This window comes from Bacteroides fragilis, assembly GCF_019583405.1.
GTDB lineage: Bacteria > Bacteroidota > Bacteroidia > Bacteroidales > Bacteroidaceae > Bacteroides > Bacteroides fragilis_B.
In genome coordinates this window covers 115,344-163,323 of sequence record NZ_SZUU01000011.1, presented here as the reverse complement: position 1 = coordinate 163,323, position 47,980 = coordinate 115,344, and the positions used below count along the sequence as shown (strand labels likewise).

Sequence of the window (47,980 nt, the reverse complement as noted above, 5' to 3'; positions counted from 1 at the left end):
AGGGGGTTTCCTGGAAAAAGGGATAAGGGGCGGACGGAAAGGGATAGTTGCGATTAGAGCAAGTACAGAGGCAGCGGATTTTCAAAGATGCCGCAGGGAGTGGGAACCAGGGGAAGGTACCTTTAAAGCCCAAAGAACATTGGGTAGTGTAAAATAAACTATGTCATGCATTGTTTTTAGGGAAAAACTCTTTGGCCTGGGAATGGCCAGCGGCAAGGGGCTGGACCACCCGTCCCGACGAGTGTAAAATTACAATAATTTAAACCGTTCTCCAAATTTTATGGCTAATTGTTGTGATATTGTAGCCAATTGGCCAGTGGCATGGTCCATTTCTTCCGTATATTGCGATATGCAAGATAAACCAGTTTTTCAAGGGCTGTATCCGATGGGAACACGCCCTTGTTTTTTGTTACTTTGCGGATTTGGCGGTGATACCCCTCAACAGTATTTGTGATATATATAAGCTTACGGATTGCCGGAATATACTGAAAGCATTCGGACAGCTTATCCCAGTTGTCTTGCCAGAACCGTAGCACCTTTTGGCAAATCCTCGCTCTTGGTGCAGTGCGGACGCTTCCGCTTCATTTGCTGCACATACTGCGCCAGGCGGTTATACACCCTGTTCAGATCCCCCCGTTCGGGATAGATATGCAATATCCGGCACAAGTACAGCAACTCCCTGTTACACCGGTAGTTGATATACGAACTTGATAGCCGGAACACATACCGCAGTGCCGCATCTTCTCGTGACAAGGCAACCAGCATCACATACGCCTCGAATCCTTTGTCGCTGTACGTCACCACTTCCGGCAGCTTGTTCGGTGCATCTGCCACGAACCGCATCACCCATCCGTCCTCGGAAAGCTGTTCCATCCCAGCAAATTCCCCAGCATCCTGATTTCTTCGTATCATTCCTTCCATTGTTTTTACCAGAGCTTGCACCTTCTCCGCAATCTCCGGCTCTGCCGTCACCGCTGCCCGCAGCAGTCTTGGCTTAATGTTGATGTTGTTTCCATATCAATAAACGCTTTATACTATTTATATTCTTGTGCGAGCAGATCCCATAGCTCGGGATTAGTCTGTTTATCAACAAGTAGCAATAATAATTCTCCACTTCTGGACTTTGCTCCGGCATCAAGCAACATTTTGACAATCTCCGTATTATTCTCTTTCACAGCTATATACAATAGAGATTCATCATGATAATCTTCATTCGGATTTGCTCCCTGCTCTATAAGCATCTGCACACGTTTGACATCATGCTCCAAAATAGCCACCCATAAACAAGAATATCTACTGCTGTTCACATTAGCTCCCCGCTCAATAAGTAAATTAGCCGTGTAAGGATCTCGGTTTAAAATAGCCAGATATAGTGCTGTACGCCTAATGCTACCACCTCCCCTGCCATTATGCTCCTTTGTTCCGGTAGCATTTATATCCCACCCATTGTCTAATAGAAATGCCGTAATAACAGCAGCTTGCATAGATAATGAATCGTTATAATTGCTCTTATTATCACGAACCTTATTCGTATAATAATACTGGCTCATAATATCTGGTAGATTCTCATAGTCCGCTTTGGGATTTTCACACATATAGCGCTTTGCATAATCAATCCTATTTTGGCTAAGCATATAAGTGAGCGAATAATTATCTTGATACCCTGCACGTGATAATGCAGCAATCATACCCTCGTAAGAGATATTGTCATCACGAAGTTTCTCCCGTGCTTCATCTATCACGTGCCAATGATACAGCCTTTTAACCTCGCTTATTGCCACATACACGGGAAGAATAATATAAAGAATAATCATTACCCCCCAGATCATATTGCGGGTTGCGGGTTCACTGCATTTATAAACAGCCAATATCAGGGTGGTTGGAAATGCTATACAAATCACTGCTGGTATGATAAACAATAAAATAATACCACCACCGACAGGACCTCCTATACAAAACGTTTTTGACAGTGCCCATATTAAACTGCTACAAACAGGTACAGATATAGCAATTGCAAGTATTATCAATTTTAGTTTTTCCATATTCTTATTTTTTATTTTTCTTCCTCTTAATCAGAGGCATTTAAATCTTAATAATTTTACACCTCAACTTGTAGGGTCAATTTCCAAATCTATTCCACCACCTTTCAATTGCCCTGGGTGGAGTAGGCAAACACCAATCGCCCACACATATATCCATAAAATCTTCCGCATGGCATCGTTCCAGATATCCCCAAAAGTGTAGTACAGCCTTCCTCTGTCCCTCACTGAACAGCACCAGTCTTTCCCGTACAAACTCATATCGTTCCGTTCTGGCATCCGGTAATGTCAGCGAATGAACAATGCTTTCGGGTATCATGTCGCCCCCATTATCTTCCAATGCAAACAACATATACGCCAGAAAGTAGAACCTAAACCCTTGAGAAGTACCGACATATATATTACCATATATTATTCGAGTTCTTTCCGATTTGATATTACCATTCCCGTAGTATTTATTTTCATAGCACAAATAAGAGTCTTTAGGATAATCTATCACATAACAAAATGCCATATCATAATAAATGTATTTGCCTATTTCTCTTAGAGTACCATTGGGTAATCTTGTAAAAGAAGAGCCATCAACAGAATCATTACAACACCGGTCAAAGGCTTCAATATCAATCCTTCGATTATATACTCCAATAGTGTCATTACCCTTGTCGGAACAGCCAGCATCAACAGGCAGCATATCAGTGTCAGAACAAGAACTGTCTTTCTTCATCTTGACTTCCTTTAGGGTTGATTTTTTCTTCTCTGTCAAACTTTCCTTTCTACTTGTACAGGAAGAAAATATCCCCAATATTCCCATGACGCTAATCAGTATTTTCATGGTTCATATATTTTATTCAAGTTTCGCAAGTTAATTCAAAAAGTTGGTATCATGGTATAAAAAAGGCATAGGGATTTCTGTATATCACAGAAAATGAGTATATTTATAGTACCAAATAAAAATATTACTCACCCTATGCAAATACACAAAGTTACAGACTTTCTTTCAGAAATCAGTGCATTCCTTAGAAAAGATGATGTGCGCACTGCAATGTATTCCATTATGGACGTGACTAAATAGTTAAAAATGACAGAGCCCTCCAGGAACTGAGCATAGCAATAGCTGACCTTTTCGGATTGACAGATGAGGATATCTATGATGCGATGATTAACAGGTCGGATGAGATGAACCATATTTGTGATATTTACAAATTGAAACTGGCAAGTTGAACTTGCGAAAGTTGAATAATCCTGAAAGATGTGTTTCGCCTAGTTTTCATAATCCTCTATGTGTTAAGTGCTATAAACTATAGAACTTATAACGAACTTCAAAAAGATGCTTCACAATAAGCAAAATAAAAACTAAAACTACTCTCCCACATTGCAAACTATTTGGTTATATTTGCAATCTAAACATATCTTATACTATAGATTAAAGAAATAAGTCCGCTAAAAAAAATGCAGCCTAATCATCTACTGGAAACACAAAAAAGTTTTTCAGACATATATTCTATATATTATGTAAGAATGCTCCGCTTCTCACAAACCTATGTCATTGCAGAAGAGGATGCAGAAAACATAGTGCAGGATACCTTTCTTTATCTGTGGGAACATCTGGACCTACTGAAAAACATAGAACATCTGGATGCCTTTCTTTTCACACTGATCAAAAACAGATGTTTAAACTTTCTGAAACACCAGTCGTATATTCAGGCTAAAACCTGTTCGCTGAAAGCAGACGAAGAATTGGAATATCAACTGAACCTATATGCTTTGGAACAGTTCGACGAAGCTGTCTCCTCCATTCCGGAAGTAGAAAATCTATTAAGCCAGACAATGCAAAAGTTGCCTGAACGTTGCAGAGAAATTTTTCTCCTCAGCCGGATAGAAGGATTAAAATATAAAGAGATAGCCGAGCGCCTGAACATATCCGTCAATACTGTTGAAAATCAAATATCTATCGCATTGCGTAAACTCAGATCAGAACTTAAAGACTATCTTCCCTTACTTGTTTTTATTATTTAGAAATTTTTTTTATATTTCCTTTGGTGGTAAATGCATCCCCGATTGTCTTTACTGTAAAACCACTCAAGGAACCATGAATGATGAACTAAAAAAATATTTCACAGGTGCCATGTCAGCCACCGAAAAAGCGGATTTTTTGAATAAACTCCGGAATAATCCGGAAGCTAAAAAAGAATTTGCACGCATGAAAGCTGTATGGGCCATCTCCGGACTCACATCACAGGAAGGAGACCGGGAAAAGACCGCAACAGGTATAGCTGAATTCGACAAACGACTGAAACGACGTTCTATACACCGCTTCCGTATCGGGCTTCTAAAGTATGCAGCCGCAATCTGTCTGCTGGTCACCACTACCTGGTTTATTAGCAACAGATATGCACAGATCGGACAAAAAGACTTATATACAGAAATCAATGTCCCTAAAGGGCAACGAGTCAACATGACTCTTCCGGACGGTACTTCCGTATGGCTAAGCCCTCAGAGTAAAATCAAAATCCCCAATGCATTCAACCGGAAGAGCCGTACGGTAGAGCTAAATGGCGAAGGGTATTTTGAGGTGACCAAAAATGCCAAAAAACCTTTTATCGTAAAAACGCAACGGTTCAACATACAAGTATTGGGTACCCGATTCAACGTATTCGCCTATGCCGGAAAAGAGAATAAGTTTGAGACCTGCCTCGTAGAAGGCCGTGTGTTGGTCTATAACAAAAACAACAGGAACGAGAAGGTATACCTCAATCCTCACGAGAAAGTATCGTTGGTAAACAACCGCATGGTAGTGTCGACCTCTAACTTCGATAATGAAGAATACCTGAAAAGCGGCATCTTTAGTTTCCGTTCAAAACCCTTCGGAGAGATTCTGAATTACCTGACCCTGTGGTACAACGTACAGTTCAAATTCACCGGAGATGTGAAGCTGGATGAACGAATCTCCGGCAAAATCCGACAAAGCGAGGATGTGGACAATATCCTGATAGCCCTGCAAGGAGTATACCACTTCAAATTCAAAAAAACAGATGACGAGCATTATGAGATTTATTAAATACCCATGTCTAACCTTTAAAAACAAATCAGCACTATGACTTAAATATTTTTCACCCCAACAATGGATAGTGTGACAAAAAAGGGTGAGCGCTACCAACACTCACCCCCGAAAGAGTCAATACCATCTTTTATCCATCTCGAAATAGACCTATAGTATTAATCTTTAAACGTACGACAAAGTTATGAAAAAAAACTTGTTGCAGAAATGGTATGTCCATCAACAACTTGAATTAACACATATTATACGAATTATGAAACTGTCCGTGTTCTTTATATTCGTTTTTCTCTTTCAGCTCCAGGCTGGTAATGTAAAATCGCAGGAGGCTCGTGTAACTCTCTCCAAGAGTAGTCTGACTTTCGGTGAGTTAATGCGTGAAATCGAGAAACAGACTAATTATCTGTTCATGTATCGTGATGCCGAAATTGACCTTTCACAGGAGGTCGAGGTAAAAAACACCCATGCCACTGTGACGGAAATCCTGAAAACGGCACTCAGAAACAAAAAACTGACGTATAAGTTCTCCAATAACTACATTTCTCTGTATATAGACAAAGATAAAGCGTCCGAAACGACAATCACTCAGCAAGAGCGCAAAATCAAAATCAAAGGTGTGGTGATCGATCAGATCGGTGACCCGATTATCGGAGCTAACATTTCGCTGAAAGGGCAACCAGGAACAGGAGATATCACAGACATAGAAGGAAACTTCACACTGGAAGTACCGGAAAAATCAGTATTAGTGATTTCATACATCGGCTACCTGACTCAGGAAATACCGGTGAATGGCAAATCGTCTTTCAATATCCAAATGCAAGAAGACACTAAAACCTTAGACGAAGTGGTGGTAGTAGGCTATGGCTCACAGAAAAAACAGACTGTGACCGCTTCGGCCTCTACGCTAAAGGTATCTTCACTCAAGAATGTACCTACTGCCAATCTGGCCTCTTCACTCGGAGGACGTATCAGCGGGGTGTTGATCCAGCAAACCGGCGGTGAAGCCGGATACGATGACCCGACCATCATCATCCGTGGTTCCAGCTCACCAACCTCCTCTTCTCCCTTGATTGTAGTGGACGGCATCATCGGACGTAGCATGTCGCAACTCGACCCCAGCGAAATAGAAAGTATGACTGTACTGAAGGATGCTTCTGCAGTAGCTCCTTATGGTGCACGAGGAGCCAATGGCGTAATCCTGATCACCACTAAACGTGGTAAAAGCGGTAAAGCACAGGTAGACTATAACTTCAAAATAGGATTTGGTACCCCTACCCGTATGCCCGAAATAGCCAGTTCTTATGACCATGCCCGCTTTATGAACGATGCATGGCGCAACAAAGAAATGGACTTGGGCGAAGATCCGGGTATGTATGGCATTTATACTGAAGAAGAGTTGCAGAAGTTCAGAGACGGTTCCGACCCTTACGGTTATCCCAATACGGACTGGAACAAAGAAGTATTGCTTCCGCGTGCCTGGCAGCAAATGCACAGTCTGACAGCAAGCGGCGGTTCAGATAAGGTGAAATATTTTGCAGGATTCGGCTACGTGAAGCAGGATGCTCTCTATGGCGACACACGCACCAATAAATCAACATCCGGCTTCAACCGATACAATGCACGTGTTAATATAGACGCCAACATTGTAGACAAATATCTGAATTTATCGGCAGACATGGCTTATCGTCAGGAAGACCGGAACAGCATTGCAGGCAGTACTTCGGATGTATTCAACAATATGCACCGTAACCCGCAGACCGACCCGGGACGCTTTCCGGACGGCAACTTAGGTAAAGTGTCACTGGGTGTGAATCCTATCGGACTGGCTACCGAAGGTGGTTGGGTGAAAGACCGTAAAAGTGTATTGAACACACGCTTCATGCTGGACTTCAATGTTCCGGGACTCGAGGGCTTGAACCTGAAAGGTATTTTCTCCTACGATAAAATATTCAATAGCATCAAAAGATGGACTACTCCGGTAGACTTCTATGTATGGAACAAAATTACAGGAGAATATGACGGACATTCACCTAACCGTGAAGGTGCCGAACTAAAACAGACATACTCAACCAGTCAAGCCATGACATTCGAGTTCCAGGCAGCTTACAACAAGACCATTGCACAAGATCACCAATTGGGAGCATTATTCGTATTCTCACGTTCGGAAGGGGCAGACGAGAATTTCTGGGCTTCACGCACAAAATATCGTATCTATTCCATCCAGCAATTGTTTGCCGGGCCGGACAAAGACAAAGACAACAGCGGCAGTGCCTCCGAAACCGGTAAAGTAGGTTCGGTCTTCCGTCTGACTTACAACTACAAAGAGAAATATATGCTGGAGGCTAACGGTCGTCTCGATGGTTCGGAAAAATTCCCGAAAAGCAAGCGCTATGGTTTCTTCCCATCTGTATCGGCAGCTTGGCGCATATCGGCAGAACCTTTCATGGAACCTTTCTCCGGAGTACTCAGCAACCTGAAGTTAAGAACTTCATGGGGACGCGCCGGAACAGACAACATCGGTCAATTCCAGTATATGTCCGCTTATGGTACCGGCGGTGATGCCGTATTTGGCGGCCAGAATCCGGAAATAGCCCCGGGATATACTGAGACCCGTTTCCCGAATCCTAACATTACATGGGAAACTTCTGAAATGTTCAATATCGGTATAGATGCCTCGTTCTTCAACGGAAAACTCAATCTGGAAGCGGATTGGTTCTATAAAAAGACAAACGACATCCTGCGTGAACGTACAGATATGCCGGCTATCCTGGGATATAAATTACCGGCTGCCAATGTAGGTAAAGTAGACAACAGAGGTATCGACCTGAACATTACGCATCGCAATCATCTGCGCGATTTCAATTATTCCGTTGCAGGTAACCTGACCTGGGCCAGAAACAAAGTGATTGACCTGCTGGAACCTGCCGGAGAGAAAAACAACCCGAGACAGCGCAGTACCGGACACTCCATGAGTCAGTACTTCGGTTACGAAGCACTGGGACTGTTCCAATCTGACGAGGAAGCCAATAACTGGCCTCAACCGCAATTCGGCAAAGCCAAAGCAGGCGACATTAAATACAAAGACCAAAACGGAGATGGCATCATCGACGCAGAAGATAAAATAGCTATCGGACGCAGCAATTATCCGGAATTGGTATACGGACTAAACCTGAATGCCGAATGGAAAGGTTTTGATGTAACCTTCTTCTTCCAGGGGGCAGCGTTGGCAGACTTTTACTACAATGGTTACCTGGCCTTCCCATACATAGAGGGACGCGGAGGAGCTTTGCTTGAACATCACATCGGTAACACCTGGACACCAGAGAATCCGAAAGCGGAATTTCCACGCCTGTATTACGGAGGCAACGCCAATAACCAGTTGTTTTCTTCCTTCTGGATGCGTAATGGTTCATACCTCCGCCTCAAGAATGTAGAAATAGGTTACGACTTCAAGAAACTGCTACTGTCCAAGGTATCCGAAATTCAAGGATTGCGTCTTTACTTCAGCGGTTCTAACCTGCTGACCTGGTCGCAAATAAAATATTTCGATCCTGAGTTGCGCTCTACTGACGGAAGTGCTTATCCTCAAATGAAAACCTTTGTGTTTGGTGCTAACATTACATTCTAAATTTAAAAATTGAAACGTGATTATGAAAAAGATAAATACAGCCCTGTTCTGCATATTTGTATTGCTCTTCTGTTCGTGCGATGTATTGAACAAAGCTCCACTGGACGAAATCGCCGACGATTCTTTCTGGTCGGACGAAACACTGGTGAAATATTACGTAAACGATCTATATAGTGAAATTTCCGTAGACGGACTGCAATTACAGGAAAACCGAAGTGACAATTCTGTCTCAGCACAACGGGATAAATATCGTGCAAGCTGGTTCAAATTCAACTATGATATGGTCAGCGCTTCCGACCCTCAGGATGACGATGTATGGGAAGATTATTACGTAAAGGTACGTAAATGCAACCGTTTTTTCGAACGAATCGGTACGTCTACCATCGAAGAAAGCGAGAAGTCAAGACTTACGGGAGAAGTTCACTTCTTGCGTGCCATGTTCTATTTCGAAATGGTAAAGCGATATGGCGGTGTCATTCTACTGGATAAGGTACTCACCATGGAGGATAACTGGGAAATTCCCCGTTCGTCCGAGAAAGAATGTTATGACTTCATTCTGGACGACCTCAAAAAGGCAACCGAAATGTTGCCGGCGTCTTATGGTTCAAGAGAAAAGGGACGTGCCACCAAAGGTGCTGCTTATGCACTGAAATCAAGAGTGGAACTGTATGACAAACGCTACGAAGACGTGATCAAGAGTTGTGCCGAAGTATACAAACTGGGATATGAACTGGTAGATGGCACTACTCCGGAAAAATACCGTTCTATCTGGTGGACTACCAACAAAGATAACAAAGAAATCATCTTCGACATCCAATACAAAAGCCCGGACGTCTACAACAACATGATGGTGTGCAACATGGTGACATATATCAACGATAAATATGGTGATCGCGGATGGGGTGGCCTCGGCCCGACCCAAGAACTGGTTGACGCATTTGAAATGGCAGATGGCTCACCTGCCACGCAATACTCACAGGCTCCCGCCGATCAGGTATTCGACATCAACACTTGTGGCATCTATGAAGGACGTGAACCAAGATTCTATGCCAACATCGTTTTCCATGGTTCCCAGATTTTCTTCAATGCAGATAAAGGTGCTGTAACTGTAGACCGCTATCTGATGGATACTCCTGATAAAGGCGATGGTTCACTTACCGGATACAATGTTTGGAAATGGATCGATTATGATAACTATAACTATCCGTACGCAGGCGCCAGCAGTCCGGACTTCAGTACCAACTGGATCATCCTCCGTTACGCAGAGATTTATCTGAATGATGCAGAAGCGCGCCTTGAAACCGGTGATGTAGAAGGTGCCCGGAAAGCCGTCAATGTGATTCGTCAACGAGTAGGCTTACCTGCGCTTACCGAATCCGATCCGGCAAAATTGCGTGAACTGATTCGGAAAGAGCGCCGCATCGAGTTTGCTTTCGAGGAACAACGTTTCTACGACGTACGCCGCTGGAAAGTCGGTCCCGAAACCCAAACGACCCTGCATGGAGTGCGCTTTGTCTCACCGACGGAATTTAAGATAACCAAAACAGACATCCGTACCTGGAATGACCGTTTGTACCTGACACCGATTCCTCACGACGAGATTGTCCGCTCCAGCGTACTGACACAAAACCCGGGATATTAACGATTGATTTTATCACATTTTAAATATAGCATGATTATGAATAAAATAATTTCTATACTGATTTGCTGCTTTGTTGCCGGCTGCCTCTTTGTCTCGTGTGAACAACCCGACATACCGGACGTACCGAATTATGACAAAACGGAAATATTGACTTTTAAAGTGTATAACCAGGATAAAGAAGAGATCGGTACCCCTGTTATTCTTTCGGATGAAGGTATCGTCTCCATTACCGTAGAAAACGGCACTGACCTGTCCAACGTCTTTGCCACCTGCACACTCTCTTCCGGAGCCACCCTGTCCCCTTCACTCGGAGGCTATCAGGACTGGAGTGGACTGAGCAAAGAGTTTACTGTAATTTCGGCCAGTGGTAAACGTTCAAAACCATGGACCGTGACTTTCAAAACCAAATAAATTCATAATGAAATATGTAATAATATTCATCCTCTGCATCTGCTGCTCCCTGCAGATGCAGGGTAAACTTCCTGCCTCAAAAGGCGGGAAGTCTAATCTCGCCCTCTGCCTCGACGGGAAAGACAATAACGTACGGACAGGTATGGGAATTCTGGAACCTTCGTGGACCTTGGAGTCCTGGATTAAAGGTAACGACTGTAAATGGGACAGTCTTGAAGTTATCATCGGAGGAGGTGAATACAGTGAATTGAACTGGGTGGACTATCTGCCTTTGGTCGTAAAAGAAGGCAAACTTCACTCTACCCGTGCCAATCTTTCGGCACCGGAAGCATTGGATGACCAATGGCACCATGTGGCACTGACTTGTGACGGAAAGCAGACCATACTTTATCTTGATGGAAAACAAGTGGCCAAAGCCGATACGGCAATTTCCATCCTTCCCGGTGCTATCGGAGTTCACGATGTATATTATACTTTCGGCGGATTGATTGATGAAGTACGCATTTGGCGCAAAGCTTTACCGGAACAAACGATCCGTCAATGGATGAATCGCCCCGTAGAAGCCAGTCATCCCGCTTTTCAATCCTTGTGGGGATATTATAACTTCAACGACCTGAAAGAAGAAACATCCATCAATTGGGTAGGCAAAGGACATCAGGCTTACCATATCCGCAATGGGCGCAACAAATACAATGGAAAAGCTCCGCTGGCTTATGCAGTCCCTAACGATAATACCGCATTTAAAGAGTACGACGGAAAACAACAGTTATTCAATGCCGTAGTCATCCAAAGTGAATGGGATGTTGATCAAGGAAGCAAAGACGACCAGGCACTAAAACTGAGAATAGCCGTACAAGGTTCCCGGAAACCACTGAAACTGACAGAGCTGAAACTCGATTTCACCGGCACGACCACTCTTGCGGATATTGAGCAAATCCATATTTATTCTACCGGGAGTGAGGCACGATCCGTGCAACGCAAAGAACTGTTTGGCAACGGGCATATCCCCGAACAGTCAATGACTCTCTGCCCGGAGCAGGGAGAAGAGATCCTGTTACAACCGGGGATCAACTATTTCCTTCTTACATTCGACGTCAGAAAAGAGGCAACTCCCGGACATACATTATATGCCTCCGTACCTTCTTTCCGCTTAAACGGAAAACAGTATATTCCCGAAACAGCTACCGAAGAGGTCCGTAAACAAGTGACTTGCAACAACCAAACACATTCCAATATAGTAAAAGTGCTTCAATGGAACATCTGGCATGGAGGTATTCATCTGGGTAACGAGGGGCAGCAGCGAGTATTCGACCTGATCCGAAGCACCCATGCAGACGTGGTCATGATGCAAGAAGCATATGGCATCCAACAAATGCTGGCAGATTCATTAGGGTATCATCTCAAAACCCATTCTCTTAAAGACAACCTGGCTATGTACAGCCGCTTTCCGTTGGAACCCATAGCATGGCGGGAACCCTTCAAATCGAACCCAGCCAAAATAACCTTACCAAACGGTAAGCGGATAATGCTTGTAGACTGTTGGCTTCGTTATGCCTACCGTCCGGAATATACAAGTGGTTACGCTGAGAAAGGACTGGATCCTTCTGTCTGGGTCGCTGAAGATTCCATATTGGCACTGTCCGATGTCCGCAATATCTATACAAAGGATATTGTACCGAACCAGGAAACAGACATGCCGGTCATCATCACCGGTGATTTCAACTCGTGTAGCCATCTTGACTGGACAGAACGAGCCAAACCATTGCATCACGGATACGGTCCGGTGGCTTTCCCCGCTTCCCGCTATATGTTGGAAAATGGTTTCAAAGATAGTTTCCGTGAGAAGAATCCGGACGAAGTTGCATATCAGGGAGGCACTGTTGCCGCCATCTACGGGCAAATGCAAATGTCCCGTATCGATTTCATCTATTATAAAGGAGGACTGAAAGTATTATCATCCAAAATAGTACGTACGGCTCCCGAGATAGATTATGTGTGGGCATCAGACCATGCAGCGGTACTTACCGTCTTTGAGGTTGAATAAAATGATAGGCACGGATCGTGCAGATTCCACAGAATCAAGAGTATCTGTTTATCTGTCACATCCGTGCCTAAAATAGATCAATGCTGTAGAGCAGGCTACAATATAATGCGTTTATAGGGTTCCTTCTGATAATCTCTAATCTTTACTTTCCGCCAATCCCAGCTGCTTCCATTGCTTGGTGAAATAACTCCGGCATCCGGATATTTATTATAAAGATCGATTGTTTTTACTTTCTTTGGCAGCTTCGGGAAAACGAGTGTCAACAACACAGAACGTCCTTCACAGCCTTCTACCCATAGCAACTTATTCATTTCAATGCCATGCGCCTCTTCCAGAATCGGATATTCATCACCTGTTCTGGAATCAACAAGACACAATCCCTTACCTATGACCAACCAATGACGGTCAAAATGAATAGGTATATTCAAGACAACCAACGTCTTCTCCGGTAAAGTTTCAATTTTCTGAATTCGAGACCTTCCGTCACCCCGGCGTGAAGAAACGGCTAATTGACTTGCATTAAGAGTTACTTCTTCCAATTTATCAGAACGCAGCGGACGCCCCTCTCTATCATACTCAGCTATTCGGGCGGCAGTCGGAAGGAAATCGTCAACTTTCAGATTCTCCAACCTCCATGAACTGCCATTGGGAGGTGTCAATCCCCTTTCTTCCGGGAAACAATCGCGGATACTAATCTTTTTTACCTTTCGGTCAAGAGGAGGAAAGACCAGTGTAAACTCCAGCATTTGCTTTTCTTGTCCCACAACCCAATAAGTCTGATTTAGTTCAATTCCGCGGGTAAGTGAACGAATCTTATAAACATCTTTCGTATCTTCGTCTACTATGGACAATCCCTTTTCGAACTGTAACCAGTGCCGGTCATAATATATCGGTATGGCCAAAGTAACGCGTGTATCTTCTTTCGTCCGTTCAATAAAGCGTACATATATACTTCGTTTATACGGTGCACGCGACAATACAACCTGATCTGCAGGTAAATCGACGCCAACAGTATAATCAGCCTCTTTTCCGTGCAGAGAAGTCTGATTCGGTTTCTCTTCCGAGAGCGTATCCAGCATTTTCGATACAGGAGTTGTAACCTTAGCAAGTAGTTGACTGAATCCGGATTTAACTAAATGCGCCTCTCCCGACTGTATATAATGAACTATCTTTGGGGAGTCCAAAAGCAGAAAACACTTTTCATCACCTACGCTATCCATCTTTTTTTCGTTAGATACGACTTCGAGAGTTTCTGCTTTCATCGAAACAGATACCATCGGCAATACAGGTTCAATCAGAACCGGCTTTTCCGTAAAAGAAAATAAAGCCAATACACCCGCACACAAAGGAAGCAACGCTATTTTGCGCACTCCGGCGAAACGTTCTTTATATTGATGTTTCATCATGATAAATCGTTTTTTAATTAATGAATTATGAAAACCATTTGCAACCTTCGGGCTGTATCCCATCAACTCTTCGAATAAGATGCTTTGATATTCAAATAATTCAATCTCACCGGAAAGCAAACAACGGTCCACTTGAAATTCATGGAGAGCCCGCAGTTCACGCTTTACCAGCCAGACAAACGGATTAAACCAACATAAGATGGATAAACCTTCAATAAATAAAGTGTCCCGATAATGATGATTACGAATATGTGCCTTTTCATGGAGCAGAACTATACGCAACACTTCTCCTTCTAACTTCCGATTGATAAAAATCATCCGGTAAAACGAGAATGGTGAAACGACTTCATTGTTACGCACGATACAAATCCCATCAGCCTCCATCGTACAACTTCCCCAACGCTTCAAACGCCAGATACGTGCCATTTCGACCAATAAATGTATCAAAAGGACAAATACTCCCAATCCATATACGATCCAGACTATTTGCCAGTAATCCCACGAAGCATAAAAAGGTTCTTCCGCTATTTCTTCTTCCACTCGGGGTACAATTGCTTCACTAACCTCCGCCTGCACTGCTGCGAGCGTATCCGGTTGTATCCCATCATTTTCTACTTGTACCAATGAAGTCTTATCCATTTGTGTTTCTTGCTTTACAACCACCCGTTCCATCTTTATCGGCCGCACCACCTCCACCGGATAAACCGGGATGCGTACCACCGATACAACTCCGGCCAGCAGTACCGAAAAAAGCAAATAATTCCGGCACTGGTTAAACGGGGCTTTTCGATCGAACAACAAGTAATAGCACAGCCATAACACAAATGAAGCTCCTATGAAACGAAGAATAGCCCATTCGCTACAATCAATATCGATCATACCTTATTCCTTTTTGTTTTCCTTCAACATTTCAATCAGTTCGTCGATCTCCTGTACCGACATCTTTTCTTTTTTGGTAAAGAACGAAACCATCGCCTTCACCGAACCACTGAAAAAGTTATCTACGACCCGGTTCATAAAACGATTCGTATAGCTCTCTTTTGAAACCAACGGATAATACTGATAATTCTTTCCGAAACTACGATAAGCTACAAAGCCTTTGTTTTGCAATACACGCAGTACGGTAGACACTGTATTATACGCCGGACGCGGCTTTTCCAAATCCTGTAAGATTTCATTCACAAAAGCATTTTCTTTCCGCCAAAGCACCTGCATGATCTGGAGTTCTGCTTTTGTCAATTCTTTCTGTTCACTCATACCAAGTAATTTTAGATTATACTTCTATTCATCAAGTATTTGGGATACAACCTGAATGGAATGGCACAAATATATAACTATAAATATAGACACAAAACTATATTTATAGTATTTCACATTAAAAAGCAAGAATTTAACAATAAATAGATTATTTTATCCACATAATAAGAAAAGGCCACCTTTAAACAAAGGTGACCTCTCCATTTTAATCGAGCATAAAACGCAATTACCCCATCATTTCTTCGGCAACTCCTTCAACAAGCAATCTACCGCAGCTTTCAATTGTGCATCTTCTCCCTTCAACGAAGCAGAAGGTTCATTATAAATCAGCACATCCGGTTCGAGTGTCTGATTTTCCAGATAGTTACCCTGCATATCCATGCAGCCTACCTGCGGAATACCAAATACAAGACTCGGATCAATCTGGCGTTCCCACCATACAGCTGTCATAGTTCCGGCTACAGGAGTACCTACCAGTTTACCGATACCCAATGTCTTATATACATAAGGAGTACCATGCGCATTACTGTAATTGTCTTCACAAACAAGCATACATGAGGGCTTCAGCCACTTATTGAACGGATCGCTACCTATATATTGTCCGCGAGGAACAAAACGCTGATATTCTTTGCCACTAAGGAGAGTCACCACATCGTCGTGCAACCAACCACCACCATTGTGGCGAACGTCTACAACTACGGCTTCTTTGTTACGGTAACGCCCCAACAGTTCGGAGTACATCTTACGGAAACTCTGACTATCCATGCCCTTGATATGTACATATCCCAAACGACCGCCTGATAACTCTTCTACTTTCTTGCGGTTGCGCTCTACCCATCGTTTATATAGCAATTCGCGCTGCGCACCGTAACTGATCGCCTTCACTGTCTCTTCAAAATGCTTCTTTGTAGCAGGATCGTAAACAGAAAGCAGCACTTTACGCCCTACTTTCCCTTCAAATAACGGGAAATAATCTTCTCCTTTTTTGATTGGATTACCATCTACTTTTTCAATGATACAACCCGGCTTTACATCTGTTTTCTTCAAAGTGAAAGGACTCTGCTCTATGATCTCCTTTATTTTCAACCCGTCACCGATATAAGTATCGTCATAAAATACCCCCAATGAAGCTGTAGGTAGCGCCCCTCCTACACCAGAGTACCGAGCTCCGGTATGTGAAGCATTCAACTCTCCGAGCATCTCGCTCAGCAGTTCGGCAAAGTCATAATTATTGTTGATATGTGGCAGGAACTTTTCATAAGTCTTCTTATACAAAGGCCAGTCTACTCCCTGCAAATCCTTCACATAGAACTTATCGTCTACCTGCTGCCAAACATGATCAAAAATGTAAGCACGTTCACCCCCCGGCTGATAGTCGAAGAAAGATTCAAATGCAATAGGCGTTGTCTTACTACCGGCTATTTCAATTTTCTTCATACCTCCACCGGTACACATAAAGATATTCTCACCTTTCTTATCGGGCAACAGCGAACCGCCTCCGACACCTTTCAACAGAATCTTTGTTGAATTCTCTTTCAAATCGTGTTCCCACAAATCATAACCGCTTTCAAACGCTGCCAGATAATAGAGCTTATCACCTTTCGGAGTCAAAACAGCATCACCCATGAAAGAAGAGTTGACAGTCAGACGCACAATACGATCGAATCGATTATCAAGATCGAATTTCAGTGGCTTCACTTCCTCCTTCTTTTCTTCCTCTCCATCTTTCTTATCTTTGGCGTCTTTTTTCTTATCACCTTTTTTATCTTCTTTCTTTTTCTTCTCGGCTTTTTCTTTCTCAGCCTTTTCCGCTTTCTCGGCTTCTTCAAGCAAAGCAAGGTCTTCCTTATTCATGCGGAAACGATCGTAAGCATCTACATCAAAAAACATGATGTAAGCGTCATACTGAGCACCCCAGCTGCCATGACTACGGTATCCGGCACGGTCACTGAACCAGACCATTGCTTTGCCACCCAGAACCCATTTCGCATTTCCGTCTGAGTAACCGCTTTCGGTCAGATTATGCATTTCTCCCTTACCGTCGGCGTTCAGCAGCACAATATCTTTATTGTTCCAGCCACCGATACCAATAAATTCGGAAAGAATCCATTTACTATCCGGACTCCACTCAAACCACTGATCACCATCACTGTACGAATACTGATACTGGGCATCCATTACCGTACGTACCTTCTTAGTTTTGAGATTGATGACGCGAATTGCCGTACGGTTTTCAAGGAAAGCAACTTCTTTTCCGTCCGGGCTATACTTCGGATTGAACGAAGCTATATCCGAATTGGTCAGACGTTCTTCTTTTAACTCTGTAGCATACGTGAACTGTTTCTCATCTTTCCGCACGATACTTGAAGTATAGAGCTGCCAGAGTCCGCCACGTTCCGAAGCATACACCAAGCTACGCCCGTCGGGTGCAAAATCGATTCCACGTTCCTGACAAGGAGTATTCGTTATCTGTTTTGTCGTTTTATATTCTACCGAAGTCACATACACATCTCCTCTCAAAATGAAAGCAACCTCTTTACCATCAGGAGATACAGCCATTTCAGTAGCCCCACTGGTCTTTATCTGGCGAATCAAATCTTTATCATTTCTGTCTGACAGAATTTTCACAGATACTTTCTGCGACTTACCACCGGGAGTCAACGTATAAATCTCACCATCAAAACCATAACAAAGATTACCATTGGAAGCCATACTGAGGAAACGTACCGGATGCTGCGTGTGATGCGTCACCTGCTTGGATGCATTCGATCCCGGAATACGCTGGTAGATATTGAACGAACCATTCTCTTCACTCAAATAGTAGAATGACTTTCCGTCCGGTGCCCATACCGGTTCACGGTCCTCACCGATGAAAGTGGTTTGTTTTTCATAGCGTGGAGTCTGTCCAGGCTGAAGCATCCATATATCACGGGCAATCGGTGACTTCTGGTGCTTACGCCAATAATCCTCATATCCTTTTTTATCTTGATAAAGAATAGCGCCTTCCTTATTAATGGAGATGCATTCCATCGGCATAGATGAAAACATCACAGGACGTCCTCCCGTAACCGGAATCTGATATATCTGCTGGAATTGTCCATTCGAAGGAAAACCGGCATCTTCGGCAGAAGGCATGATGTCGGCAGTAAATAAGAGCTGTCCCGCATCACTGAAAGCTACCGGAGTTTCACTGCCCGAGAAAGTGGTCAGGCGGCGAGGCTCGCCTCCTTCTTTCGACACAATGAATACATCCAGGCTTCCCATACGGTCGGACGCAAATGCAATCTGTTTACTATCGGGACTCCAAATTGGGGTTGTATCAAAAGCCGGATTGGTAGTGATCTGTGTAGCTTTGCCACCGGACACCGGTACTGTGAAGATATCACCTTTATAGGTGAAAGCAATGGTAGTTCCATCGGGAGAGATAGCACAATGACGCATCCACAACGGACCCTCTTGTGCCCAAAGTGCTCCGGCAAACAAAAGAGCCGCAGCACTCATGAAGAGTTTTCTCATAATGTATTATTTAAGTATATTAAAAAGCAAACCTCACAGCCCTTTTGAAAAGAGTTGTGAGGTCCGCATATTCTATTTTCAGATTAAGAATCCGGCATTCAAATTAGAGAGCACCAACTTCTTTCAGAGCTGCGTTAGTTCCGTGAACAGCCTTTGCGCTTGCCGCAAATTTTGCTTTTTCGTCAGCAGTCAGTTCCAGTTCAACGATTTTCTCGATACCGTTCTTACCCAGGATTACAGGAACACCGATACAAAGATCAGATTCACCGTATTCACCTTCAAGCATTACTGAGCAAGGAATCATCTTCTTCTGGTTGTGGATGATAGATTCTACGACATAAGCTCCTGCCGCACCCGGTGCATACCATGCAGAAGTGCCCAGCAACTTAGTCAGAGTAGCACCACCTACCATAGTAGAAGCAACTACTTCGTTCAGCTTTTCTTCGCTCAGCAATGTGCTAACCGGCTGTCCTTTGTAAGTGGCCAGACGAGCCAACGGAATCATAGTAGTGTCACCATGACCACCGATCACCATACCTTCTACTTCGTTTGCGTTGCAACCCAAAGCCTGAGACAAGAAATATTTAAAACGTGAGCTATCCAAAGCACCGCCCATACCGATAACACGGTTTTTCGGCAATCCGAGTGATTTCAATGCCAGATAAGTCATTGTATCCATCGGGTTAGAGATAACTACGATAATAGCATTCGGAGAGTATTTCAAAAGATTTTCTGCTACTGATTTCACGATACCGGCATTTACCCCGATCAGTTCTTCACGAGTCATGCCCGGTTTACGAGGAATACCAGAAGTGATCACAACCACGTCAGAGTTAGCAGTCTGAGCATAATCATTTGTGCAACCAACGATTGTTGTATCGAAACCCAACAACTGAGCAGTCTGCATCATATCCATTGCTTTACCTTCTGAAACGCCTTCTTTTACGTCCAGCATTACTACTTCGTCTGCCACTTCATTGAAGGCCAGTACATTTGCACATGTAGCACCTACGTTACCTGCGCCTACTACGGTTACTTTTGACATAATACTTATATTTTAATAAAGTTGATAATTAGTTCGTATCGTTTTCGTGACGGCAAAAGTACAACGATAATCGAAATTAAAGAAATTTTTCCATAATAATTTTAGTTAAAGAAAAGTGAATAGACTGTGTTACTCTGTATTGAAATGATTACTTTTGCAGCGTTTTATCATTCAACCTTATAGAATATGAATAAAAAGAATCTGCTGATCATTGCCGTATCTGTTCTGGTGCTCGCGCTCATCGGTCTTACTTATCTGTTATTCTCCGAAAAACAGACTAACCGTGAACTGGTTCAGGAATTCCAATTGGACAAAGAAGATCTTGAAAATGAGTACACTCGCTTTGCACAGCAATATGACGAACTGAAACTGACTGTATCGAACGACTCTTTGGCAGACTTGCTGGCTCAGGAGCAGGTCAAGACACAACGCCTGCTTGAAGAACTCCGTACGGTAAAGAGCAGTAACGCCACAGAGATAAGACACCTGAAAAAAGAATTGGCAACACTGAGAAAAGTAATGATCGGTTACATCAATCAGATTGACTCGCTGAATAAACTGACCGCCCAGCAAAAACAAGTGATAGCAGAAGTAACGCAGAAATACAATGCGGCTTCACGCCAGATCAATAATTTGTCTGAAGAAAAGAAGAACCTTAATCAAAAAGTTACATTAGCTGCTCAGTTGGATGCAACCAATATCTGGATTGAACCTCGCAACAAACGTGGCAAAAAGGCTAAAAAAGTAAAGGATATCGTGAAACTGGCCATCGGCTTCACCATCGTAAAGAATATCACAGCCGAAACCGGAGAGCGTACACTTTATATCCGAATCACCAAGCCGGATAATGATGCGCTTACCAAGAGCCCGGCAAACACATTCCCTTACGAAAACCGTACGCTGACCTACTCTATCAAAAAATATATCGAATACAACGGAGAAGAACAGACCATCAACGTATTCTGGGATGTAGAAGAGTTCTTGTATGCCGGTGCTTACCGGGTAGATATTTTTGCTGACGGAACGATGATTGGGTCGCAGAAGTTCACATTGGACTAAAACTTTAAAAACATATACTTTAAAGAGGATGTGCCAGAAGCCGGTTACTAAGTGACCGACTTCTGGCACATCCTCTTTTTTATTACTTCAATTCTATCTTATTAATGGAGTTACTCCCCAAGTCTTCTAAATTGGATACACCTATTTATGCACTTTCCGGCACTGGGTTAATGAAAAAGAATTTATCCAAGGTACATTTGTCATTTGATAGAGAACGAAGTCATTTGTTTAAATGATATTGCTTTGGCTCAACAGGGAGTTTACGTAAAAAAACTGTCTTTATAATAAATCAATATTAAACATGCTTCATATATATTGAAAGAATGACAAAATATTAACTTCTTTTTCATGTTTCGAGTTGAGTACGGTTTTAGTATGAATTGTATTATATATAACATGAACTATTAGTTTTTGATAGGTTCTAATTAAAAACAGACTAGTGATTGTGATAAAAAATATTATAAACAAAAAACAGACATAAAAAAAGTGAATATCAATTTATTTTTATTTCTTTTTTCTCTACAATCTTAGAAGTATGAATAGTTTCTTCACATTTAAAAGATTTAAAAGATGAAAAAACAAGTATCTTTCTTTATCTACACAATTATTTTATTGACTTTGCCGTCTTGTCATAAAGAAGCAGATAATTCTTTAAATAATTCAATCTGGATACATCAATTTCAAGCTGAAGAACAGGTAGAGGGTGGTGTAAAAGCAGTAGGACTTTTCTTCGGAGCAAAAACAATTGAAAAGTATAGCCTTGATAAAGACTACAAAGCATTAAAACTTTTAAACACATTTAGCTACGTAAAGGAAGGTAATGAAATTATAATCAATGGTGCATTCAGACAAACAGTGGGAGATAATTATCTTACTTTTGGTGATGGAATGTACTATCGTTCAGAAAAAAGCAAGGGCTCTTTTTTCCCATAGTAATAAGGAGGGAGCAATTAAATATTCGTGCTACTGCCACTTTTGATCCGAACCATATCAGTAAATCGGGTAAATGCCCCCTATTGGGGTTGCTCCTGAACCAGTTATGCGAAGATGATCAAAACGCAATCTGGAAATCTCCAGATATAAGAATAAAAAGGTTATTGTCTACTATTGCCACGAAACTTTCCTTTCTGCTTCTCTGTTCGTGTTATTGAAAAACAAAAACCTTAAATAAGGCTTTTGAACCAGTAAGCTAAATACCAATTCGCAATAGTTGTTGATTACACTACAACCAAAGTATGCAATCGGGTACGCAATATCACGAAAAAAATGATTCGAAAAGACAGGATCAATCCATAGTTGATAAATAAGCAAGTATACAGGTTTTCAGCCTGCTAAGTCTTATTGGATAGAAACAGGAAAGATGATACTTAAACAGGTGAAAGACAAGAAATTCAAGGCACTAAACTCTTGCTGGGAAAAGACTTGCTTTAACACAGTGTTAAAGCTTGCTCTTTAGATTCAAATAACAAGTCATTCAAATGCGAAAGACTTGTTATTTGAATTTGGAAAAGAAGAAGCCCCCAGGATGCGATTAACAATGTTAATTGAAAAAGCGAGAATACACCGCCCGATATTCAAACATCGAGCCTAAATAACAAAAAATCAAGCCCCTGTTTAAATTTTATTCAACAGCATCCTAACAATAGTTCGTTAATAATTAGCCCAGGCTAAGCGGCTTTGGCAGTAAATAAAATGAGTTCTTTGAAAAGTTTGTCAATAACTTGTGGGTCTGGGTTTATACCGGACACGCAAATAAATCGTTCAAGCATATAAGCATTGTGTATGATTGACTTGCATGAGGAAATGGAATATGTCATTCCTTGCCTCTTGAATGCCGCTTTGGCCAAGTTGACAGCCGTGAGTGATGCATTGAAATGAAACGCCAACTTTCTGAAATCCGTTGACTGACAGTTGGTGATTCCTACATATTACATGCTGTCTCTAAAACAGAATTTCAGCTGAAACATGGTTCTGCAGTAATCCAGAACTTCGCGTGCATCCAGTGAATCGTCCGTAGAGAAATACAGCTGCCACTTGTCTGTCCTTCCATCAATCAGATATCGGATGAATAAGAAAGGTTACGGTATGTCTGTTCCGAAAAACGTCCATACCTGCCCAATTGAAGGAAATTGATGCGATCTAATATAGCCATAAATAATTTCATGACATCCATGAAGGTTTTCTCAAAAAGGTTTGCATATATTCACGACTGATTTGAGAGCCGACCGGTACTCAGATTGGTATTGCATAAGGAGTATTTTTTTAGTCATAATCAGAAGAGTTTAGAAACTTATAATTTACCAAACATCAATGAATTATAAAACTCCCCTCTTTATTATCAGCGATTCAGCTTCTTTTTTCAAGCGCAATTCTTAATTCTTAACCATTCGTTTTTGACAACATTTCAATGATTTCTTTAGTATTATTGAACCGGGCTTAGCCGATTTCAGTGTTTAATTTGAAAGTTTCGGTAAAAATTCTCCGATCATTAAATAAATATAAATAAAAGACAAAACACCAAACAATTAACTCATCAGACATTATTTTTTCGTATATTTAGCACATAGACAATATCACTAAGACATGAAACCTTTTTCTATAGCAAATACAAATACTTTAACTTCCACCCTTTCTTTATTAGGTGTAAAGTATACAAGTAAGTATACAAACACGTACTTTAACGAACATCCATATAAATACAGTTTATTTGGAATATCAAAAATGTTCACTCATTACGGTATAAAAAATAAAGGTATAAAAATTACAAATAAAGAGGATATTCACTCTTTGGAACCTCCTTTTATCGCCCACATAGGAAATGATTTTGTCACAGTTGAGAATATTTCAAAAGAAAATATTACCTATTATTGGTATAACAAGAAGCTATCTATCCCCATAAAAGAATTTATTGACATATGGTCTGGAGCCCTACTTATAGTGGAAGCAGACGATGCGTCAACTGAACCTGATTATAAACAACACAGAAAGGAAGGACTAATAGCCTCAGCTCAAAATATGTTACTTCTGTCAAGTGGGCTAATTTTAGCAGGAATTGGTATATATCAAAATCTGTCCTTTCAAAATTTTGGACTTATATTATTGCTTATACTAAACATAATAGGAATGTATATCGGCTATCTTCTTGTACAAAAACAAATAAACATTCATAGTCGCATTGCGGACAAAATTTGCTCGCTATTTGCAAAGGGAGATTGTAATGATGTGCTCAACTCTTCTGCCGCCAAGTTTTTAGGAATTGTTGGATGGAGTGAATTAGGACTAAGCTTTTTTTTGTCCAATGTATTTCTTATCCTTTTTATACCCAAATTACTATTCTATCTATCACTTATCAACATCTTAACTTTACCTTATAGTTTCTGGAGTATATGGTATCAGAAGTTCCGGGCTCAAACATGGTGTTCGCTATGCCTGATTGTACAGCTATTGTTTTGGTTGCTGTTCATTACAGATTTCACCTTTGGGCTGATTCAATTTCCTAATTTTTCTATTTTAAATATTTTATCAATAGCCTTAATCTATGGAATGCCACTTCTGTTAATTAATCTATTGCTACCCTATAAAATAGCAGAAAAAAAACTAATAGGAATAACTCAGCAATTCAATAGTTTAAAGATGAATGATAAAGTCTTTTTAGGACAGCTAAAAGATCAAACTTTTTATAAAATAGATTCAAACCTTTCCACGATTATATTCGGTAATCCCAAAGCAAAAAATACAATAACCATCTTTTCAAACCCACATTGTGGCCCATGCGCAAGGATGCATAAAAAGATTGAAAAACTACTAAAAGAAACAGATGGTAAATTCTGCGTGCAATATATATTATCTTCATTCGATAAAACATTAAACTCTAGCTGTGAATTTTTTCTATATGTGAATAGAGTATTTCCAATAGAGAAACGGGATCAAATATATAATGAATGGTTTGATAAAGGAAAATACGATAAAGAAAATTTCTTTAAGAAGTACGCTTATATTGTTGACAATAATATTGTAAGTGAAGAATTTCAGAAACATTTAGAATGGAAAAAAGAAACCAAATTACAAGCAACGCCAACCGTCATTTTTGACGGGTATAAGTTACCTGAAATGTACTCCCAACAAATAGAAAAACTTATTTTTTTTACTGATATAGAGATCCACTCTAAATAAAAGTTGCCAAGTTGCAGAGCAGCGACAAAGAATGATCCTGCAACATCATTTAAAATTTTATCTATATGAAGAAATTAAACAGACTAAAGCTTTATCAGTTTCGTGAGATGAGTGATTCTGAGATGAAAAATGTGGAGGGAGGCTATGTTCTTCCAGAAGTTACTGTTTATGGTTGCTATGATCCAATCTTAAATAGTTTACCTACTCATTGCACGGAGGCAGACGCTCGGATGAGTCAAACGTGTAGAACGGCAGACTGTAAACATGTAGGGACTTGCATATTTGCTCCTTTTGCTTATACACCAATATGCGCCTACTAACTGACGCAATGAACAATTGCCATGTGGCAATCATTAAAAGGGCTGATTAAAATATGTTTCTATTTTGTTACAAACACCTCAAAATAGAAATCATGAAAATCAGCCCTTCATTTAATAAGATTAATTAAATCATAGCGTCATGAAAACCATTTTATCAATTCCAAAACTCAAGAGCCTTTTTTACTTACTTACTTTGGGAGTTCTCATCATCTCATGCAAATTTTCCAATGAGAACTTTACCAATCCTCGTATAAACTTGGGAAAGGTTCGAATAACAGGAAAAATAACTGACGAAACAAAAGCGAAGTTCCGACATCCTATAGTGATGACTTTTAATATTATTCATCCTATTACTTTGGAAATTGTTAGAAAAGAAATAGAAACGGATAGCCTCGGCAATTATTCAATAGATATCGAAACGGAAACCAACCCGACAATAGGTGGCCTTTATACCGAAATATCCCCCCAAAAAACGATCTATATTGAACTGACCCAAGATGAAGACATGCGATTAGATCTATGTTATACGAAAGATAACAAGATAGAAATCACAAAAAAACAAAAAAATGAGTTTACAGAGAATGATATGCTGACGGGGCAGGATATCATATCTAATGTACTAATAGCCGGTTGGCAATCTGGGACTCCACAACTTTACGACCAATCACCTGACGTATATTTGCAATATAGAGAGAAGAATATCAAGCAAAGAATGGCAATGGTGGAGGAAGATACATTGATTAGCGAAAGGTTCAAAAAATTCATTGAAAATGAAGCTCGCTTAATCTGTTACAGAGCATTTGTTTTTGACCCTGAAAAAATGATGGAAATGAATTATTTCGACATTCATCCGGAATCTTCTTCACTCGCTGACACTTTAAACATTATCCCACCCTCTCAAGGATACTATAAATTCATGAGGAACTTAAATTTAAATTCCAACTTGCAACTATGCAGTTCTGAATTCATTGAATTTCAAAACTTTTTACTTCTCAATAACACATTGAATCTCCCTCCGATAAAAGACACTCCCATCCCGGCATGGCAGACCATAGTCAAAGAACGTATTGCCGATCTTATCGGATTTGAAGAGGGACAATACTATGACATACTGGCTGCAAATGCGTATGCCCATCAATTCAATATGGAAAATATTCCATTATCGCCTGCACAAAAAGAGAATATACATACTTATTTCAAAGGTGACGCGATAGAAAAAATATTGCTTCATCAAAATAAAAAAATAGAGAAAAGAGCGCCGGGCATGGAATCGTTAAAAATACAAGATGCCACAGGACTTGACGTAGACCGTTTATTGGCAAACATCGTTGACAAAAATAAAGGGAAAATAATCGTTGTAGACTTTTGGGCTACTTGGTGCGGACCGTGTATAATGGCATTAAAAGAAATGAAAAACTTAAAACTTCCTATCAAGAAAGAAGATATCGTACATGTTTATCTGTCCAATGAGTCTTCACCCAAAAATTCTTGGAGCAAGAGAATAAAAGAGATAGGAGGACAACATTATTATCTAAATGATGAAGTGTGGAAGCAACTGATGAATAAATATTCTTTTAATAGTATTCCTTCATATGTGATATTTAATAAGAATGGTAAGGTAAAGTATCACTTTACCGGCTATCCGGGAAGTATTAAGATGGCAAGAATTTTAACTAATATAGAAGCTGAAGTTCAATAAAGGCTACTACAAAATTCAAACGTTGGAAATATTGCAACTAAAGAAGGCAGTACATCTCTCATTTGCTTTGTCTTTGCAACAGAAAGTATAGCACCTCCGGGCACTTTCCGTTAGTATGGTTTAGAGACTGTTTAAATTTTGTTCGAGACTGTTTTGAGATTTGTTTTCGAGGACATCTTCTCGTTTTCGTGAAGAGCATAGCAGGCTATGTAACGAACAAAAACGGGGAAATAGACTGAAAAGAAACTCAAAACAGGTCGATAAAAATTTATTCAAGGAAAGTTTAAACAGGCGCTTAACCAATACAAAAAATCAAACAACATATAAAATCTGAAATAGGTTGAAAATTTAAGATTATATACTAAAATCATCACCTTATGAACGAAAAAAAAATACTCAGAAATATCATAGGAGCTATTCTATCACAAAATTATTCAAATGTATCGTTGGATATATCGAATGGCAAGATGGGTGCTTGTCTTTCTCTTTTTGTAGCATCTCGTTTCTTGGAAGATAAATTCATATTAGAGAAAGCGGAGTGGCTAATAGACGAGATATATCGGGATTGTGAAAAAAAATCCATTTCAACCCAGATTGATTTTGAGACAGGCCTGGCAGGCATAGCATTCGCAATTACATATTTGATCAAGCATGGATATATAGATGCTGATCCCAATGATGTATTAAAAGAGTTGGACGATTGTATTTTTCGTTGGATATCTTCAAAAGCCATAGGAGAACTCCAAAATTACACATCTTTATTATATGGTATACTATTTTACTTATTGTATAACATTCATTTTTACAAAAACATCGAGAGTGAGCCTGTACAATTGAAAAAAGAACTTGTAATATTAATTATAAATTCAATCGAATTATCAAATGATCAAAATGGCTATACTCAAATAAATAGTGAGCCTTTTATTTTCAACATGAACTTATACAAATTACCTGTTTACATATATCTTATTGCTGAAACTTATAAATTAAATTTTTATAATTACAAATTAGATAGAATTATAGATAATCTCACTACATTTATACTAAGTTCATTTCCGCGATTGACATCTAACCGTATTTATTTGATTTCCTCTGTCAAATATCTCATGAATATTAAGCCCGTGCCATTGTGGGAAAAGCACATCAGCATTTTAGAGAAAAGTATAGATATTGACACCATGTTAAAATATGAATTCAAAGATAAAAGCATTGCGTTAAACAATGGTGTAAGCGGGCTTCTGATGCTATTGACATCTATACAAGAAACAGAAAATCTCAAATACAAAGAAGAACTCTGTTTTAAAATACTAAAAAAAATAGAACACTCTTCTTATTTTAAGAGTTTAAAAGAGGAAAATAATTTTTTGAGTATGCGATCCGGCTCATGTGGTATTGTGTTATCGCTATCCCTTTATGGAATGTGGAAAGAAAAATATTGCAAATTATGAAAGAAGAGATAATGGATATGACATTTCTGATACCAGTTAGGATTGACTCAATGATCCGGTTAGAGAATCTACAGTTAACAATTGACTTTTTAAAGTCTAATTTTTATTGCCATATTTTTCTGCTGGAATCTGACCGCTACAACAGGCATCTACTGGATCGTTTGTGCACCGATATAAAATATGAGTTTGTAGAAGATAAGGATGTTATATTCTATAGGACAAAATACCTCAATCAGATGACATTGCAATCCAATACAGACTATTTAGCCATATGGGATGCAGATATCATTATTCCGACTGGTCAGATAGTAGATTCCATTCAGCAATTACGAGGTGACAAATATCAAATTGCATACCCATACAATGGTTGCTTTATGGAGACTTCTGATATTTTGCGTGCTCAATATTTTGAAAATAGAGACATTGGCTTTTTGTCGCGAAATGTTGAAAAAATGAGATTATTGAATGACTATCATGAGAATGTAGGAGGTGCCGTATTAGTAAATCGTAAAGCTTATATCATGTCTGGAATGGAAAATGAACATTTTTATGGATGGGGAGCAGAGGACAATGAGCGTTTTTTTCGTTGGAAAAGTTTGGATTATTCCATATATCGAAGCGAAGGAGTCTTGTTTCATTTAACACATCCTCGAGGAGAAAACAGTGGCTATACATCTAAATTTCATCAAGAGAAAGCATACGCTGAATTGAGTAAAACCGTAGCAGAAACAGACGAAGAAATTTTACATAACATAAATAATAACTATTATAGAATATCATGATGGTAAAACAAGATCTCTTTGATGTGACTTTTCTCATTCCTATAAAGTTAGACTCCATATACAGATTGGAAAATCTATTGTTATCGGTTAGATTTTTGCAGCGTTATTTTAATACAAATATAAAAATATTGGAAGCTGGCAGGTACAACAATCATATATTAGAAAATTTGCTAAATAATACAGACTACAGATTCATAAAAGATTCCGACAACACATACCATCGTACTAAATACCAAAATATTTTAGTAGAAGGCGTGGATACACCCTATATCGCTATTTGGGAAGCAGATATCATTGCATATCCAGAACTGATGATTTATGCAGTAGAACAATTGAGAGAAAATAGAACAGAAATTGCTTATCCGTATAATGGTGAGGTCCTCAATGTCCCGATGTTGCTTCGTGAGTATTATGCCAAGAATGAAAACCTGTTGTTTTTACATAGAAATGCAGCTTTAATGAAGGTATTGTATGATATAAAATTGGTGGGAGGAGCTATATTTTATAATAAGGATGCCTATCTGAATGGCGGAAAAGATAATGAAAGGTTTTATGGATGGGGAAATGAAGATTTTGAGAGACAAGCTCGTTGGGAAGCATTAGGATACAGATTTTTACGTGCTGACGGGCCCATGTATCATTTGAGCCATATTCGAGGAGAGAATAGTAAATATAAATCTGTCTACAACAGCTTATATAGTACAAACTTAGTACTTTCTACAACCTTATCTTCTGAAAAAGACATATTAAATGATCACATATATGATCAAGAGGGGAGTGTGCTTATTCTTTGAATATAAACAACAAGTCATTTAAATGCAAAAGATTTGTTATTTGCATTCGAAAAGGGAAAGACATCAAGATGACGTTAACAATGTTAATTGAAAAAGCGAAAATACATCGCCCGGTATTCAAACATCAGGCCTAAATAACAAAAAAAATTAAATCGTTTTGCTTTTTAAGATTAACCCTTTATATTTGCATCGTTGTTTATGCAATTATTGTTTCTTGTCCTAACAAGGATAACAAGAACAAAACCGGATAAACAAACAGCCCGCAAGCATTGTTCTTTAAAATGAAGTATTACCTTTATAATGTATAAGATGCGATGAAAAAAATCCTGTTTCTGTTTTTTCTCCTGACAACTACTTTCTCTCTGAAATCACAGGGAATCCTATCCTTAGATAGTTGCCGTGCATTGGCCATTGCCAACAACAAAGAGTTGTTGATAAGCGGAGAGAAAATAAATGCTGCACACTATCAAAACAAAGCAGCTTTTACGAACTACTTACCCAACTTCTCTGCTACAGGGGCCTATATGCGTAACCAAAAAGAATTCTCGCTGCTCAACAGTGATCAGAAAGCTACCCTATCGGGCTTAGGAAACAGCATAAGCGGACCACTGCAGCAGGCTGCACAAGTCATCGGACAGCTCCATCCTGAACCGGCCCCGGCTTTGTCGCAACTGGGAGGGGCTATCGTACCGGCCTTGAACGAAGCCGGAAGTTCTATTGTAGACGCATTCCGTACCGATACCCGCAATGTATATGCAGGAGCCATCACCCTGACACAGCCATTATACATGGGCGGCAAAATCCGGGCATACAACAAAATCACTAAATACGCTGAAGAGTTGGCTCGCCAACAGCACAATTCGGGTATGCAAGAGGTGATTCTCAGCACGGATCAGGCCTATTGGCAGGTTATCTCGTTGGTCAACAAGAAAAAACTCGCGGAAAGCTACCTGAAGCTATTGCAGAAACTGGACAGTGATGTAGAAAAGATGATTGCCGAAGGGGTAGCCACTAAAGCGGACGGACTCTCGGTTCGGGTGAAGGTAAACGAAGCCGAAATGACACTGACAAAGGTTGAAGACGGGCTCAGCCTTTCTCGGATGCTACTGTGCCAACTGTGCGGCATCGACCTGAGTACCCCCGTCGTATTGGCCGACGAAGACATCGACGACATTCCGTTAATGCCTGTTACTACCGACTTTGAGGTTGAAACAGCCTATGCCAACCGGCCTGAAATACGGAGCCTGGAACTGGCAACCAAAATTTATCAACAAAAAATAAACGTAACCCGCTCCGAGCATCTTCCGTCTTTAGCACTGATGGGAAACTATATGGTTACTAACCCTTCCGTATTCAACAGCTTTGAAAATAAATTCAAAGGAATGTGGAATGTAGGCATCATGCTTCAATTACCCATCTGGCACTGGGGAGAAGGCCTCTATAAAGTAAAGGCAGCCAAAGCAGAAGCACGCATCGCCCAGTATCAACTGGAAGATGCCAAAGAAAAAATAGAGTTGCAGGTCAACCAATCGGCCTTCAAAGTGAACGAGGCAGCAAAGAAACTGGCCATGGCGAAAAAGAACCTTGAGAAAGCTGACGAAAACCTGCGCTACGCCACCCTTGGATTCGAAGAAGGAGTAATTGCTCCAAGCAACGTACTTGAAGCCCATACTGCCTGGTTGTCGGCCCAATCGGAAAAGATCGATGCACAGATTGATGTGAAGTTAACAGAGATCTACCTGCAGAAGTCATTGGGAACACTGAAATAAAATGAATAAGTAAATTTAGAGAAAGCCAATCTCAATCGTAAATCGTAAAATCGTAAATAAGATGACATCACAAAAATCACAGAACAGCAATATGCTGCTTGCATTCCTCACTCTGCTGGGAGTTATTGTACTGGTTGCAGTTGTCGGTTTCTTCATGCTCCGCAAAGGTCCGGAAATTATTCAGGGACAGGCCGAGGTGACCGAATACCGCGTTTCGAGCAAAGTTCCCGGACGCATTCTGGAATTCCGTGTGAAAGAGGGACAAACAGTACAAGCGGGAGACACTCTCGCCATACTGGAAGCTCCGGACGTAATGGCAAAAATGGAACAGGCACGTGCAGCTGAAGCCGCTGCTCAGGCACAAAACGAAAAAGCAATCAAAGGGGCACGTCAGGAACAGATCCAGGCAGCTTATGAAATGTGGCAAAAGGCGATAGCCGGTGTCGACATAGCAGAGAAATCATACAAGCGTGTTAAAAATCTGTTCGACCAGGGAGTCATGCCTGCGCAAAAACTGGACGAAGTCACTGCGCAACGTAATGCAGCCATCGCCACAGAAAAAGCAGCAAAGGCCCAATATACCATGGCTAAAAACGGTGCCGAACGTGAGGACAAAATGGCTGCCGCCGCTTTGGTAGACCGTGCCAAAGGAGCTGTTGCCGAAGTGGAATCGTACATCAAAGAGACTTATTTGATTGCTCAGACAGCCGGAGAGGTTTCTGAGATATTTCCCAAAGTGGGCGAGCTGGTAGGCACAGGTGCACCGATTATGAACATTGCAGTGATGGATGACATGTGGGTGACATTCAATGTGCGCGAGGATTTATTGAAGAACCTGACAATGGGATCTGAATTTGACGCTATCGTGCCCGCACTGGACAACAAAACGATTCGCCTGAAAGTATACTACATGAAGGATCTGGGTACTTACGCTGCCTGGAAAGCAACTAAAACTACAGGACAGTTCGATCTGAAAACTTTCGAAGTAAAAGCTACTCCGGTTGAAAAAGTAGACAATCTGCGTCCGGGAATGTCAGTCATCCTTAAAAAATGAAAGAAAGAGAAAAGAAATATATAGCCCTCTGGCTGGTCATGAAGCGCGAATGTCGCCGTCTTGTGTCCCGTCCGCTCTATCTCTTCTGCATGGTGATAGCCCCGTTATTCTGCTATATTTTCTTCACCACGCTGATGGACTCGGGACTGCCCACCGACATGCCTGTCGGCGCTGTCGATCTGGACAACTCAACCAGTTCGAGAAATATCCTCCGCAATTTGGATGCCTTCGGGCAAACGGCTATCGTGGCCCGTTATGGAAGTGTGAATGAAGCCCGCACTGCAATGCAGGAAGGCAAAATTTATGGGTTCTTCTATATTCCCAAAGGGTTGTCGGCCGATGCTCAAAGCCAACGACAACCCAAGGTATCTTTCTATACCAACAACTCGTACCTGATTGCCGGCTCACTGCTTTTCAAAGACATGAAGATGATGTCCGAACTTGCATCAGGGGCAGTCAGCCGTTCGGTACTGTACGCTAAAGGTGCAACAGAGGGCCAAGCCATGGGATACCTCCAACCGATAGTCATCGATACACACCCGATACAGAATCCATGGTTGAACTACTCGGTCTACTTGTGCAACACCCTTGTACCGGGAGTACTTATGCTGATGATATTCATGGTAACGGTATTCTCCATCGGCGTGGAAATCAAAGACCGTACCGCACGTGAGTGGTTGCGGCTGAGCAATAACTCCATTTATATCGCATTGGCAGGTAAACTTCTTCCACAAACGGTAGTGTTCTTCATCATGGGTATATTTTATAATGTATACCTGTACGGATTCCTGCATTTCCCATGCAACAGTGGCATCCTCCCTATGCTGCTGGCCACTTTGTGCCTTGTACTGGCTTCACAATGTTGTGGCATCGTGATGATAGGCACTTTGCCTACACTCCGCCTCGGATTGAGTTTTGCATCATTATGGGGAGTCATCTCTTTCTCCATATCGGGGTTCTCTTTCCCGGTAATGGCTATGAATCCGGTATTGCAGGCATTGAGCAACCTGTTCCCACTACGGCATTACTTTCTCATTTACGTAGACCAGGCACTCAACGGATACAGTATGGCTTATTCCTGGTCCAATTATATGGCGTTATTGATTTTTATGTTACTTCCTTTCTTCGTGGTTCACCGGTTGAAGGAAGCTTTGATATACTATAAATACATGCCCTAATGAAAGATATAAAATTAAAAGATAAAATAGCACAAGGAGTCAACGACCTGTTTTATATCTGGAAACGGGAGTTTGGAACCACCTTCCGTGACCAGGGAGTATTGATTTTCTTCGTACTCGTGCCATTGGTATATCCGTTGATTTATAGCTTCATCTATACCAACGAAGTGGTGCGCGAAGTGCCCGCAGTGGTAGTAGACGATTCACGCTCCTCACTCAGCCGCAAATATCTCCGCAAAGTGGATGCCACTCCCGATATAGAAATCGTAGCGTATTGTGCCGATATGGAAGAAGCCAAACAAATGCTGAAAGACCGTCTGGCTTATGGCATCATTTATATTCCGAAAGAATTTAGTGATAACATAGCACAAGGTAAACAGACTCAGGTAAGTATTTATTGTGATATGAGCGGACTGCTATATTACAAAAGTATGCTTCTGGCTAACACAGCCGTATCTTTAGACATGAACGAAGATATCAAAATAACCCGTTCGGACAATACCACCGACCGCCAGGATGAGATCACAGCCTACCCCATCGAATATGAAGACGTGGCAATGTTCAATCCGACTAACGGTTTTGCTGCTTTCCTGATACCGGCAGTACTGATCCTGATTATTCAGCAGACTTTACTGTTGGGTATCGGACTTTCTGCCGGCACCGCCCGCGAAAACAACCGCTTTAAGGATCTGGTGCCCATCAACCGGCATTACAACGGCACGCTGCGTATTGTAATGGGTAAAGGACTAAGCTATTTCATGGTCTATTCGCTCGTATCTGTTTACGTACTTTGTGCGGTTCCCCGCATGTTCAGCCTCAACCAGATCGGACAACCGGGTACATTAGCGTTATTTATCCTTCCCTATCTGATGGCTTGCATCTTCTTTGCCATGACTGCGTCCATTGCCATCCGTAACCGGGAAACGTGCATGCTGATATTCGTCTTCACGTCTGTTCCGTTACTGTTTATTTCAGGAATCTCCTGGCCGGGAGCAGCCATACCGCCGTTCTGGAAATATTTCTCTTATATATTCCCGTCTACTTTCGGCATTAACGGATTTGTGCGGATCAATAACATGGGGGCGACACTGAGTGAGATCCCATTTGAATATAAAGCGTTATGGATACAAACGGGATTCTACTTCCTGACTACCTGCTGGGTATATCGCTGGCAGATCATCAAGAGCCGTAAGCATGTCATTGATAAATACAAAGAAATGAAAGGCAAAGGAAAACCGATTCTTTCATAATGAGGATGTATCAAAACCCACCACAGAGGACACAGAGTAACACAGAGGTGATTTTAAATTGCTGATTATTGATAAAAAGATTCTGTGATACTCTGTGTCACTCCGTGGTAAAAAGAGTTATGACACATCCCCATTTAAAATGTACGCTCTTTACCCAACATAGCCTCTCCGTATTTCTTGGGAAACATATTGCGTGTGGCATGATATGTTTCAGGTATATGGAGTACATTGACATCTTTCTTCTTTATTATATAAGATTCACCAACTGTAGTTTTGAAAGAAATCACGTGATCCTTATTGACTTTAACGTTCACATTAAGATTGCTTTGTGACATAACTTGAACAAGATGATCGCCCCAAGGATTCTGTATACGGCATTCTTTTCCCGCTAAACTTTCTATCTCAACAAATGGGATAGTCATTAAACTATCTACAACAGAAGAAACGATGAAGGCCCCTTCAGCACGCAGTGTAAAAGCAGCCGAAAAATTTGACGGCATAGCCGGAAATACTCTAATCTTACCTTCATGGCTTTGAAGTAGCATCTCATTGATAGCAGTTCCCACAATGCCCATCGTTTCCATACCGCATTGAACAAAAGGTTTAGTTCGATAACCCGATTTTCCGGCTTCTGAACGATTGTAAGTCAATCTTGAATCATATATATAATCCCGTTGAGTGTATAGTTCGGCATTGGGGACCTGCTCAACATAGCGAGAGAAATAATGCCAATGATCCAAGTTGTAAAATAGCCCTTGATTAAAATGTTGCAGATAATTAACACTACATCGCAAACGCTCCAATACTTTATCACCCAATCCTAACCGTGCGGAAACAATTGCCCCCGGAGTGATAGCATTCCGGTTTTGGGGATGCTGTAAAGCAATATTCCGGGCTATTTCAAAATAATCGCTCCCTTTATGGTCCAATCCGAGCACACCTGCCGGAAAAACAGCTGTTGTATGCGCATCAAAATGATAGCCTTGTATATTCAATTTTACATCCGGATAAACTTCATTGTTTTCTGCAAAAGCCAATCCGAACACCTTTCCTTTTTCAGGTATATCCAAAATCGGAGGAGCCCATAAATGCGATAAGACGTGTTTCCATTGTTTTATTTTTAACTTGTCTACATGTAGATCTTGAGCGGCTTTAATACAATTTTTAAATAATGATTCAATCATGTATCTATCTGTAATTGTATTCTTCAATTTACTACTCCACTCATGTTCGTAAGGTTGTGCGGGATAAATATAAAATTCTTTTTGGGTATCATCCCATTGCAGAAAATCCAAGTAAAACTCCGCCGCCTCTTTCATAAATGGATAAATTTTTGTCTTGAGATATTCAATATCTTGTGTATAAGCATAATACTCCCACATTATTTTGCTTATTTGGCTGGCCGGCGTATAATTCGTTGTCATATTTCCCCAATTGGCACTAACCATATCACCGGAGAAATCATGCGCTTCGGTTATTAATAATCCGCCTTTCGTACCTTTCTTTTTAGCCAATTGCTCCCCTTGAGGAATCATATTGTCATAAGTTTCAATATAGGGTCGCAATAATTCACAATCGTTTTGGACGGCAAGTCCCCAATAAGACTCCTGAGTATTCCAATGATGAGGAGTAGTCCACTGACGATGATCATAATTGGTGGTCCAGAGCCCACCATTAAATGGCACCGGATATTTCCCTCGTGAAGAACTACCCATGAGATAACGACGGATATAATAAATATTCTCCAGATAATTGTCTGACAGATGAACGAACGACTTTGACCAGAACTTACTCCACCATCTGGCATGTTCTTTTTGGAGTACCGTTATTGTTTTTGCTTCCGCTTTGTCCAGTAACGAAATCGCTTCTTGAGTCGGATGATCAGAATCGTTAGAACTCGCAACTGATATCAAAATCTTATATTTCTGTTTAGAAGATAAAGGTATGATCATCGAATTTTCCCGATCACTGACACGCTGGATTTCTGTTGGAGCCTCAAGTACCCGACATGCGACAGTGAAACACAAACCGCCTTCAAACTTTTCTTCTAAAATGATGTCATTTCCTTTTCTGTTCACCTTTGCAGTACCTATCCCGCTGGCCACATCCCGGTCGCGCGCACCATACCAACCACCAAAGTCACGACTACCCCAACGTTCCAAAGATATTCTGTTAATAGCTCCGCAAGGTAACGAGTTCTTATAGTCTGCCTGACAATCTATCACCCAAACATTTGAATTCGCGTCTATCCAGGATGCAATTTCTGTATCCGCAAACGCTGTTGAGCTTTTAATCTTTAAATCGGCGTTCTGCAGAGATAAGCAGGCTTTAAAATCAGCAAGATGCATATAGCTATAGCATGGGACACCTAAATTGACTTTTACCCGTCCTGCTGAACGTAATGTCATCCTGCCATTGACCGGCTTATCGTACAAATCTACCTTATTAAGTTGCAAGGTAATGCCTTCGTCGGTAAACCATAACATGCCTCCTAAGTCACCATTACCTAAAGGAAAACCATTGAAACCGTCGAATTCCGGTTCCAAATAGACAATTTCATGCTGACTCAGATAATTATCAGCGACTTTTAAAAGCGACGAGGCTTGTACAGCACATATATTATAAAACAACTAAAACAGAAACAATATTCTTCATTTTACAAATTTTTCTTTGATAGTCATTGACTCTTTTACTTCTGTACACAAATTACATCCTGTATCTTTCCTTTGAATCCATTCAACGGATTACCAATTTGGCGTAACGGGAAGATCAGCGTTTCCTGATAAGGCATACGATCCATGCGCTTGTATTTTTCGTAGTATACTTTCATCTCACGTCCTTCTAAACGTTCCTGCAACTTGCCGTTGGCGTATAATGAGGTACCTTTGTCATCTCCTTCAATACTGATATCCGTCCATACTTCTGTAGGGAGCCGATAAGAGCCGAAAACAAAGGTATAACCGTCGCGGCTGAAAGCAATTCGTCCGGTATTTTCCCAATTAATATATACCTTGGAATGAGGACCCTCAAATAGAACGCCGCTAATATTGGTATCCTTGTCCGGATAAATTTTGAACGATACCGCATAAGGGTAGCCCGCTTCATATAAAGTAGTAGAAATAGTGTCCGTTCCACTCAATACACACACCTTTCCGGAAGGAGTCAAACACGTCCTTTCAGGAATCCGCGCCAGTAAGTTTATTCCCGGAGCTTCCGGCATAATGCGGCATAGAGCTTCAAAGGTTTCGTAGGGAACAGCTTTATTGTCTCCTTTCCAAAGTTTTTCTGCCAATACCTGAACGGCAGGGAAAGAACGTAAATGTACATCTTGCTGGGAAATACCGTTTCCGCACATATCATTCCATACAGCAAACATTCCACCCAATACTCCCGGAGTTCCTTCGGGAAGCGTCTGTTTTCTATTCATCAACCACGGATTCCATGATTCATAAATCCATTTATGATCCAAAAAATCACGATAGTAACCAGCTCCCGGCACAATATAGAGATAAGTGTCGCACGTATTTATCAGTCGATATCCCTCTTTTAAGGAAACTTCGGGATCTATCCAATCATATGACCATGCATTGACGACCACCCCCTCCGCCTTTACGGGAGTCTTACCAGGAAGCCACTTCAAGCCTCCCCACATACGGGGATTCTTGCCATATTTTTCGATATATTTCAGATAGCGGTCTGTGAAATAGCGGTATTGTTCTGCCTCTTTCTTATTATACTCATCCGTGCCGATATGTACATCAGGACCGATGAATACAGGGTGCTCACCGGAAAGATATTCATCGAACAGCGTGTCAAGAAAATGATAGGTTTCATCTTTATAAAGATCCAGATGATCCATTCCGTATTCTTTGCTACCGATTTCCGGCTTGTAGTGGGTAAAGGCGAGGGAATGTGCAGGAACATCTATTTCAGGAATAACGTTCACTCCATAATCCACCCCCATCTGTTGCAAGTCGGAAAATTCCTGTTTGGTATATGAACCATCCTTAGCTGTCAGTCCGGGGAAACGTTTACTTTCCAAGCGGAAAGCGGCATAAGTCGCATTCCAATCATTGTTGAAAAATTGTGGGAAACCATTGTCATTCAAATGAATCTGAAACTCGTTCATTTTGTAGAATGAAAGTATCCTGATATATTGCTTTAAATAATCCAAAGTGAAGAATTTACGAGCTACATCCAACATAAACCCGCGATTGGGAAATTCAGGGAAATCGTATGCTCTTCCTTTTGGTAATTTACCTTGCTGATTATACAAAATTTGCAGAAGGCTACGTGTTCCCCAAAAAACTCCTTTTGCAGCAGGCGCTTCAATAGCTGCATAGTGACTTGCAGTCAACACATACCCTTCATCGCCTAACTGTTTGTCGGGTTTCATCAACGAGAGATAAATGTCGTTCTTTTGGGGTTTTCCCATTTTTACGACGTAGTTCCAGTTCATTAAATCTTTCAAATCACCAGCCAATATCCGAGCTGTGGATAAGAGTTGCGCTTCGTTGACCGGATTTACAACAATGTTTCCTCGGGCAGGCAGAAAGAGTTTTCCGTTTCCTCCCTCCCATTGTTGCAAGGCAGGGATAACACTGGGACAGGGTTCTTGCGCAAAGACAAGAAAACATGCCACCAATAGAAAATATAAAGTAAGTGATAGTCTTTTCATAATTTTAAATTTATCAACATAAATTCCATTTATATCTTATGCTCTTTTATTCCTATTATTCAATTAGATACATTGTTAAGCCTATGCATATACTTTTGATAGAACATCTCCCTGTTTCCACTTTGGTCGTTACGATTATCCACTTCACTGAACATCCAGATGTCGTTTTCTTCAGCCAATTGTATCAATTGAGTAAGCAATTGTTTGCGTTCCTCCATCGTACCGTATTCCAAACGAATTTGAGCATACATTACAGCCATTCGCTCTTTCCGAACCCGTTTTAAGATTTCCGGTTGGTCTGCCACGCAATTTTCTGCTAAGTCAAACCAATGTTTGTAACGCTCTACGCATTCTTTTGACAGGTATCCATTGCGATGAGCTTCGGGGTCACCATCCATTGAAAGTATAGCTTTCGATTTTCTTAAGGCTTGTTCCATGTCGGCAATGTACCGCTTGATGTAAATTCCCGCCTTACCATAATATCCTGTTAGAAAATCATCCATTTCCCGGTTCATATCGCATTTCGGATTCCACAACAGTTTAGCGAGCAAATAGCCACGCAACTCTGCAAACTCTCCACCCTTTTCCCTGTTTCCTTGACAGAAGACGGCTGATACGTTGTGAGCCGTATAGAAATTTATATTGTCTTGCATAGTACTGAAGTTGGGAAATGGGGAAACTGAATTTTGGAATTGGATGACATAATCCCATACTAATATTTCATTGCAGATTTTTCCCCAGTCTACTAAATCTTTTCTAAATGCCGCATGAATATCTGAAGTACCAATAGGGAAATTAATACCTTTTCGGGCAGTTTCTATAGCACACATCTGAATGACGACATTAGATGCGGGCTTGGTATGCAATGGAGCTTTTCGAGTATAAGTGTAAGCTAAAGTAGCTATTTTCTTTTGCGGAAAGCGCTCAGCTATCCGATTAACGAATTTCAACATCGTCCCGCTGGGGCTTCCATCATATAAATCTGAAGTTTGACATTTCTGACAAGTACAATTCCCCTTTCCGTCCATTTGGCTTACGCTCCAATAATGCACTAATGAATCAGCCCACACAGGCACCTCTGTCCGTGGCTTCTGAATCAGCCGATTTAAAGAATTTATAGCATAAAGAGGGAGTTCGGAATTAGTCAAGCATAACTGCGTTCCTTCTGGACGCGGACGAACTCTTTTTCCTTCAATTTCCGAAAAATATTCGGGATGAACATCATAAAGGCTGGGAGAAACTACATCATAGAGTGAATGACACCATAGCCCCCAGTCAGCATGACAACCACCTTTAATAGCCCGTCGATTAGGGGCTGTCACTCCTTTACGAAGCGTGTTTCCATTCAATTTCAGTTGTGCGGCGATATCAGGGTCGCACAAGTCATAATAAAAAACTTCCCGCCATTTCACTATCGGTGTATAGCTTTCTTCTATAAGAGGCAATTGTTTTTTATTCAGTGAAGGAATAAAGGAAACTTCAGAACTGTACCAACGGCATCCTATGTATTTTTCTAAAAAAGAATACACTCCATATAGAACCCCTCTACCATTTTGTCCACCGATGACAATGGCATCTTTTTGTACGCTTAAACAATAGCCGTCTTCGCCAAGTTTTGTATTTGCCGGAAGCAGGTATCTTGCGTTACTTTTATCTTTGGTAAGTACCAACATTTCAGACCGGTCCAATGATACGGACTTTCGAACGCATGATACTTTAAATACTTGAGTGATGTACTTGCTCAATTCTTCGGCCGCATGAACAACGACTTTAGGTGCGTCAGAACAAGTATGAATATAATAAGTTCTTCCGCTTTCCAAAGTCATCTTTCCATTTTGGGCTTGCAAAGACATTGCTGTCAATAGAATAAGTGTGATAAATATATATTTCACGGAAATTTCATCAATTATAGAATTTTGTATGAAAAGAGGGGACAGGACATCCGAATAATATTTTGCCCCCTCTATCAATTATATATACCGATTGTCTGTTGAAGCTATTTAACCAACCTGCACTGTATAATCCATTCTTCGGTTGTTTTACCATCGGCAGCAATCACCTTGTATTTGCAAGATTTAGAGAAATCTCCCCATTTGCCTAAGACGGGCGCCCCATCCATCGGATGAATAGTAGATGCTGTAGAAATAGTAGCAATGCCTACAATCTTTTCCAGCTTTACGCCATCACGCACTTCTTCAGTGAAAAAGCTTGGATTTCCAGCTTCGGGCACTGTGATTGTGCAAGAAATAGTATTTCCTTCTATCTTTACATCGGTAGGTAATGAGACTACTCCCAGTTGAGTATTGTTTCCACCACTCATTGTTTGCTCCCAGCGATGTTCAAATTTAAATGCTCTGATTTCCGCATCATCATAAGATTCCAGATCGTCCAGTCCTGTTTCCAAACAAGAGGACAAAATCAATGACATACAGATCATAAAGGCACTTAGCCAAGATTTATTCATAACTTTTTTCATATTCATTACCAGTATTTATTTTGATGTAAATTAGGGTTAGACATGGTTTCCGATTCAGGCAACGGGAAATACATACGTCTGGGCCAAGAGAACACTCGGTCGCTTCCAGTAGAACTTCCATGGCTGGTGTCTATTAATGTGAATGTATCATCGTCGCCATTGATGATAATACAGTGCGTGCGATTATTGAATTCGGGTACAGAATTCGCATTTTCTGTTTTTGCCCAACGAATGACTGAGAAATAACGGTCTCCCTCTAAAGCCAGTTCTACTCGGCGTTCTATTTTATAATATTTCCAGAAATCCGCTTCCGAAGAGTTTTCCGGCAGAGCGGGCAACCCACCGTGTTGAGTACGAGTCATATTCATCACTCTGATAGCTTTGGCTGTTTCACCTTTACGCCCAAGCGCCTCGGCATAGTTGAGAGCAGCTTCTCCTAATCTTAACAGGATGTAACGGAAGTTATAAAGGATTTGATAGCCTGGAAGTGCATCGGTGCCATCCAGTTCATAAACGTATTTACGCCACATATATCCGCTTTGGCACATAAATCCGTGATTTTGCGTATTCTCCCAATAACAATTGCCTTTGGTATCCATTTCAATGGGAGAAGTGAAATAAGTAGTACCATCATAGCAGATAGTGGCATCAAAACGTTTGTCTCTGTTGCTATACATAATAGCGGAAGTCTTTACAAGAGCATTTTCCCATTTTGCGGTTTCCGTATAAGGTTTTGCAGTCTGGTCGCCATCCACGTCAATCGCCAAATAGGCTTCTGTCAGTTCATGGGAAGGCCAATTGGCACACCATGCGTCCACTTTGTCATTGAAAGCCGGCCCCATAATATTTCGTCCGGGCGCCAATGTACCTGCAACATACATGGGAAGTAAATTTTCACAATACTGTTTTTTATCGGCTTGTGTAAAATACAGCTGGATTTCCTTGCTTTCTTCCGGATAAGAGAAACTGCCGAACATTTTACGATACTCAGGATCTATGCTCCAATTAGCGGATTCCTCTCCATCGAACAGTTGTTCTCCGGCAGCGATAGTTTCGTCATAAAGCCCTCCTTCCAGAGATACACGTGTTAGCAACGTAAGTGCGGCTCCTTTGGTGAAACGTTCTTTATAGGCAGTTGAGGGCAGATCGGAAATGGCCAGTTTTAATTCGTCTACCATAAATTGATACATTTCCTTTTCTGAGCTGCGCGGCAACAGCATCTCATCCTCAGGGGTCATCAGCTTATCTATGAGCATAACTCCTCCCCAACGACGTACCATCCAGTCATACACCATTACGCGCAAGCAACGAGCTTCGGCAATAAACTGTTTGCAACTTTGTTCGTCAATGTCGGGGTTATTGGTCAATTTTTCTATAATAAGGCTCGTTCTGCGGATATAGGAATATCTATTAAAACCGCCTACGTTGCCTTCAATATTTGTAGGAGAAATGGCTTCGGCCGCTACAGAGTTATTGTCTTTATTCCAAACATTATCTGTCCACGAATCCGTACGCAAACATTCTGTGCTATTGTCTCCCGAACAATACAAACCTTTAAGAATGGTCCAATAAGCCTCTCTCAACACATTTTGAGCCAAGTCTTTGTTACGCCATACGAGAGGTTCATTGTATGAATCCATTGGTTCTGTATCAAGTACATCGCAGGATGTCAGCCCACAGACCATCATCAGCATTATATATAAATATTTTTTCATATATATTCCTTTCATTTAAAATGTTAAGTTAACTCCAAACTGGATTATCTTCTGCACCGGATAACCTACCTGCCCCATAGCTTCGTCATCTCTTCCGTCTTCCGGGTCAATGTGATACTTTGTAACCGGAGAGAAGGTCAGCAAGTTGTTTCCGCTCACATAGAGTTCAAATAGAGAGATGAAATTCATTTTTTTCAATAGTTTGTATTTCAGATCATAGCTTAATTTAACATTCTTCAGTCGAATGTAGGAAGCATCCAATAACCAATAAGTTGAAGCCATATCGTTATTGCTTCCGTTTTCTTGCGCATTATTGGTTAAGCGAGGATAGAGTATATCTCCGGTATTTCCCGGATAATAGAACTTCTCACTACCGGCTAAACCAACCTGATTTGTATTGAATTTCCGATTGAATGATTCCAACAACATGTTTCGGGCACCTGTGCCTTGCAGCAGCGCATCAAATGTAAACCCTTTATAGGATAATCCCAAAGTGATGCCATAAGTCAAATGCGGGAACCGTGGAGCACCTTGGCGTATCCGGTCATTGGTATCTATCACACCATCACCATTGATATCCTGATAAGCGATATCACCCGGTCGTAACAGGGTAGAGGCCTGGGGACGTGGGTTATCCAAGATTTCTTCCATGTTTTGATAAAGCCCGTTTGATACGTACAACAAGTCAAAATATGACTTTTGGTGTGTAAGACGACGCAACGGATTTTTCAAATCAGATTCCTGTTCATCGTATTTTCTTTCCCAAAGCTCATTGTAATAAGATAAGTTAAGTCCTACATTGTACTTAAAGTCACGGACAATCTTGTCTCTCCATGTCAGGTTAAATTCATAACCGGCTCTGCGATGAGCCGAATTTGTCTTAATCATCGGCATGGCAGTACCCAACGGTGTAGTATAGGAATCTTTGGGGTTCGCCAAATAATTGGTTGTACGATAGTAGAAGTACTCAAAGTTGGCAGACAAACGTTGCTGGAAGAACTCCGCATCGACAGCAAGGTTGATAGTATTTCGGCTGTACCATGTCAAATATTGGCTAACCAAATTACCTTCACGCAAGGTAGAATTCCATTTGCCTCCTTCGTAAAAGTCATTTCCTTTGTTATACACCGACAAATATTGGAAATTACCTACATCATCCAGACCGATCTTACCCCATGAGAAACGGAATTTCAAGGCACTGAACCACTTGTTATTCAACAGAGGTTTCATGAAAGATTCTTTATCCACATTCCAGCCTACAGAAACTGATGGAAAGAAGCCCCAACGTTGCCCTTTGGGAAACTTGTCCGAACCGTCATAACGGAAGTTGGCTTCTACAATATAACGCATTTTATAGTCATATTTTAAACGACCGACCAATCCCATGCGTCCATTTTCTCTTGCCGTACCGTTGTTTTCTGCTGTAGAACTTGGCCCTCCGTTTAATTGCTCAATTACACTGGTCTCATATTGTCTTCTCAGTGCTCCCAGTTCGTTATAGTTGTACTTCCACGAGTTGAAAACGGCTGTCGCTCCGATCGTATGAGCGTCGTTGAATGTTCTGTTATAATCCGCCCGCGCTTCAAAGGTTATTTCATTGGAACGGTACATTTGTTCATCCAGACGAGCCTTTCCAAGATTGGTCGGTTCGTCATTCCATTCCCACACAGGACCTACACCTGCCTCGTTGGCACGCCAATTTTTATTATAACTATCGTATAGATTGTAGTTCATAAGCGCTCCAAGACTCAGTCCGGAAACTTTAGGCACATCCCACTGCATCGACAAACTCATATTCGTATAGTGAGTGTCGTTTTTTCTATATCCGGCTGACGGGTCGATTTCGACGTATGGATTTTCCTGACCTCCTGTCGGGTGACCCGCACTATTAAAGCATCTTGCCAGTGAATTTAGGCGTGCTACGTGCGTCCAGATAGTATATAAACCGTTAGGAGGGTATTGTGTCTTGTTCTGGATGAAAGAAACGTCTCCATTTATTCTCAATCCGATCTTATCGAAATAGTGATCCACGTGCATTCTCATATTTAAACGATCATTCTTAGAAATGTCCGTTTTATAAATACCTCCTAAAGTGTAATAACGCGCAGACATGAAGTAATGGGTATTATTGCTTCCTCCATTCAATGAAAGGTTATGTGACTGCATAGGAGCGAATTTATGGAACAACAGGCTGTTCCAGTCCGTATTTCCGGTTACATCGTTAAAAGTTCCATTCTTCACGGCTTCCAGCACACCTTCCGGCCAATATAAATTGCCATTCGCATCCACTTTCATATAGGTAGGTATTCCGTTGTTATAGAGCGCAGCTCTGTCTGATAATTCGGCAACCACATAGTTGTCAAGAAATTCAATGGGCTGTGTAGGTGAACTCAAAGAGTAAGAACCATTGTAGTTGATTGTCATCTTTTCGTTTGTACCCTTTTTGGTTGTGACCATCACGATGCCGTTACCGGCTCGTGCGCCGTATACTGCCGCTGCGGCAGCATCCTTCAAAATAGAAAAAGACTCAATGTCACTAGGTGAAAGAACGGAAAATTCTTGTTTTGTACCAGGAATACCGTCAATTACATACAAGGGTTCGCCACCTCCACGAATGGAAATGCTGGGCAATGCCCCTGGCTCGCCACCTGCCGATTGAATGAAAACTCCGGTTGCTCTACCTTCCAAAGAACTGATAATATTGGTATTAGGCATATTTATCAATTCATCTCCTTTGACACTGGATATAGAACTGGTTAGTCTTTTTACAGAGCTCTTTCCGTATCCCACTACAACAACCTCGTCCATAAGCTCACTGTCTTCTTGAAGCTTAATCGTTAGCGAGGTGCGATTTCCTACTTTGACAGTCCGTGCTAAGTATCCTACATAGGATATCTCAATCATCGGAGAATTACCGGACAGATTGATTGAAAAATGTCCGTTCATATCAGTAATTGTCGCATTTGAAGTATTCTTCTGTTGGATAGTAGCTCCGACCAGAGGCTCTCCGTTGTCATCTGTTACCACACCGCTCAGTTTGCGATTCTGCTGTTGTTCCTGTACACTAAAATTATTTTCGTCTGTCGTCATAGCGGCCGATATTCCCAAAGCAGGCAAGGACATAAGTAACATTAACAGTCCTCTCTTTAATAATTGAACCAGGAAATAATGGTAATAATAATTACTTTGTATCATTAGTCTTAAATTTTAAATCATGAATACTTTTTATACTACTTGAGTTAAAGCCGAACGGCTTAAGGGCCGGATCTGTTTTTCATAAACAAATTTTTTAAATTATTAGAATTAAGTTCTTGGGTACAAAATTAATTAATGCGCTTGTTGTCGACCACATGTATTTTTATCAATCTCCCCCCTTTTTTCTATCAATAATGCCTTTATACCCCTATTTCTCTAAAAAGAACGCCTTCTTTCTGAAAGAACTAAAACTCAACGTAACAGGACTTTCCTACTGCTGAATCAGGAAACATACTCCCCAAATCTCAATTTAGCAGGTCACTCGTGAAAAGTCCCTCCGGAAAAAG

31 protein-coding genes and 1 pseudogene are annotated in these 47,980 nt (G+C 41.1%); 18 read left to right on the top strand and 14 right to left on the bottom strand.

The genetic code is table 11. From position 1 onward, the window contains the following. Nucleotides 1-249: 249 nt before the first annotated feature. From FDF36_RS19095 to FDF36_RS19080, 4 genes and pseudogenes are all read right to left on the bottom strand, one after another. Nucleotides 250-536: pseudogene (locus FDF36_RS19095) on the bottom strand (transposase); the annotation flags it as partial. Beyond that, the gene (locus FDF36_RS19090) at nt 505-972 is read right to left on the bottom strand and encodes a hypothetical protein (RefSeq protein WP_220392399.1); all 468 of its coding nucleotides are present in this window, start codon (nt 970-972) and stop codon (nt 505-507) included. The pseudogene FDF36_RS19095 and the gene FDF36_RS19090, both read right to left, overlap by 32 nt. A gap of 62 nt (nt 973-1,034) precedes the next feature. Beyond that, nucleotides 1,035-2,042: an ankyrin repeat domain-containing protein gene (locus tag FDF36_RS19085; RefSeq protein WP_220392398.1), complete on the bottom strand. Its 1,008-nt coding sequence runs from the start codon at nt 2,040-2,042 to the stop codon at nt 1,035-1,037. Between the two features lie 76 nt (nt 2,043-2,118). Next, nucleotides 2,119-2,871 carry a DUF6714 family protein gene (locus tag FDF36_RS19080; RefSeq protein ID WP_220392397.1) on the bottom strand — a complete coding sequence of 251 codons (753 nt, stop codon included), beginning with the start codon at nt 2,869-2,871 and terminating at the stop codon, nt 2,119-2,121. Nucleotides 2,872-3,488: 617 nt separating this feature from the next. Between FDF36_RS19080 and FDF36_RS19075 the strand changes: the two genes are divergently transcribed. From FDF36_RS19075 to FDF36_RS19050, 6 genes are all read left to right on the top strand, one after another. Continuing rightward, nucleotides 3,489-4,055, top strand: a complete 567-nt coding sequence (locus FDF36_RS19075; RefSeq protein ID WP_220392396.1) for an RNA polymerase sigma-70 factor — start codon at nt 3,489-3,491, stop codon at nt 4,053-4,055. A gap of 73 nt (nt 4,056-4,128) precedes the next feature. Further along, the gene (locus tag FDF36_RS19070) at nt 4,129-5,097 is read left to right on the top strand and encodes a FecR family protein (RefSeq protein ID WP_220392395.1); all 969 of its coding nucleotides are present in this window, start codon (nt 4,129-4,131) and stop codon (nt 5,095-5,097) included. Nucleotides 5,098-5,281: 184 nt separating this feature from the next. Next, nucleotides 5,282-8,722, top strand: a complete 3,441-nt coding sequence (locus FDF36_RS19065) for a TonB-dependent receptor (RefSeq protein ID WP_220392394.1) — start codon at nt 5,282-5,284, stop codon at nt 8,720-8,722. A gap of 22 nt (nt 8,723-8,744) precedes the next feature. Continuing rightward, nucleotides 8,745-10,364: a RagB/SusD family nutrient uptake outer membrane protein gene (locus FDF36_RS19060; RefSeq protein ID WP_005811120.1), complete on the top strand. Its 1,620-nt coding sequence runs from the start codon at nt 8,745-8,747 to the stop codon at nt 10,362-10,364. A gap of 36 nt (nt 10,365-10,400) precedes the next feature. Further along, a complete protein-coding gene (locus tag FDF36_RS19055) occupies nt 10,401-10,775 on the top strand; it encodes a hypothetical protein (RefSeq protein WP_005811122.1) in 375 nt (124 codons plus the stop codon). Nucleotides 10,776-10,782: 7 nt separating this feature from the next. Further along, nucleotides 10,783-12,819: a BNR-repeat neuraminidase N-terminal domain-containing protein gene (locus tag FDF36_RS19050; protein WP_220392393.1), complete on the top strand. Its 2,037-nt coding sequence runs from the start codon at nt 10,783-10,785 to the stop codon at nt 12,817-12,819. Between the two features lie 95 nt (nt 12,820-12,914). Here the strand turns inward: FDF36_RS19050 and FDF36_RS19045 are convergent, their stop codons facing one another. From FDF36_RS19045 to mdh, 4 genes are all read right to left on the bottom strand, one after another. After that, nucleotides 12,915-15,104: a M56 family metallopeptidase gene (locus tag FDF36_RS19045; protein ID WP_220392392.1), complete on the bottom strand. Its 2,190-nt coding sequence runs from the start codon at nt 15,102-15,104 to the stop codon at nt 12,915-12,917. Nucleotides 15,105-15,107: 3 nt separating this feature from the next. Next, on the bottom strand, nt 15,108-15,482 hold the full coding sequence (locus tag FDF36_RS19040) for a BlaI/MecI/CopY family transcriptional regulator (RefSeq protein ID WP_193683518.1): 375 nt from the start codon (nt 15,480-15,482) through the stop codon (nt 15,108-15,110). 234 nt (nt 15,483-15,716) lie between these two features. Continuing rightward, the gene (locus FDF36_RS19035) at nt 15,717-18,998 is read right to left on the bottom strand and encodes a S41 family peptidase (protein ID WP_220392391.1); all 3,282 of its coding nucleotides are present in this window, start codon (nt 18,996-18,998) and stop codon (nt 15,717-15,719) included. A 103-nt stretch (nt 18,999-19,101) separates the two neighbouring features. Continuing rightward, nucleotides 19,102-20,043, bottom strand: coding sequence for a malate dehydrogenase (gene mdh / locus FDF36_RS19030; RefSeq protein WP_005782497.1), 942 nt, complete (start codon nt 20,041-20,043; stop codon nt 19,102-19,104). A 186-nt stretch (nt 20,044-20,229) separates the two neighbouring features. On the opposite strand from mdh, the gene FDF36_RS19025 reads away from it, so the two are divergent. From FDF36_RS19025 to FDF36_RS18970, 12 genes are all read left to right on the top strand, one after another. Then, a complete protein-coding gene (locus tag FDF36_RS19025; protein WP_220392390.1) occupies nt 20,230-21,102 on the top strand; it encodes a hypothetical protein in 873 nt (290 codons plus the stop codon). Nucleotides 21,103-21,672: 570 nt separating this feature from the next. After that, entirely contained in the window at nt 21,673-22,035 is a 363-nt protein-coding gene (locus FDF36_RS19020) for a hypothetical protein (RefSeq protein ID WP_220392389.1), read from the top strand. A gap of 1,650 nt (nt 22,036-23,685) precedes the next feature. After that, on the top strand, nt 23,686-25,275 hold the full coding sequence (locus FDF36_RS19015) for a thioredoxin domain-containing protein (RefSeq protein WP_220392388.1): 1,590 nt from the start codon (nt 23,686-23,688) through the stop codon (nt 25,273-25,275). 65 nt (nt 25,276-25,340) lie between these two features. Continuing rightward, on the top strand, nt 25,341-25,595 hold the full coding sequence (locus FDF36_RS21555; RefSeq protein WP_220392387.1) for a TIGR04149 family rSAM-modified RiPP: 255 nt from the start codon (nt 25,341-25,343) through the stop codon (nt 25,593-25,595). Nucleotides 25,596-25,734: 139 nt separating this feature from the next. Continuing rightward, on the top strand, nt 25,735-27,294 hold the full coding sequence (locus FDF36_RS19005; protein WP_220392386.1) for a TlpA family protein disulfide reductase: 1,560 nt from the start codon (nt 25,735-25,737) through the stop codon (nt 27,292-27,294). Nucleotides 27,295-27,671: 377 nt separating this feature from the next. Next, entirely contained in the window at nt 27,672-28,742 is a 1,071-nt protein-coding gene (locus tag FDF36_RS19000) for a lanthionine synthetase LanC family protein (RefSeq protein WP_220392385.1), read from the top strand. After that, a complete protein-coding gene (locus FDF36_RS18995) occupies nt 28,739-29,524 on the top strand; it encodes a galactosyltransferase-related protein (protein ID WP_220392384.1) in 786 nt (261 codons plus the stop codon). Before FDF36_RS19000 ends, FDF36_RS18995 begins: the two co-directional genes overlap by 4 nt. Beyond that, nucleotides 29,521-30,318, top strand: a complete 798-nt coding sequence (locus tag FDF36_RS18990; protein ID WP_220392383.1) for a galactosyltransferase-related protein — start codon at nt 29,521-29,523, stop codon at nt 30,316-30,318. The genes FDF36_RS18995 and FDF36_RS18990 overlap by 4 nt, the downstream gene beginning before the upstream one ends. Nucleotides 30,319-30,632: 314 nt before the next feature. Then, nucleotides 30,633-32,087, top strand: a complete 1,455-nt coding sequence (locus tag FDF36_RS18985; protein WP_220392382.1) for a TolC family protein — start codon at nt 30,633-30,635, stop codon at nt 32,085-32,087. A gap of 61 nt (nt 32,088-32,148) precedes the next feature. Further along, nucleotides 32,149-33,141: an HlyD family secretion protein gene (locus tag FDF36_RS18980; RefSeq protein WP_005782476.1), complete on the top strand. Its 993-nt coding sequence runs from the start codon at nt 32,149-32,151 to the stop codon at nt 33,139-33,141. Next, nucleotides 33,138-34,319 carry an ABC transporter permease gene (locus FDF36_RS18975; RefSeq protein WP_122130749.1) on the top strand — a complete coding sequence of 394 codons (1,182 nt, stop codon included), beginning with the start codon at nt 33,138-33,140 and terminating at the stop codon, nt 34,317-34,319. Before FDF36_RS18980 ends, FDF36_RS18975 begins: the two co-directional genes overlap by 4 nt. After that, a complete protein-coding gene (locus tag FDF36_RS18970; protein WP_220392381.1) occupies nt 34,319-35,569 on the top strand; it encodes an ABC transporter permease in 1,251 nt (416 codons plus the stop codon). Before FDF36_RS18975 ends, FDF36_RS18970 begins: the two co-directional genes overlap by 1 nt. Before the next feature lie 134 nt (nt 35,570-35,703). Here the strand turns inward: FDF36_RS18970 and FDF36_RS18965 are convergent, their stop codons facing one another. From FDF36_RS18965 to FDF36_RS18940, 6 genes are all read right to left on the bottom strand, one after another. Further along, the gene (locus FDF36_RS18965) at nt 35,704-38,115 is read right to left on the bottom strand and encodes a glycosyl hydrolase family 95 catalytic domain-containing protein (RefSeq protein WP_220392380.1); all 2,412 of its coding nucleotides are present in this window, start codon (nt 38,113-38,115) and stop codon (nt 35,704-35,706) included. Between the two features lie 143 nt (nt 38,116-38,258). Then, nucleotides 38,259-40,247, bottom strand: a complete 1,989-nt coding sequence (locus tag FDF36_RS18960; RefSeq protein WP_220392379.1) for a family 20 glycosylhydrolase — start codon at nt 40,245-40,247, stop codon at nt 38,259-38,261. Between the two features lie 59 nt (nt 40,248-40,306). Next, nucleotides 40,307-42,139, bottom strand: coding sequence for a DUF4838 domain-containing protein (locus tag FDF36_RS18955; protein WP_220392378.1), 1,833 nt, complete (start codon nt 42,137-42,139; stop codon nt 40,307-40,309). Nucleotides 42,140-42,243: 104 nt separating this feature from the next. Continuing rightward, nucleotides 42,244-42,711, bottom strand: coding sequence for a DUF5018-related domain-containing protein (locus FDF36_RS18950; protein WP_259281478.1), 468 nt, complete (start codon nt 42,709-42,711; stop codon nt 42,244-42,246). Nucleotides 42,712-42,728: 17 nt separating this feature from the next. Then, entirely contained in the window at nt 42,729-44,438 is a 1,710-nt protein-coding gene (locus FDF36_RS18945; protein WP_220392377.1) for a RagB/SusD family nutrient uptake outer membrane protein, read from the bottom strand. A gap of 15 nt (nt 44,439-44,453) precedes the next feature. Next, nucleotides 44,454-47,633, bottom strand: coding sequence for a SusC/RagA family TonB-linked outer membrane protein (locus FDF36_RS18940; protein WP_220392376.1), 3,180 nt, complete (start codon nt 47,631-47,633; stop codon nt 44,454-44,456). Nucleotides 47,634-47,980: the final 347 nt, after the last annotated feature.

Bases quoted from the DNA above. Each gene is read 5' to 3' on its own strand.
- FDF36_RS19035 (WP_220392391.1), bottom strand. From the start codon at position 18,998: ATGAGAAAACTCTTCATGAGTGCTGCGGCTCTTTTGTTTGCCGGAGCA.
- FDF36_RS19015 (WP_220392388.1), top strand. From the start codon at position 23,686: ATGAAACCTTTTTCTATAGCAAATACAAATACTTTAACTTCCACCCTT.
- FDF36_RS18945 (WP_220392377.1), bottom strand. From the start codon at position 44,438: ATGAAAAAATATTTATATATAATGCTGATGATGGTCTGTGGGCTGACA.
- FDF36_RS19045 (WP_220392392.1), bottom strand. From the start codon at position 15,104: ATGATCGATATTGATTGTAGCGAATGGGCTATTCTTCGTTTCATAGGA.
- FDF36_RS19065 (WP_220392394.1), top strand. From the start codon at position 5,282: ATGAAAAAAAACTTGTTGCAGAAATGGTATGTCCATCAACAACTTGAA.
- FDF36_RS18975 (WP_122130749.1), top strand. From the start codon at position 33,138: ATGAAAGAAAGAGAAAAGAAATATATAGCCCTCTGGCTGGTCATGAAG.
- FDF36_RS21555 (WP_220392387.1), top strand. From the start codon at position 25,341: ATGAAGAAATTAAACAGACTAAAGCTTTATCAGTTTCGTGAGATGAGT.
- FDF36_RS18960 (WP_220392379.1), bottom strand. From the start codon at position 40,247: ATGAAAAGACTATCACTTACTTTATATTTTCTATTGGTGGCATGTTTT.
- FDF36_RS19080 (WP_220392397.1), bottom strand. From the start codon at position 2,871: ATGAAAATACTGATTAGCGTCATGGGAATATTGGGGATATTTTCTTCC.
- FDF36_RS19025 (WP_220392390.1), top strand. From the start codon at position 20,230: ATGAATAAAAAGAATCTGCTGATCATTGCCGTATCTGTTCTGGTGCTC.
- FDF36_RS18980 (WP_005782476.1), top strand. From the start codon at position 32,149: ATGACATCACAAAAATCACAGAACAGCAATATGCTGCTTGCATTCCTC.
- FDF36_RS19040 (WP_193683518.1), bottom strand. From the start codon at position 15,482: ATGAGTGAACAGAAAGAATTGACAAAAGCAGAACTCCAGATCATGCAG.
- FDF36_RS19070 (WP_220392395.1), top strand. From the start codon at position 4,129: ATGAATGATGAACTAAAAAAATATTTCACAGGTGCCATGTCAGCCACC.
- FDF36_RS18990 (WP_220392383.1), top strand. From the start codon at position 29,521: ATGATGGTAAAACAAGATCTCTTTGATGTGACTTTTCTCATTCCTATA.
- FDF36_RS18970 (WP_220392381.1), top strand. From the start codon at position 34,319: ATGAAAGATATAAAATTAAAAGATAAAATAGCACAAGGAGTCAACGAC.
- FDF36_RS18985 (WP_220392382.1), top strand. From the start codon at position 30,633: ATGAAAAAAATCCTGTTTCTGTTTTTTCTCCTGACAACTACTTTCTCT.
- FDF36_RS18950 (WP_259281478.1), bottom strand. From the start codon at position 42,711: ATGAATAAATCTTGGCTAAGTGCCTTTATGATCTGTATGTCATTGATT.
- mdh (WP_005782497.1), bottom strand. From the start codon at position 20,043: ATGTCAAAAGTAACCGTAGTAGGCGCAGGTAACGTAGGTGCTACATGT.
- FDF36_RS18995 (WP_220392384.1), top strand. From the start codon at position 28,739: ATGAAAGAAGAGATAATGGATATGACATTTCTGATACCAGTTAGGATT.
- FDF36_RS19005 (WP_220392386.1), top strand. From the start codon at position 25,735: ATGAAAACCATTTTATCAATTCCAAAACTCAAGAGCCTTTTTTACTTA.
- FDF36_RS19050 (WP_220392393.1), top strand. From the start codon at position 10,783: ATGAAATATGTAATAATATTCATCCTCTGCATCTGCTGCTCCCTGCAG.
- FDF36_RS18940 (WP_220392376.1), bottom strand. From the start codon at position 47,633: ATGATACAAAGTAATTATTATTACCATTATTTCCTGGTTCAATTATTA.
- FDF36_RS19020 (WP_220392389.1), top strand. From the start codon at position 21,673: ATGAAAAAACAAGTATCTTTCTTTATCTACACAATTATTTTATTGACT.
- FDF36_RS19000 (WP_220392385.1), top strand. From the start codon at position 27,672: ATGAACGAAAAAAAAATACTCAGAAATATCATAGGAGCTATTCTATCA.
- FDF36_RS19075 (WP_220392396.1), top strand. From the start codon at position 3,489: ATGCAGCCTAATCATCTACTGGAAACACAAAAAAGTTTTTCAGACATA.
- FDF36_RS19060 (WP_005811120.1), top strand. From the start codon at position 8,745: ATGAAAAAGATAAATACAGCCCTGTTCTGCATATTTGTATTGCTCTTC.
- FDF36_RS19085 (WP_220392398.1), bottom strand. From the start codon at position 2,042: ATGGAAAAACTAAAATTGATAATACTTGCAATTGCTATATCTGTACCT.
- FDF36_RS19055 (WP_005811122.1), top strand. From the start codon at position 10,401: ATGAATAAAATAATTTCTATACTGATTTGCTGCTTTGTTGCCGGCTGC.